Consider the following 42,054-nt stretch of genomic DNA (forward strand, 5'->3'; position numbering starts at 1 on the left):
GATCCCACGGGTTCCGCCGAACGGATATAATCGTCAACAATTGCATTTAGTATCAGTCGTTGTCGCTCGGTTAACATACGTGTGTCCCTCCCTAAAAAAATGTGATATTCCTTATCGTTAGCACTCAAGGCTAGCGAGTGCTAATCAATAATACAAAAATACCAAACAGACCTGAGCGTTGTCAAGTCGATTTGATCTTTAAAAGAGATATACTAATTCACTCCATATGCTGCGCCGATGGCAAAAATAATAATAAATACGATTAACCCGAGTACAAACCATTTTTTATTCCATCTTTGCAGGATCATGGATAGAAAGATAAGTAGAAAAAAGATGGCACTGCCAAATAAACCAATGTATGCGAGCATCTCCATATTAGGGTGATCTCCTTTTCAGGCGGTATTGTAAATGCACCCCCTACTATATCAGCCGCTAAAGAAACGTCAGTTACATTTGTCACAATCCGATATTTGGCCGTGTTCAAAAACATAATAGCCACGAATTAAAAATAAAGAGAAAAGACTCCTCATTCGTATTTCATGGCTATCCATGGTATTAACACCTTATCTATTAGGAAAACAAGAGGGCTCTCTCGCTTCTATTCACTCAGCACTTTCAGGACGGCAATCTCGTCACAGCAACTTTGTTTGCTGCAGTGGACGCAATCGGTCCATACTTTTTCCGGAAAAATATCCTTGCTTACGATAGAGAAGCCATTCTTCTCAAAGAAGGATACTTCATACGTAAGGGCCATGACTTTGGGTATTTGAAGTTCTTGGGCTTCCGCCACAAGTTTGTCCAATAGCAAAGAACCAATTCCTTGACCTTTGTGACCTTCCGAGATCCCAAGTGATCTGACTTCCACCAGATCGTTCCCCAACCGGCATAAAGAACCGCATCCGACGACGTTTCCATCGACTTCAGCCACAACAAAAAGATCAATTTGCCTCTCCAGCACTTCTCGCGAGCGGGGAAGCATAATTCCTCTCTCTGCATAGCCTTTAATCATCAGGTATAACGGTTCTACATCTTCGGGCGACGCTTTTCTGCATACCGCAGTCATGGTTCTCTCTCCTCCTATGTCTGATGCAATTAACATTGTATAAATATACATCAGGACGCATAGAAGTTCAAGCTATTATTTGACAGTTATGGCACCTATAAATTCAGCAAATACTTCATTACCGTACAGGACTCCCTGGTTACTCAGACGATACATGTCATCTTTGGCTTCCAAGAGTCCTGCATGCAACATTTTATGCAGTGGTTTTGCAAATATGTCTTCCATCTTCACACCAAATTGCTGCTCGAATCTTTTGCTCGATACACCTTCCAGCATACGAAGACCTACCATCAAAAAATCTTCCATTGCTTCTTCTTGCGTAATAGAGAATGTTTCAAGACGTGGAAGCCCTTTTTCTGTTGCTTCATTATAAGGGTTTACCCCGCGAATATTCATATGGCGTTGTCTGCCTACGTATCCATGGGCTCCCGCTCCAAGACCATAATAGTCTTCGTTTTTCCAATACGTAATATTATGACGGCTTTCTTTACCCGGTTTGGCAAAGTTGCTAATCTCATATTGGTTATATCCAGCTGCCTTCATGCGTTCCATTAATAACAAGTACATCTGCAGCTCGTTATCTTCACTTGGTAGAGGCAGTTGATTTTTTTGGAACAAAGTGTGGAATAGTGTGTTTTCTTCTACTTTAAGTCCATAAATTGAATAATGCGGAAGATCAAGTTCCAGCGCTCGTGTAATACTATCAGACAGCATTTCAACCGTTTGATTAGGTAATCCAAACATGAGATCAATCGAAAGATTCGTAAGGCCTGTTTTACGTGCATTTTCAAGGCTGCGATATACATCATCGATGTTATGAATACGGCCTATGCCTGTTAACAGTTCATTCTGAAAAGCCTGTACTCCAAAACTAACCCGGTTTACTCCGCCTTCTTTCATGACGGCCATTTTCTCCAGATCCGTTGTTCCGGGATTTGCTTCCATAGAGAACTCAATATCTTCTGCCCAGTTAGGGAAATAGGTACGAACCGTCTTCAGAAAATAAGCCATTTCATCCGGTTTCAGTACCGTTGGTGTACCTCCCCCTACAAAAATGGTTTTGATCTCACCCGGAGGCGTCTGTGTTACCGTATATTCCATCTCCCGCTCGAGCGCTTCTAAATATTTCATAACCGGCTGATCTTTCAGAACATAGGAGTTGAAATCACAGTAGAAACATTTATTGGTGCAAAAAGGAATATGAATATACACCGCTTGTGGTGCGGATTGTTGTGGAGCTTGCTCCTCATGAGTCATGCGGGTATACCCCCTTATTATTGATAAATCGTGTAAAGAGTTATTGTATCGTTATTGCAGAAAAAAGGAAAGCCAGAGCGGCTTTCCTTTTCGAATCAGACCTCTTACAAATTTTGATGATTAGTTATCATCAATTTTTAAGACTGCCATAAACGCTTCTTGTGGTACCTCTACGTTACCTACTTGCTTCATCCGCTTTTTACCTTCTTTTTGCTTCTCAAGCAGTTTCCGTTTACGTGAAATATCACCGCCGTAGCACTTCGACAGAACGTTTTTACGCATCGCCTTGATCGTCTCCCGTGCAACAACTTTCGTACCTACGGAAGCCTGAATCGGAACCTCAAACATCTGACGAGGAATGAGTCCGCGCAGTTTCTCGCAAATAACCCGGCCACGATGATATGCACGATCCCGGTGAACGATAAAGGACAACGCATCGACCTGTTCTCCGTTCAACAAAATATCCATTTTCACCAGGTTTGACTGGCGATATCCGGAAATTTCATAATCGTAAGAAGCATAACCCTTCGTACTGGATTTCAGCTGGTCGAAGAAATCATATACAATTTCCGCAAGCGGAATGTCGTATGAAATGGTTACCCGATTTGAATCAAGGTACTCCATGTTGAGATATTCACCGCGTTTTGTCTGACATAGTTCCATTACCGTACCTACATAATCATTCGGTACGATGATATCTGCTTTGACATACGGCTCTTCAACATGGTCAATACGTCCGATTTCCGGATAGTTGGATGGGTTATCAATCTGGATCACTTCGCCATTCGTAAGCTTAATACGGTAAATAACGCTTGGTGCCGTCGTAATAAGCGGAATGTTGAATTCACGTTCAATCCGTTCTTGAATAACATCCATATGAAGCAGTCCCAAAAATCCACAACGGAAACCGAATCCTAGAGCACTCGATGTTTCCGGTTCAAAACTGAGGGAAGCATCATTCAGCTGCAGCTTCTCTAACGCTTCTCGCAAATCATTATAATCCGATGTCTCAATTGGGTAGAGACCACAATATACCATCGGGTTAATTTTACGATATCCTGGCAGCGGTTCTGGTGCAGGGTTCTTCGCATCGGTAATCGTATCCCCGACACGGGTATCCCCTACATGCTTAATTCCTGCCACGACGAAACCTACGTCTCCAACGTTCAGCTCGTCCACAATTGTCATGCGTGGCATAAATGAACCGACTTCAATAACCTCAAAAGTTTTGTTAGTGGCCATCATTTTGATCTTCGAACCAGCCTTGATCTTACCGTCAACGACACGAATATATACGATAACCCCTTTGTAAGGATCATAGTGTGAGTCGAAAATAAGCGCCTTCAGTGGCTTGTCGGTATCACCCGTTGGTGCTGGAACCCCCGTAACTACCTGTTCGAGAATCTCCTTGATCCCGATCCCTGCTTTCGCAGATGCCAGAACCGCACCACTTGTATCAAGACCAATTACATCTTCAATCTCCTGTTTAACCCTTTCAGGGTCCGCACTCGGAAGATCGATTTTGTTAATAACCGGAAGGATTTCCAGGTCATTATCAAGTGCTAAATACACATTCGCCAGCGTCTGAGCTTCAATACCCTGTGCCGCATCCACAACAAGAAGTGCACCTTCACAAGCAGCAAGGCTTCTTGATACCTCATACGTAAAATCGACGTGTCCTGGTGTATCAATCAGGTTAAGAAGATATTCTTCACCGTCATCTGCTTTGTAAGTAAGACGCACTGCTTGTAGTTTAATGGTAATTCCGCGTTCCCGCTCTAGATCCATCTGGTCAAGTACTTGCTCCTGCATTTCGCGCGAAGTCAGTGCACCCGTGTACTCCAGAATACGGTCAGCCAAAGTTGATTTACCATGGTCTATATGTGCAATAATACTAAAGTTTCTAATTTTTCGTTGTCTTGCTTGAATGTCTGTCATGCCTTACCCCCACAAACAGCCTAATGTCAATCATCTCATTATAGCAGTAAGCGGTACAGCCTTCAATAAGAGGAGAGCCAAAGTTGTTTTTACCAGGTAAATTACCTGTATTTTCTATTATTATCTACTCCGCTACTCCGTTAAAAAGAGAGACGACCCAGCGGATTCCGTTTTGAGAAGCTTGCTGCAACAAACCTGCTGTTTTTTCCGCAAATAGATCGACTGCCGGCTCTTTGCCCGGCTGGGTAACGAGCACTTCTCTTGGGGTAACTACCTGAGGCTTTGGCTGAACTGCTACATGCTGCTCCTGTACCGCCACGGCTTCCTCCTGCTTGACTGGCTGTGTTATTTCTCCAACGGCCGGGAGCTCAGTTCCTTGTTTATCTAGGAATCCAAGTCCTGATCCAGCAATTTGCATTCCCAGCAAAATTCCAAAAACGATAAGAATCATAAACAAAAATAGTCTTTTGGCAAATGAGGTCATGACTTTTCCTCCGTCCATTAATTTTTATTAATTACCCTTTATTTGAAGAGATTGGTTTCTGCTCCGCACTTGCTTTTTCTACCTTCTGATCTTCCATGTATACTTCTGCGATAATATCGGCAAGTGCTTCCGAAGTCCTTTTTAGCTCTGCATCGGTGTTATCAATGCCACCAATTTCGATCAAAATACTGTTCTCAGCTAGGGACTGGTTGTACTCTCCGTTATTGCCGCCGCCGCCATCTTTTCCCCATACCCCTCTTGAAAGTCCGGGGTACATTTTCTCCATTTTTTTATGAAGTTTGGCTGCATAGGCCTCGTTTTTCTCCCAGTTCGGATTGTCATGACCAATAATGAAAAAAACTTTGGCATACGTTTTACCATTTACAGTCGCTGTCGATTTATCATGCCGTGAAGAATCCCGGTGGATATCAATGAGATATGTGAGATCTTCATTGGAAGCAAGCGCTGATTTTACAGTTTCTCTTGAATATTTATAAGAATAATTCCAGTTATAATCTTTTTTCGTTGTCACGTAATCTTCCGTTTCATGAACTACACCGATGCCTTGTGTCTCCAGCCGCTTCGTAAGATAACTTCCTGGTAAAAAAACGTTGGCGCTTGCTTTGGGAGACGAAGGATTGTTACTCTTCGTTCCTAGCAGCGGATTGTAGGCTTCATGAGGATGAGAGTGATAAATGAGTACCGTTTTCTTTTTGGCTTCGGCTGGATTCGGCTCCTCTGTAACTTTACCGGGAACTTCCGTATCCGGTTTTGATGGATCTGGAACCCCACCTGTACCTTGATTCGTTGAATCATCTGGATTGGGGTTCGGTTTATCCGGTGTTTCCCCGCTGGATTCAGCAACGTATCCAGGATCAGGCTGATAATCTTGAGGAGCTTCTGCTTTTTCGTTACCAGAACCATTGCGAAGCAGTACCGGCTTGTTGGTTCCCATACCTGGCACTTGACTTGCAATGAGGCTTTTCGGATTCAGGGGATCTACTCCGGTCAACATTTCAAACACAAAAGACGTGACCTGTTCACCGGTAATTTCCGATTGCTGCTTGCCCTGAGCAAGATGGGGGACCTCCATGCCGAGCATATCCATGAAAATCCCGCTGGATATAGAACCTGCAAAACCTTTCATCGATGAGATCGAAGAGGTATTGAGTTTTCGCTCTGCCATTCCCCCAAGACCCAGAACAACAAAAAATAGGGCAGAAACCATTATTAGAAGCAAGAGTGCTTTTCCCGTTGCTAACATCCGAAGACTACTGGATCTCCATTTGGCCACATTCCATGTTTGTATTTTATTCATTGATCAAGTCCACCTCCGTAAGCGGTTCAGCCAAAACTGGCGCGTGTAAGCATAGTCCTGAGCTTAAAAAGATTGATTGGGTTGTCTCTTGTAATCTCTCATACTTCAAAACTATGAACCGGAGGAATCAAGTAGAACCAAAAATAATAGAAACAAAAAAAGAAGGCTGATAGATTCAGCCTTCTTTTTATATTTCGATTTGAAGTATCGGAGGTTAATGAGTATAGGAAGCTACATTTTCAAGGCTCACTGCCTCATGGAGAGCGGCATTTAGTCCACTTGCGATAATATTCGCGATATCTTCGATAAAATCGTCAATTTCTTTCGGTGTAACGATAAGATCATGTCCAAGCGGTTCAAGCACTTCTTTTACAAGACCTAATCGCTCCTGTTCACTAATATCATTAAGCACACCCATAATCTGACGACCAGAGTCCGTTTCCTTGGCAAAATGAGCCTTCATCAACTCAAATGTCGTATTCACAATAGTAGAAGCATAGCAGACCGTAGGGACACCAATCGCAATACATGGAATGCCTAGAATTTCTTTGGTAATTCCTTTACGCTTGTTTCCAATACCTGAACCCGGATGAATTCCGATATCCGCAACCTGAATCGTCGTATTAATTCGTTCCAGAGATTTGGATGCAAGGGAGTCAATTGCGATGATCAGCTCTGGTTTCGTTCGTTCTACAATACCTTGGACGGTCTCACTGGTTTCAATGCCCGTCAGCCCAAGCACACCCGGTGCAATGGCACTTACATTACGATACCCTGGAGAAACCTGATCTGGCATCAGTTCAAAATATTGACGAGTTACCATCGTATTTTCCACAACGAGTGGGCCAAGAGAGTCCGGTGTGACATTCCAGTTACCTAGACCTACGATAAGCACCTTTGCAGATTTAGATATTCCGATTTTGGCAATAAAATCTTCCATTTCTTTCGTAAAAATAGCGGTTACCTGTTCCTGAAGAGTTGTATCTCCATTGCGAAGTTTGGGAACTTCAAGCGTGACATAATGTCCGATAATACGTCCGATTCGCTGAGAACCTTCTTCATTTAGAACATCCAGTCTCGTTACTTTGATATCTCCATGCTGTTCTACTTCTTCGTCTACTCCGGGAATAGGGGAATGATCGTGCATTTGTGCAAGTTCCCTAGCCTCAACTGCCAAATCGGTACGTACGCCATATTTTTGCAAATCCAGTGTCATGCTGTTATGATCCTCCCTCAATATACAGATATCTTGTAGTGTGTGAAAATACTCTTTAATTATTCAATCGATTTTCCAATTTTGTTCTTACGACTTGTCTGATGTTATCCTTGCTTTTTAAGGGGTGTCGTGCTAGAATATTTTAAGTTGTGAAAGGTTTGTATTTCATAAGTATTGCCTTAACAGGAGGTGAATGTAATGCCAAACATCAAATCCGCTGTAAAACGCGTGAAAACAAATGATAAACGTCGTGCTTTGAACGCTTCCCAGAAGTCTGCTCTTCGTACGTCCGTTAAAGCTGCTGACCAAGCACTGGCTACTAACGAAGTTGACACAGCTAAAGCTGCGATTCAAGCTGCTTCCAAAAGCCTGGACAAAGCTGTATCTAAAGGTCTTGTTCATAAAAATGCTGCAGCTCGTAAGAAATCCCGCTTGGCCAAAAAATTGAACGCTCTTACTGCAAACGCGTAAGAAGCGCTTTCCATAACGACTAGGCAAAAAACCTGAACAGCTCTGCTGATCAGGTTTTTTTAGTATGTTTAACTACACATTTATATATACACTAGCAGTGTTATCTATTCTTTTTCACCCGATAATTGCCATGTGATCCCGTATTTATCACGAACGATTGCATAGAGTGGACTAAAGAAGGTTGCTTGCTGCTCCATTTGAACTTCGCCTTCTTCTGCAAGCCCCTCATAAAATTGTTTGAGACGGTCCAGTTCGTTACTCGTGATCGCAATCGTTAACTCATCACCTAAAGTAAAAGAGGACCCTGGCATCGTATCAGAAAACATGATCTTATTCCCGTCAATTTCAATAGCTGCATGCAGCACTCGATCCTTCAAATGATCAGGTGTAGGCTGATCAGAACCTGGCATATCACCGAAACGCATCACACCCAAATTTTTAGCCCCAAATACCTTCTCATAGAAAGCTACAGCTTCAGCGCATTTCCCATCAAGATTAATGTAAGGTGATATCGATAACATTCTGTACCATCCCGCTTTCGCATGATTTAGGATAGAAACAACGCCTGAAGGCGCTGTTTCTACCTGACTATTATTATACACATAACGAGAAAATAGTTGGTGTTTAAATCCATATCGTGACAGAGTTACGAATCAGACCCGAGTCTTAGCAAAAACAATTCCAGACCAAGTACCTTGTCTATCGCTCCCGTTTTCATCTGATAATCTAGTTCAGCAAGATGCTTCAAAATGAGACGAAGCCGGTCAGACTGAAATTTCCTTGACTGCTCGCCCGCTATTTTGACAGCATAGGGATGTAGTCCCAGCTGACTTGCAATTTGCTGTTGAGAGTAGCTTTGTGCTCCCAGTTCCTTCACTTGCAAAATGATTCGGAACTGTCTTGAAATCAGGGCAGCAATCTTAATGGGTTCTTCCCTTTGCTTAAGTAGCTCATAAAAGATATCTAGTGCTTTTCCAAGTCTAAGATTCGCAATATCTTCGATCATAGCAAAAATATTTTGCTCCGTATTACGAGCAACCAGATCTTCTACATTTATCGAAGATAAAGTTCCTCCTTCACCAGCATACAAACAAAGCTTGTCCACTTCCGCTGACAACGTCTGCAGACTTGTACCTGCCCGCTGAATGAGTGTCTCCGCAGCAGATTGCTGCATCGTAACCTTACGAGCAGCTGCTTGCTTAACAAGCCAGCTAGTCAGCTCTTCTCCATGAATAGGCCCAAATGAGAGGACCGTTGCCTTGCTCTTGATCGTTTTCACAATTTTTTTACGTTCGTCAAGCTTCTCTCCCTGTACCAGGAAAATGAGAATACTGTAATCAGCAGGATTATCAAGATAGGTTAACAATGTTTCCATCTTATGTTCTATTTTCGTATTTTCTTTCCCTGCCGTAAACAAATAGTGATCCCGCACAAAAACAAGCTTACGGGGAACAAGAAACGGGACAGTTTCCGCTTCTTCAATAATCTGTTCAATTGGGGTTTCGGCCGTATCATAGGAGGCAATCGCAAAATCACGATGCTCTTCTTCTATCAGCTGCTCCTTTAGTACATCGGTAAACTGTTTAATACTGTATTTTTCAGTTCCGTACAACAAGTATACGCTAGCCGGCTCTCCCTTACGAATCGCCTTAACGGCCGTCTTTACGTCCATTCACGTACACACCTCCATCCCTTCTATCCTATCAGAAATAAAGGAAACAACAAAGGGACCCGCTCTGCTAATTTCAAGCAGAACCAGGTCCCTTTGTCCACGCATCTATATAAACGAAGGTCCGGAAATTGGCTCTAGATACCATCCGGCCCGCGGTCATACGACGCCTTTCTTTGAAAACCCCGTATGATAAGGAGTTACTTAATCATATGCATATCAGGTCTATATGGTACCTGACACTTAACACTTTTTTAATACTAAAGTTTTTTGTTCTATGATCTACTTACTATTCGGTTCAGAAGTTGCCTTTTTATTGTTTTCAATCGATTGCGTTTCAGTTTGCGGAACAGGAACGGTGATGTTTTTTTCTTCCAGCTTCACTTCTGCTTTTTGATCTTCCTTCGTTAGGGTGTAACTGTATTTGGATGATTTGCCGTCGACCTCAATCTCATAATTGTAAGTAAGGCTATCTTCTGACCAGCTGCCCTTTACATACGTCCCAGTTATCTCGATCTCTTGCAAAAGTTTCTTTTGGTCTTTCTTTGCCCCATCTAGCCGGTAAATGCTAACTTTTTGGTCTTTGTAATCTACCCAGTACTGTCCATCAGGAGACAGCCATTTAGGGGAAACGGTTGCTACAAGACTTGGAAAACCCTTATCGTCCACTTTCAGATTTCCCATAAGTGAACTTTCTTTACTGTTAAGAGAAGGATCGCTGGTGATACTTGAAATACCACTATCCGATACGGGAGGAAGAGTATCTAGCGAATTGTCTGGTTCTGTAGCTTTGTCTTCTGTCTCTCCACTACCTTCACTACTCGTTTTCCCGTCTTTATTCGTACTGCCGTTACCCGAATTTGTTTCAGGTTTAGTAGGCGGGGTTATAGTAAGTTCTTTATTCTTATCGGAATCCTTAACAGAAGAGTTCTTATCCCCGGTTTTGTCAGAGATATCCTTTTTTGGAGTAACCGTCTGAGAAGAAGAAGGAGTATTTGGCTCCGTTTTGTTTGTATCTGCTCGAGATTCACCCTGATTTTTTCCCGGGTCGCCAGCTAAAGCAGCTGGTTCAGAGGCATCCGTATTAGAACTAGTCGATGAAGCCATGTCTGGAACGTCAGCTGATCTTGTTTGCGGTGATGCTGGGGTTTCTTCGGCAGGCTCAGGAGAAACCGTATCTTCTTTTTGATCCACTCCGCCGCCACTTCCTGTTACAGATCGGCTATCCGCCTGTCCCAGCTCATTTGCAATGTAGTTATTATCGATATCAGCCTGATCCAACTGTTCCGGCTGAAATTGGTATACTGCAACCCCAAGTACCACTGCAGCAGCAGCAGTTCCCATAAGGATACGCCCCATGCGCGTTTGCATGAAACTTCGGGAAGTTTTACCCGAATGCTTGGACAGAGGTACAACGACCGCTTCTTTTTTCATTTCTTGTATGGTGCTACCCTGTTCTTTACGACCCCGATCTATCTCATCTAGCTGTGGCATAATTCGATCTACCAAGCTAAACGGAGGAGACACATCCGGCAATTTTTCGAGATCGTGGGACAGTTTTTTGAGAATTTCGAACTTTTCCGAACAGCTCTTGCATGTTTTTACATGTGCTAACAGCTGCTCTTTCTCTTGTTCATTCAGATCATGATCAATATATCGGTGCATGCGTTCTACCACCTCTTGGCATTTCATCTACGTTACACCACCTTTCTGATACTCCTGTAATAGATTTTGCAATTGCTGCCTTGCCCTAAATAAATAAGATTTCACTGTATTCAGTGGCAGATCCAGACAATCTGCAATTTCGTTATAAGAGAGCTCCTGCAAATACCTGAGCACAATGACCGTTCGATGATGCTCCGGAAGTTGGCTGATGGCCTCTTGTACATCCTGCGATACATAGGTAAGCATTACCTCATGTTCCACATCCTGACGATCCTCAAATACCATCTCATGTTCATCGATCGATACGGTAGGCTTTGTTCTTCTGAATTTATCTATACAAATATTTGTAACTATACGCTGTACCCACGTTTTAAACTGTGCTTTTTCTTCGTACGAGTTAATCTTGGTGTAAATTCGAATGAGTGCTTCTTGGGCAGCGTCTAGTGCATCTTGTTCATTATTTAAAATATAATAAGCAGTTTTGTAGACGTGCTGTTCAATATCTCTCAATAGGGTAATTAGAGCGTCGCGATCGCCTGATTGAGCGGCTCTGATGAGTCCCTGCTCTACCACAAAGGATCCCCCTCTCCTTGTATCCTTACTGACGTGGCATAATATAAAATTGTTGCATCATTATGCCAAATTTATACGTTTTTTTATCATGATAAGGACCATATGTAATTTTAAATAAATGCAGGGTATTGATGTAAAACCTTCCTATACAATATCAAATATGTGGGACTTCGTCATTAATATTTCCAGTAAACCGTTTCTACTACTTGTTTAATGAAGAAGATAGTACCAATTTACTAGAAAAGTTTGACTATTAAATACAAAAATATCCGACTCCTTCTACACGGAAAAACAAGCATACGTAAAAGGAATCGGATTTGGGAAGTAAATTTTTGGGAATCAACTAAATCTGTAAATCTCTCATTTATCAGTTACATAATCCGTTCAGAGACGACACCCTGACCATATCCGATCGTTTAATTTATCCGAAACCGCGGACTGCGTCTCCTTGGCATGCACATAAAGACAAAGATTGAAGTGAAAAATGTCACCGTTTGCTTCTGGATATGGCTGTACAATAACAGATATGATCTTCCCCGAGGATGACCCCTGTCGTTAAGATCCAAGCTCTTCATTTTCTCCTGAGCAATATTAAGGATTCCAAAGCGCAGCAGCTTTCGGACCTCTATCGCATACGTTTCAATGAACGATCGGTAATGATCTATTTTGAGAAGCATGACATGTACAGGCAAATGGGTACCTGCTTCTACTCTGCATACCTGCTGGAACTTCTTTTTCACTCGTTCCGGGTTAGAGTAGCTATCTTCATTCAGCAGATCACGTATATATTTGAATTTCATAGAATAATGGAATAACGGTGTTCCTATTAAACGAAGCCACAAGAAAGCAATATATCAGCTACTTCAGTAAAATTTCCATTCTCCACAAGCCCCGGATCGAAGGGAATTCCCACCTTGTGAAACGCTTTCAAAAATCCTTCCAAACGTGCATTTCAAGCGATCGCGTCAGTATAGTGGCTAAAAATATGCAATCCTTTGATGACCTTGCCGAGCAAAATGGGATACGGCTACTTTTGGTGGCCTCACATTCTCAGCAAATTAACAAGGTACAAATGGATGCTCAATGCATCTACCCATGATGCCGATTCAATATTCTTGTTCTACATAAGTCATAATTAAATATGAAAATAAAAAGTGTTATGCCCATTTTCATAGGTTAACATAACACTTCATTTCATCTTACTGAATGATGACTCACTCACTTTATAGGTCATGGTCCTAGAGGATGAAGACGATCATGATGATAAAAATCAATAACCGACTGGGCCATTTGAATAACCTTCTCTTTTAATTGCGGAGGCTCAATAACCCGTATCTGATTCCCAAATCCGATAATAAAGGACTTCGCTTCCTCTTCGGTATCAAAATTTAGCTTAACAGAGATCCATGATCCCTCTTGGTTCCTTAAATCTGCTATTTGTACAAACCTACCTGTAAACTTGAGCCTAGCTAGGATGTCAGATGACACCTCCACTTGAGCTTCATAGCTAGGCAAACTACGAATAAATTTCTTTTTTGATTCTTGCCAGTAGTTAGTTAAGTGAAAATCATCAGGTCTTACGAACTGCTCGTCCAGCTTAACAGCAGTAATCACCCTAGAAGCCCTATAGCTTCTTATTTCTCCTTCAGAAGCGGCAACTAAATACCACGTATTCGCTTTGGCTACCAGACCCAACGGTTCCACAATGCGTGTTACCACGGTTCCATCAGCCCGTTCATACTCAATTTCAATTTTATGGAGATCCCATATCGCTTCCTGCAATAATTCAAACGCTTCAATCACTTCTGCTGAAGGTCGCCAAGCGCTTGTGTCGATATGCAGCCGGCTATTTATATCCTTCACTTCGCTATGCAAGTTTTTTGGAATGCTGGCCATAAGCTTTTCCCGAGCTTCTGTCCAATCTTGTAAATAACCGAGATCCGTTAGAAGCTGCGTGGAAGGAGAAAGAAATAAAGACATGATTTCTTCTTTTTTCAGCCCCGTAAGACGAGTTCGGTAGTTCTCGATCAGCTCCCAACCTCCATATTTACCTCGTCTTGCTACAACAGGAATCCCTGCCACACTCAGTGCTTCCATATCCCGATGTATGGTTCGTTCTGTCACTTCTAGTTCTTGTGCCAGTTCCTTGGTAGTCAATCTCTCTTGGTTCTGTAATAACAAAAGAATTCGAATTAACCTATCTGCCCGCATCGTGTTCTCACCTTTACTTTCTATTTAGAAAAATGACTCCTTCGTTTCTTAATATGACAATAGATGTCTACATTTATGAGTATACTATACTCATTACCGATTAGGAGCTGATGCATAGATGAAACCTTTAAAAGGAAAAATTGCACTCGTCGCAGGTGGAACCCGCGGAGCAGGACGTGGAATTGCGATGGAACTAGGTGCAGCAGGCGCAACCGTATACGTAACGGGTCGAACAACCAGACAGCACATTTCAGAATATGGTCGCCCGGAAACAATTGAAGAAACTGCAGAATTGGTAACTGAGCTAGGAGGAATAGGTATTCCTGTTCAAGTGGATCACTTAGTCCCCGAGCAAGTAGCATCTTTAATAGAGAGAATAGAACAAGAACAGGGAAGACTTGATATTCTAGTAAACGATATATGGGGTGGAGAATACTTGACTGAGTGGGATACGCCTGTGTGGCAGCACTCTCTAGATAAAGGTTTACGTATGCTTCGTCTAGCCGTGGAAACACACTTAATTACGAGCCACTATGCCTTGAAATTACTTATCCAAAATAAAGGTGGACTCGTGGTTGAAATTACGGATGGGACGGCGGAGTATAATGAGGATCGCTACCGAATGTCCCTATTTTATGATTTGGCCAAGCAGTCTGTCATTCGGATGGCCAAATCGCTTGCACACGAACTCGCCCCTCATGAATGTACAGCGCTTGCTATTACACCGGGCTGGATGCGGTCTGAAATCATGCTTGAGGTGTTTGGTGTCACAGAAGATAACTGGAGGGATGGCGCGGAAAAAGATCCGCATTTTATCATCTCGGAGTCTCCGCGTTATATTGGACGAGCCGTTACAGCCGTAGCTATGGATGAACATAAGCATGACTTAAACGGTAGCTCCTGCTCTAGCGGAGAACTGGCTAAAAAATATCAATTTACAGACTTGGATGGATCACAGCCTGATTGCTTCCGCTATTTACAAGAAGTACAAGAAGCAGGAAAACCAGCTAACGTCGAAGGATATCGTTAGTCTCCTTGCCATACTATTCATACTCGGAAGCCCCAGCAGAAGAATGATCTTTTGCTAGGGCTTCTTTATGTATGCTTCATCACTCGATTCAGGTCGTAATCACTTACTCCCTAAAACACTCTTCATCTGCATTTCTCCATGACGAACCCGAATTTGAATCTCTCCCATAGTGTCCGTGCGGTAGATCTCGCTTCCGCGATTTTGAATTCTTTCTGTTACGGAAGAGTGGGGGTGACCGTATGTATTGTTCACACCTGCTGAAATAACAGAAAGATGAGGCTGCCAATAATTCAGCCATTCTTCTGTAGTTGAAGATTTACTTCCATGATGAGCCACTTTCAACACATCTATTGGATATATGCTGCCTGCACTGCTGCTGTTACGGATATTGCCGTCTGCTGATTTTCTCATTCGATCTAGGATGTCCAATTCTGCCGCGCTATCGATATCGCCCGTAAACAAAAATGATACTTCCTCCATCTCCAACAAAAAAACAACAGAGTCGTGATTCTGCTCTTCGAGAACCGGAAGCGGCATGATTGTCTCCTTCTCTATGTCGGTTGCGTTTCTGAACAAATTCATATCAGGTGCGAAAAAGGAGAGCAATGTCCCTGAATCAGGTTGATATTCCATCCCGTCATGAACTTCGTACATGGCAACTTTTTTATCCAGCGCGGTAAGTAGCAGCTTCTGAAAAAATGACTTCTCCGTTACCGTTCCGTTAAAAATAAATTTGGATACGGGGATATTTTCGAACACGGCTTGCAGTCCTCCGCCATGGTCCTGATCCGCATGGCTTAGAATGACCGCATCGAGTCTATGAATCCCGCGCTTCTTTAACAGTGGAACGAGCAAAGACTTGCCTACTTCGTACGGATCTCTTCGCTGCTTCCAGCTATCCTGTTGCCCAAACTGAATTGTTCCGCCCCCATCCACTAGGATATGCTTGCCTGTAGGCGTAGTAATAAGAATACTGTCTCCTTGACCCACATCTAAAAAAGCGACAATTCCTTCTCCGTTGCGGTAAGGCCCCTGATAACTTATGTACAGGCCTGTCAACAAAACAAGACACAGCACGGATAGCATCATTTTCTTGAAAAATGTAAATGGCACACGCGCAAAATACCCTGCCCCTTGTGGTGTAAATACACTTTCGAGCTCAGGCCATGCCGAGGAAATTTGCAGTGCCTGAAATGCTTGGTTTAGACGTGATCTACCGCTTAGCCATGAAGGATTCTCTTCCTTATTCATAAGATGAGGCTCATGCACGATTCCAAAGCTAGCGAGATTCTTCATCCTTTCTGAACTCGTATCTAGCACCTGTACTGGTCTTAGTGGGATGGTATCTCTTATTTCTGGAGCTAAGGTCTGTCTACTAATCTTCCACTCCTTAAGTAAACTGAATATATAGTACAGCAGAATATAATATACAATGACAAGCAGAAAATGAGGTTTGGACCAGATAAGCACAAAGGAATCAAAGGTATTCAGCCATTTCACAAAATCAAAGGTAAGTTGATTTAGCCATTCTGTTATCCAGACAATCGGTTTCGTGGCCGGTTCCCATAGATATACAAGGAGTAGAGCGAGTGTACCCAAAGGAAGGATAAAGAAACTGATAAAACCAACGAGCAGGAAATTGGCTCCAAACGACAGAAGCGAGAACTGGTTGAAATAAAACACGGTCATAGGAAACGATAACAACTGTGCTGCAATGGTAATGACAGCCGTACCCGATAACCACTGGGGCCAAGAATCAAAATGAGGCTGGAGCAGTGGAACAAACATCATGAGACCAACCGTCACCAAAAAAGAGAGCTGAAAACTGACATTTACCAGCATATAAGGATCCACTATCAGCATGAGAAGAGCAGCCAGACAAAGGATGTTAATACCGTCTTTCATCAGCCCTTGCCTTGTCATATAAAGTCCCATCATCGACATCATACCTGCTCTGACTACGGAAGGCGATGAGCCCGACACCAGAACATAGAAAGGTACGAGTAAAAAGGTAAGCGTGAGTGCTGTCTCCTTACTCAGCCGGAATGCCGACAGCATAAACAGTAGAGCCGACACATAAATTGCGACGTGCATCCCAGAGATGGCCAAAATATGAGTCAGTCCCAGCTTAGAGAAGTCCCCATATGTATCCGGGTCTATCTCATCTCCAATCCCGATCACAAGTCCTTTCATATATCCCGCATGCGGTTCCTGAAACATGTGCTCCATTTGATTGCCTAGTTCTTCACGAGCTGCATCACTAAGCCGCAACACGACATATGGACTTGCCCACGTATCCAGAGGCTCATGAGTAACCCCTTCTGTCCCCTTCGCTTTAAGCAGCCAGTGAATTTCAAGCCGATGTAAATATTCCCCGTAGTCAAAGCTTCCAAAGTTCCTGGCCGTTCCCGGAATTTCTACGGTACCCGTTAGTTGTATCTTATCCCCCCGTTCCCATTCGCCCGCTATTTCTTGTTGCACTTCTTCGGTTAACTTGATCTGAACCTGTACTTTCTCTTTGACCTCAATAAAATCATCTGTTAACTCTTCTTGCCCAGTAGCTAGTGATCTTACACCTGTTAGTAAAAGGACAAACTGTGCCCGGTCTCCGTCTATTTCCACTTTGGAAGTAATCGTCCCTTCTACCTGAGCAGACATCCCCGCAAGTTCAACTGACGTAACGCCAAGGGATGTAGGCAGCTTGCTTACATTTCGAAGATCTGTCCATTCCATATAGCCTGAAGAAACAAGTACTGCCATTAGCATGATCAGCAGCATTGCACCTTGTACTCCTTGTATATAGAAGAAGACCCCGAATAGTAGACATACCCCGATAAGAACCACTGCAAGTGACCATCCATTATACAGATAAGCAACCGAGCTTCCGACGATCCAGCATATACAAAATAAGGCGAGCGGCCTTCCCTTCAATATCCAGTCCTCCCAAAATGCAAAGAACCTTATAAATAGAGCCAGCCCTGAAGCTGGTTATTTATAAGGTTCTTCCTCATTTATAAATCAATTATATAGAGATGGCCTATAATCTAATCAAGTACTGTCATGAGTGTTTCTTTGGGCGGTTCATAAGCGCTAAGCGAGCGGAACGCAATTCCTTTTTGCTCCATCATTTGACGAACTTTTGACGTATCTTTCGGATACGGACGGTGGAACACAATCTCGACGATGCCGCTGTTCGCCAGCATGTTGGCACAAGTCCAGCAGGGTTCGTCCGTCACATATACACTTGAACCTTCCCTGTCAGCTCGGTCGGTAAACAACAGCAAATTTTGCTCAGCATGAATTGTCCGCACACAACGCTGCTTCTTAATCATTTCTTCCTTACCATCTCTAACCACAAACTCATACTCTTCAGAAATCATACAGCCTGCTTCTGAACAGTCCGGCACCCCCATAGGTGCCCCGTTATAAGCTGTGCCTAGTAGTTTCTTCCCCTGAACGAGCACTGCACCTACATGTCTGCGCGAACAACGGGAACGAGTAGATACCATATAAGCAATATCCATAAAGTACGTATCCCAGTCTTTTCTTACCCCAGTATTCATCCTTCTCCACTTCTCCTTACGAAATAATATTAAACGTTGCTATGAATGGACGGAAGGTACTCTAACTTACAATAATCTAATTGATCACTACATAAGGAGACATCTTCTCCAGCATCTTCATCCCAATCCCCTTTACCTTGGTCAGATCGCTCGGTTTAGCAAATGGGCCATGTTCTGTTCGGTAATCAATGATAGCCTGAGCTTTCTTTTCTCCGATACCAGGCAATTCCATCAGCTCTTCTCGGGTAGCCATGTTGATCGATATTTTGCCTTCTTCATTTTCGACTGACGGAATTGTCTGTGGAACTTGTTCTTCTATAGATGTACTTTCCGTCTGAGGTACAGATTCTATGGTATCGGAACCCGTAATTGGATCAGCAGGCGTAGCCTTCTCTTTATCTTCTACTTTTCCCGAATCATCTTGAGTCGCTACCTTTTGATTGTCTACAAGGGTCTCGCTCACAGACATTGCTGCTCTATCATTGATCGTAGTCCATTCTGCCGGAGTGGGTTCACTCTTTCCTCCAAATAAAATCAGACCACTCCCTAAGAGCGCACCTACCGTTAATAGAATGGTTCCTTTCTTCACTGTATACAAAACCTCCCAAACGATCGTCACATTCATGTAAAAACTTATCGTCATGTAGTCCAAGTCTTGATGCATACACTAAGAAGAACGTACCCGCGCCAATACCGTAAAGCAAGAAAGGGGGAACCTCAAGATGTTGAAGGTCGGATTTATTGGAACCGGCAGCATGGGAAGTTTACTCATTAACGCCTTCCTTGCTTCCGGAGCACTTGACGCGAAACAAATTATTGCGAGCAACCGGTCCCATGGAAAAGTGGTGAAACTCTCTTCCCTACATCCGGGTCTTTATCCGGCAGAAACCAACCGTGAAACGGTGAAAAAAAGTAACATCGTTTTTCTGTGCATTAAACCGCATGAATTTAAAGAAGTCATTGAATATATCAAACCGGTCGTTACACCCGAGCAGATCTTTATTTCAATTACAAGTCCGGTTCAGATTAGACATCTGGAATCGGCCCTGCCATGTAAAGTCACAAAGATTATTCCGAGTATTACTCATCTGACGGGTAGCGGTGCTTCCTTATGTATTCATGGAAATCGAATGAACGATGAAGACAAGAAGCGGGTCGAGCTATTGTTTAGCTATATTAGCAGACCGATTCGGGTGGAGGAAACCTACACAAGGATTAGCTCTGATTTTAGCAGCTGCGGGCCTGCTTTTATTGCATTCTTTCTAGAACAATGGATTCAGGCAGCCGTCCGGCAAACGGGTATAACCCCGGAAGAGGCTACCTGTCTTGCGAGTGAAATGTTGCTCGGGACAGGTAAATTACTAGCAGAAGGAGCTGTGACTCCGTCACAGCTCCAAGAACGTGTTGCCGTACCCGGCGGCATAACCGCTAAAGCCTTGAACCTGCTTGATTCAAGCCTCGCGGGTGTATTTGATCAGCTCATCCAGGTCACACACGCCAAATACGACGAAGACCTGGAAGCGCTAGATGCTGAATTTGGTGCTGGTGAGATTAACCGGCAACAATATTAACTAGTTTACCTGGGACTGCAATGACCTTGCGAATCGTTTTACCTTCAAGAGCTTCCTTGATTGCGGGGATCTCCAGACTGAAAGCTTCTAGACCTTTCGCATCCAAATCTGCTGCAACGCTTGCGCGTTGAACAATTTTGCCGTTAATTTGAATCACAATTTCCACTTCTGCATCAACGGTTAAGGATTCATCATACTGCGGCCAGGATACATAGCTGATGCTCTCTTCGTGACCAAGACGGGACCATAATTCTTCTGCAATATGCGGTGCAAGCGGAGCAAGCATCTGTACAAAGTTCTCCATTGCTTCGCGTGGCAGACGGTCTGCTTTGTAAGCATCATTAGTGAAGATCATCAGCTGACTGATCGCTGTATTAAAACGCAGATGCTCAAGATCATCTGTTACTTTTTTAATTGTTTTGTGCCATGTGCGGTTGAATTCCTTATCTCCGCCATCGCCAATTTTTTCGTTTAACGTGCCATCTTCATTAATAAACAGGCGCCATACACGTGCAAGGAAACGGTAAGCTCCTTCTACGCCGTTTTCATTCCAAGGCTTCGTTGCTTCCAGCGGCCCCATGAACATTTCGTAAATCCGCAGGGTATCTGCTCCGAATTTCTCCACAATCTCATCTGGATTAATAACGTTACCACGAGATTTACTCATTTTCTCATTGTTTGTTCCAAGAATCATTCCTTGGTTTACGAGTTTTTGGAATGGCTCTTTGGTGTCTACCACACCAATATCGTACAGTACTTTGTGCCAGAAACGTGCATAGAGCAAGTGAAGTACTGCATGCTCTGCCCCACCAATGTATAGATCGACAGGCATCCATTCACGCTGCTTCTCCTTAGAAACAAGCTCCTTGTCATTGTGCGGATCGATAAAGCGCAGGTAATACCAGCAGCTTCCAGCCCATTGAGGCATCGTATTTGTCTCACGACGAGCTTTCATTCCTGTCTCTGGATCTACTGTATTTACCCAATCCGTCACATTAGCAAGGGGTGATTCCCCTGTTCCGGAAGGTTTGATCTGATCCATCTCTGGAAGGACAAGCGGAAGTTCACTCTCAGGTACTGTTTTCATTGTTCCGTCTTCCAGATGCAGAATCGGAATGGGTTCACCCCAATAGCGCTGACGACTGAACAGCCAATCACGCAACCTGTAAGTTACTTTCCCTTCGCCTTTTCCGTTCTCTTCCAGCCATGCAATGGCTTTCGCAATCGCTTCTTCGTTCTCAAGACCATCCAGCATACCGGAATTTACGTGTGGACCGTCGCCAGTGTAAGCTTCTTTGGTTACATCTCCACCGGACACAACTTCAATGATTTCAAGTCCAAATTCTTTGGCGAATTCCCAGTCACGTGAATCATGACCTGGCACCGCCATAATCGCACCTGTTCCGTAACCTGCAAGAACATAATCAGCAATCCACACCGGAACTTTTGCACCGCTGATTGGATTAATTGCATATGCACCTGTGAAAACACCTGTTTTTTCTTTAGCTAGGTCCGTACGTTCAAGATCACTCTTTCGAGCTGCTTGATCCTGATAAGCTTTAACAACTGCTTGTTGTTCTGGTTGCGTAATTTTTTCTACCAGCTCGTGCTCAGGAGCAAGAACCGCATAAGTTGCACCGAAAAGCGTATCTGGACGAGTTGTAAAGACTTTGAGGTTATCCTCATGTCCTTCCAGCTCAAACGTCACTTCCGCACCTTTGGATCGTCCGATCCAATTACGCTGCATGTCTTTAATACTCTCTGCCCAGTCCAGTTCTTCCAAATCATCAAGAAGACGATCTGCATATTCCGTAATTTTCAGTACCCATTGACGCATCGGTTTACGTACGACTGGGAAGCCTCCACGCTCACTTTTTCCATCAATAACTTCTTCGTTTGCAAGAACCGTTCCGAGCTCTTCACACCAATTCACAGGAACTTCGGATACATAAGCAAGACCACGATTGTACAGTTGGATAAATATCCACTGTGTCCATTTATAGTAGTCAGGATCCGTAGTGCTAATCTCACGATCCCAGTCATAGGAAAATCCGAGAGATTTAATTTGACGGCGGAAGTTGTTTACATTCTTAACTGTGATATCACGCGGATGTTCTCCGGTATCAATCGCATGCTGCTCTGCTGGGAGTCCAAAAGCGTCCCAACCCATCGGATGAAGAACATTATATCCACGCATTCTTTTGTAGCGAGATACGATATCAGTCGCTGTATAACCTTCCGGATGTCCTACATGGAGACCTGCTCCTGAAGGATATGGGAACATATCAAGGGCATAAAACTTCGGTTTATCTGCCTCTTCCCCTGTTCTAAATGTTTTGTTAGCATCCCAATATTGTTGCCATTTCGGCTCAATGGATTGCGGCTGATAGCCGTGCTTCGGCTGTTCTTTCTGACTCACTGTCCATCCTCCTCGTCATATTAACGTTAGACCTGAGAAACGCTCCGGCAGGCATAAGCCCTCCCTTAAACGAATCTTAGACCAACAAAAAAACCTCCGCATCCCATAGCGTATCATCGCTAGGGACGAGAGGTTAGATTCCCGTGGTACCACCCTAGTTAGCGGACATACGTGCTTCGCTGTCCACTCCCTTAAGCACCCTGTAACGGTGGTGAACCGATGAGGCTTACCAAATAATAGCCTAACCCCATATCTCCAAGGCGAGTTCATAGCACCCATTTGCAACCAGCTTGCACCAACCGCTGGCTCTCTGTTATGCATAGGTTCAATTACTATTCCTCTTCATCGAAACATTTTAAGTTTAATCGCAATCATTATACAAGACTGATGTAGTTAAAGTCAAATAACTTTGTCCTCAGCCTTCCATTCAAAGCTATCTTCATTTCATGTGATTCCCTTCTGATATGATAACAATTTCTCTATAAAACATAAAAATGACGCAGTATCTACTCTGTGTCATTTGGTTTTTTAATATATTGAAGAATCGCTTCTCTTGTAACCTTCATAAGCCCCTCTGTCGATAGTTTGGATTCTTGTTCCAACAGATGACCACGAGATGCAAGCCGATGTGACATGGCCATCAAGAGGTTCATCATCCAGCTTGTCAGTTCTTCCGCCGTATAGTCCGTTCTTGCCATTCCATCCTGCTGAGCTTTCTCTAGAATCTCTAAAAGCGGCAGCGTATCGTTAGAAATTCGGTCTCGGAACAGATTTACCTGATCAATCTGCGGGTACTCTTTTCGGTAATAGTGGTCAAACATCGCTTGGAATCTCAGATGATCCGGTTTTTCATATAAATAATCATGAAATCGGCCCAGAAATAATTCAATCCGCTTCAAAGGATCTCCTTCTTCCAACTCTTTTACTTGGAAGAAGGCCTTCATTTCCTCAAACAATTGAAGCAGTACCTCAAAAGCTAGCACGTCTATAGATTTATAATATTTATAAAGAGTAACTGTACTAATCCCTACTTCTGCTGCAATATCTCTCATCGTCACCGCATGGAGATCTTTCTCCAGAAATAGTTTCCTTGAAGCTTCCAGCAGTTCTGTTCTTCTCTTCTCTCGCTGCTGTTCAAGTTCTCTGCTCCATTTGGTTGAAGTCATCCTGTCTCACTCCTACATTGAAATGAATATTATCATATCACAATCATCTTATTGCTACACCAGAAAAAGACAGGCCCCTTTTTTAGGAGCCTGCCTTTTTCATTTTATTTTAGAGGGCTTTATCGTCCACATTATTAAGATATTCTTCAATGCTTGTAATAACCGAAGTCACACAGCCATCTTCAAATGGAGAGATGAGACCTGCCTCTTTAACAAGCTCAGTGAAGGACAAACTTCCACCCTGTTTGCAAAGGTGCAAATAATCAGCCCATGCAGCTTCATACTCTTCTCTGGAACGCTTCCAGAACTGGAATGCACAGATCTGAGCAAGCGTGTAATCAATATAATAGAACGGAGATTGGAAAATGTGCCCTTGTTTGTGCCAGAATCCACCTTGCTCCAAATAAGTGTTGCTCTCGTAATTACGATGCGGCAAATATTTACGCTCAATCTCACGCCAAGCTTGCTTGCGTTCAGCCGGTGTTGCATCTGGATTGCTGTAAACATAATGCTGGAACTCATCAACAGAGACGCCATAAGGAATAAAAATAAGGGAACTGGACAAATGATCAAATTTATATTTTTCCACTTCATCTTCAAAGAACAGATTCATCCAAGGCCACGTAAAGAACTCCATGCTCATGGAATGAATTTCTGCTGCTTCGTATGTAGGGAACAGATACTCTGGTACCTCGAAGTTCCGACTTTGGTATACCTGGAACGCATGACCTGCCTCGTGAGTAAGTACATCAATATCTCCAGAAGTCCCATTAAAATTAGAGAAAATAAACGGAGACTTGTAGTCATAGATAAACGTACAATATCCACCGCTTTGTTTTCCCTTCTTACTAACCAGATCCATCAGACCTTGATCCAGCATGTAATTGAAAAACTCACTCATTTCAGGTGCAAGCTCATCGTACATTTTTTTACCGTTTTGTACGATCCAGTCCGGGTCACCCTTAGGTGTGGCATTTCCAGTAGGGAATACAATGTTCTCATCGTAGTAATAAAGCTCGTCTACTCCGATCCGCTGACGCTGGCGCTCTTTCAGCTTCGTGGCTACAGGAACAATCTCTTCGAGTACCTGTTTGCGGAAATTTTCAACCATTTCAGCGTTATAGTCGGTACGCGTCATTCGGGCATATCCCATTTCAACAAAGCTCGGGAATCCGAGTTTCTTTGCCATCTTGGTTCTTACCTTCACCAGATCATCATAAATACGATCCAGTTGCTCTTCATGTTCACTCATAAAGGTAGTACGTACTTCTTCCGCACGTTTACGCATGTCTCGATCTGTAGACTGCATGAAAGGAATAAGCTGTGATAGCGTACGCTCTTCCCCTTCAAAATCAATCTTAGCCGAAGCGATAAGTTTCGAATACTCCGTAGTCAGTTTATTCTCCTGTTGCAGGTCACCGATAATGTCGGGACTAAATGTCTTGATGGTGAGTTCTGCGAGCTGAAATAGCTGCTTGCCCCATTTTTGCTCGAGCTCCGTTCTGAAAGGGGAATTTATTAGTGCCTCATAGTATTCCGTCGTATATTTCTGAAAAATAGGCGATGTTTCGTCAAAAAAGTCTTGCTCTGCCTTATAGAATTCATCATTCGTATCCACGGAATGTCGAATCGATACTAATGTTTCCTGTGTGGATAACGCCCCGCGCAGTTTATTAATTTCCGCCATGGCTGCGTCCTGTTCATCTACATTTTCCGCTTCACGAAACGTGGCGAGCAGCCCGTTAAACTCTTCCTCAAAACGTGCCACATCTGGCCGTTCATAAGCATATTCACTAAACTTCATCCACAGAACACCTGCCCTTTTTTCGGATTTTTCTAACCCATTATATCCCAAATACTTCCGCAGTTCTACGTACAGTACTAATATAATTGAATTGTGGTCAAAAAAAATGCACCCTTCCTTGTTAACCAAGAAAAGGTGCTGCTATCTTTATTTTTTTACTGCCACAAAAAACAGTCGGGATGTGTCCTCATCCGCCGCCTGCCATTCAAAATCCGCATAAATGTTCACTTCATGAAATCCTGCTTCATACAGCTGGCGTTTCATCCAGTCAGGGTCGTATGCTCTTTGATTATGAACTTCTTCAAAACGGTGATATACATCTTGACCGCTTTCCTCTGCCCGAGTAAAAATGCTCAGATGATGTTCAATTTCATAATTGGAACGATCGAGATCACAAGTCCAGATATATGAGATCGACTTCTCATCTAACACAAAAGGCTGTTCTTCCTCATAACGGACAAAAGTGTTCGGATGATGTACATCAAATAGAAACGTTCCGCCCGATTTGAGTCCCTGATAGGTTTGACGGAATGTACGAATGATATCCTCTTCTTTTAACAAATAATTGATACTATCACAAAAAGATATAACGGAATCTACGGGTTCAGGCAGCTCCCAGTTCCTCATATCCTGATGAATCCAGCGAATGGTTCCTTCCCGAAAAAAGCGGTTACCTTGCGGAGTTTCTTCCAGCTTTTGTCGTGCTACTGACAGCATGTCAGCGGAAAGATCAATTCCCGTTACTTCAAAACCTGATTTGACTAAAGGAATGGTCAAGGAGCCGGTACCACAGCCCAATTCCACCACACTTGCAGGTATACCATGCTTCTCCCAGGCTGTTCTGGCAAATCTAATCCATTCCGGATAAGGCATGTCTTCCATCAGCTCATCGTATACATAAGCGAATTTGCGATAGGATATAGGAATCACCTCTTAAGAAAACTTGATGTTAAACATAGAGTTGAAAATAATAAGGGCTGCTTGATGAGCGATGGAGCGCGGAATGGTCCGTTTCGCTCGCTCTTGTGAGCTCCAGTGGATGGATGGTTCTTACGAGCGCTGTTGTTTTCGGATTTATCGATTGTATTAAACCACGCAAGGGGAAATCCGAAAACAAAGGCGCACGCTACGCTTCTTCAGAACCATTCCATCCACTTCCGCAGTTCAGCCGCCCTGTTATTTTCAAAAATAGGTTTGCCCCTAAGTTTAAGGGGCAACGTAGGGCGTTCCTGCCGTATTCACTCGCAGGAACTTCTTGTAGAAACCCTCCATGATCAAAACTAACTACATAGTTCAAAAACGGAAGAGCCCTTCCATGATTCGACGCTACACTTCGCTTCTCTCTAATCATCGAAAAAAATCAAAATAACAAGCAAAGATATAGGCTTTCAAAAGCAAAGAGCCCATAAAGGGCTCATTTCACTTCAATTTACAACAAAATGTAGCATTGCTTATTCTTCGGACGCTTCTTCTTTTTTGACAAGATACGTCCAGTTTTCATCCTGAGTCACGAGACCATCTTTCATCAGCTTGCCCATAGCACGCTTAAAGGCAGACTTACTGATCCCAAATTTACTCTTAATAATATCGGGTGGCGTCTGGTCAGAATAAGGCATTGCACCATTAGGACGCTCCTTGATAAAATCAAGAATACGGTCAGCGTCCTCGGTACGACCAACTTCTTTAAGCTGTGACATACTAAGATTTATTCTTCCGTCCTCACGTACCAAAGTGACACGTGCGCTCACTTTTTCTCCCAGTCTTAGCATACGGCTTCGCTCGGAAGAGTGAATCATCCCGATGGCTCCAAAACCTAACACCCCGCCATCAACCAACACAAATGTCCCCATCTGCAGCGGTTTATACACGGTTGCTTCTACCCACTGGTTCATCCATGTAGTCGGCGCATGAAAGGCAAGTGGGGAAAGTTCTCTTTCTCCCGCTAGCTTCGCACGCAGACGTCCCTGTCTATCATGTTCCATAATAACGAAGACTTCGTCTCCAACTTGCGGATGAAGTTCTTTCAGCTCAGGGAGCTCACGAATCGGCAGCAGCAGCTGACGTCCAAGTCCCATTTCAAGAAAACAACCCAACCGTGGATGTACGTCGGCAACTACAAGCTTCGCCATTTCGCCCAAGGTCAAATAAGGTTTTTTCATCGTTGCTGCGGGTCTATCATCGGTATCAAAAAACAGAAAAACTTCGACCTGTTCTCCAACCTTAATGTCACGTGTCAGCTCAGAATAATGAAGTAACACATCTTCACTGCCTGTTGTCAAAAAATATCCATAAGGAGATACTTCCCGGGAAACCGGGAGCGTAACTACCGTTCCTGCTATTAAACTCATACTGTATTCACCACTTTGGCATCAGACCAAAGTCTTTCAATATTATAATATTCACGCTCATCGCGATGGAATATGTGTACCACCACATCACCAAGATCCATCAGTACCCAGCGTGCCGAATCCATTCCTTCAAGTCCTTTAATCCGAACTCCCGATTCCTGCACCCGTTTACGGATTTCTGTAGCAATTGCCTGCACCTGTGTATCTGAATTCCCGTGACAAATCACGAAATAGTCAGCTACCAAAGATACTCCTTGTAAATCAAGAGCAACTACATTCATTGCCTTTTTATCGTCTGCCGCCTCTACTGCAATCTGAAGTAATTCCTTAGATGATACTGTCATGAATCAACCTCCGATTTATCAAAAAATTATTTTGATTTATCCATTAGCTTTATTTGTTCGATTAAATCATTACGAGTAAAAATCGTTAAAGGATAGATAACTTTTCTCTGAGAAACAAGATGTGTAATGGTACCATCAAATCCAGCCAAAAGTGCCTCTTCCAAGCTATGCTCTGCAAGCTCACGTATCCGATCGACACCTGGAAAATCTCGTCCCGGCTCCATATAATCCGCAAGGCATACCACTTTATCCAGAAGACTCATCCCTACACGGCCAGAAGTATGCCATTTAATCGCACTCAGCACCTCAGGATCGGTCACCTGATAATCATGCTCAGCTACAAAAGCTCCAACTTCCGAATGCCATAGCTGTTTGTCATGAAGAAGGAGATCTTGATTCAGATGATGTTCCCGAATGATTTTCTCCATCTCTTTGACAGGCCAGTACTTGGCCACATCATGCAAAATGGCAGCAAGGTCGGCTTTCGCCGGATCCGCACCAAAACGTTCAGAGAGCATCACTGCTGTTTCCATTACGCCTTCTGTATGTTTCCAGCGCTGAGGAGGCATTTGCTCGGAGACGGCTTTGATTAATTCATCTCGGTTTAGACTCATATAATCCGCTCCTTTTAATGAATTGAAGGACCGAATCTGGTACCATGAACCGTACCGATTTGCCATTGCCTAGTCGCCTTCTGATCGCAGTTGACGAAATATCAACAAGCGGCATTTCTGCATGAAGCACTCGTTCCTGCAAAAATTCAGGAAGATCATCCAGATGCAAGTCAAAACCAGGACGTCCAACTCCGATAAAGGTAATCAGCTGGGCAAGCTCATCAATTCGTTCCCACTTCGGTAAGTAATTAACCATATCCGCTCCGATAATAAAGTAAAAATCGGTATTCGGATGTTCTTTGAGCAAGAGCCGAATGGTATCAATGGTGTAGGATACGCCTCCGCGAGCCACTTCAATATCAAGTGTTGAATAATCCTCGTATCCCCGAGTAGCAAGTTTGGTCATATCCAGCCTTTGTTCCCCAGTAGCTCCTGCCGCCTGTTTGTGCGGAGGGAGGTGAGAAGGCATAAACCAAACCTCATCGAGTTTATAGACATCCTTTACTGCCTCAGCTGCAAGCAAATGCCCCATATGAATGGGGTCAAACGTACCACCCATGATACCAACCTTCATACATCTAACTCCCTTTAGATCATACATGTATACATTCTCAGTTACGCTTATGGCAATTGAATCTGCTTATTATCGCGAGACTCTTTGTAGAGTGTAATCGTGTTCCCGAGAATTTGGACGAGTTCACTGCCTGTACGTTCTGCAAGCTCAGCAGCGACTTCATTTTTGTCATCAAGATTGTTACTTAAAATAGAAATTTTCATAAGTTCGCGTTTCTCAATTGCTTCTTCAATATGACGGAACAGGTGCTCATTCGTACCACCTTTACCGATTTGGAACACAGGATCCAGATGATGTGCCTGTGAGCGAAGATATCTCTTTTGTTTACCCGTTAACATTGTATTAACCCCTTATATTATGCATTTTTCATTTTGAAGCTGCATTCCTCTTATATTTGTCCATTATGAAGACGAATATGAGGAATGAGAGCTTCTATTCTTAAAAGCTTTGTAGCACTGCCCTTCTCATGGCGTTGACAGGAGCAGGAATTCCAAACCAATGTTCAAAAGCAATTGCCCCTTGGTATACAAACATACCGAGACCACCGTGAATTACACAATTCTTTTCTTTCGCAATCGAAAGCAGTTTCGTCTCTAGCGGATTATAAATCAGATCACTAACTACAATACCTTCTGGCAGATCCGCCGGATCGATAGGAGTTTCGTGCAGGTTAGGATGCATACCGACGGATGTTGTATTAATAACAATATCCGATCGTAAAAGTACTTGTTGGGAGTCGCCGGTGGCTAGTCCTTGGACTTGACCCATGCTTTTGAAATCGGACGCAATCATCTCAGCCCGTTCCACAGTCCGATTAAGGATCGTGACAGATGCCGGACTTTCCAAAAGCAAGGCATATACGATCCCACGGGCAGCACCACCAGCCCCAATAACTACAATATGTTTACCTTCTATAGAAGATACAGCTTCCTCTTTTAGCGATCTAACATAACCAATACCATCTGTGTTATATCCGATCAACCTGCCATCTTCCTCATGAACGACGGTATTAACAGCACCGATTAGCTTCGCACTGTCATCCAGTTCATCCATGAAGGCCATAATCTCTACTTTGTGCGGAATCGTTACGTTTACTCCTCGAAACCCCATTGCCTTTATCCCTCTAACAGCAGCATCAAGCCCCTCAGGACTCACGTGTAAGGGTACATAAGACCCCTGCAAGCCTGTTTCCTGGAGAGCTATTTGATGCATAGCGGGAGACTTACTGTGTGCAATCGGATCACCCATGACCCCAAGAAGCGTATACCCACTGGGCTTGCGTTCTTGTACTTTATTTGGCATTCTGTCTCCCCCTATGAACCTTGATTCCCCATGTTCAGACAGAGCAATTAAATTAATGAAGGACGAACCATGACACGAACTCCACGCGGTGCATGTACCGCAACCAGAGCCCCTTCCTGACCATTCACTTTAATCCAGCCAAGACCCGAAATAAAGACATCGCTGCGACTTCCTTTTGGAATCCGGAAATCATGACGGGTCCACTCTGGGATATCTTTCATATCCTCACGAGATGGAGGTGACAACATTTCGCCCGCATGATTTTCATACAGCTCATCTGCCCGCTCCAATTTGGTCCGGTGAATTTTAATTGCATTGTTCGTATAGCAAGTGAAGGACTGACGCTCCCCTTCCATAAAATCAAATCGTGCCAGTCCGCCAAAGAATAGCGTTTGTCCACTGTTCAGCTGATAAACGGCTGGTTTAAGCGGTTTGTCTGGCATAATAGCTGATAAATCTTTACGAGATACGATCTCGCTGTAACGCCATGGATATACGATACCTGGTGTATCAATAATGGAAGCTCCATCATCAAGCGGGATATGAACCATATCCAGTGTCGTACCCGGATATCTCGAAGTCGTAAGTTCCTGATCAAGATCACTGTAATCGCGAATCAAACGGTTAATCAGCGTTGACTTTCCGACATTGGTCGCACCGACTACATAGACATCACGTTCTCCACGATGTTCGTTTACCGATTCAAGAAGTCTATCGAAACCTTGATTCTGTTTAGCACTGCACAAAACAACGTCTACGGTTCTCAGCCCTTGTGCTTTTGCTTGCTGCTGAACCCAGTTACGAACTTTATTCCAATTCGTTACCTTAGGAAGCAGGTCTGTTTTGTTAACCGCAAGCAGTACAGGGTTGTTTCCTACAAAGCGCTGCAGCGCCGAAATCATACTGCCTTCGAAATCAAACAGATCGACAATATGAATAACGAGTGCATCTTTGTCTCCGATTTTACTAAGTAGGGCCAGAAACTCATCTTGGTCTACCGTAACGGATGATGCCTCGCTATAATTTTTAATACGAAAACAACGCTGGCAAATGACAGGATCGCGATCCAGCGCTTTTGTTGGTGTATACCCCGGCAGCTCAGGTTGTTCTGTCTGCAGTAGAATACCGCATCCGCTGCATCTTCCTTTTGTGCCGTCATGCATTTGATTCATTTTTTCTTTTCCTCCTCAAGCCATAGGCCTTTCCTACGTAAACGGGACAACGCAATACGCTCTACCCGTCTGTTAAACCTCGTCATAATCCCTTCGTCTGCAATGGCAATAGGCAACACAAGAACTGTATATAGCCCTAGTCTGTTCCCACCAAACACATCCGTAAGCATTTGATCTCCTACTACGATCGTCTGCTCTTCTGTTAAATTCATCATTTTAATCGCCTTGCGAAATGGGGTATTAGAAGGTTTGCGTGCCTCGTGTACATACTCGATCTTCAGAGGAGTAGCAAACGTAGACACCCGAGTCAACTTGTTGTTGGAAACAATGACCAGTTTAAACCCAGCATCTCTCACCTTTTCGAACCAAGCGATGAGTTCAGGGGTTGCTTCAGGTGCCTTGGCTCCCACAAGTGTGTTGTCAAGATCCGTTATAATTCCGCGATATCCACGTTCATACAATGCTTCTAAATCAATATCAAACACGGTTTCCACCTGGAGTTTTGGTATTAGCCTTTTAAACAACATGTTCACCTCAATTTCATACGACAAACTATAACATAATCTGTACAGTTAGTAAAAAGGCAAACGGACACGGGAATGCTTACCCCCGTGCCGATTTCAGCCTTTTCTTCATCTGTCTTGCAATGTCTTGTACCCTTTGCCAAGCATCCTCCTGTACATGATCGGGACTGTACCTTGCCATTTCAAATTGTTTGAGCAGTTCGGCAAGTTCATTTGCGACCTGTGGAGCTTCTTGTTCCCACCTTGTAACTGATTCGCGTAGGGTTTCATGTTGGTCACGGCGCAGACCTTTGCGCCGTACCGTACGAATCCATCGTTCTGTCTCTACTACGACTTTCTGCTCCGGTGTAAGCGGCTTACCAAGTCGCAGTCTTAGCACATAGAAATGGAGTGAATATCGATTGCGCCACAAGATATATCCTACCCACGCTATTAGTACAGATACAGCGGCCCATACAATAACAGGACTAACTGTAAAAGAAGGTTCATTGGCATTGTTTTCCGGTTCAGGTGTTTCTTCCGGCTGTATTTCCTCTTCTTCTTCAGGGGTTTCAACCTGATCTCTGTCCTGCGTATCCGTTAGAAGCGGCATATTAAATCCAGGCGTAGCTTCTACGGGAATCCACCCATATTCTTCCCCAAAATAAACTTCAGCCCACGAGTGTGCATCCGCATTCGTCACTGTATAGGACATGGAGGGCGTTTCGCCATTTTCTTGGGAGAGCATTGCGCCATCTCCATAACTTGCCTGACCGGGAGCATATCCTTTTACCCATCTCGCGGGTATATCCAGTGAACGTGCCATCATGACAAGTGAAGTTGAAAAGTAGTCACAATATCCTTCCCTTACTTCAAACAGAAAGCCTTCTACAAAATCTTTACTCTGTTTTAAAGATAAATCTGGATTGTTTGTGTAACTAAAATTGGTTGTTAAATAGTCTTGCAGCAAACCTACTTTTTCATACGGATATTCTGCACCCGCTGTTATTTCTTCAGCTAACTGGGTCACTCGCTCAGGAAAATGATTAGGAACTTGCAAATAATCCGGATTCACATCACCCGCTCCGTATAGTTCATCATATGTCTTGAGCATAAGCGCTTCGACGGGAACTAGCGGTACCTCGGAACGAATTGTGTACGTTCTCGGAAATGCCGTGTTACGGTTTCCATCCCAGTGGAGTTCAGCTTGTCCGCTTTTCCATAACAATGTATTCGCTTCGCTCTCTCCGTCAATGGAGGTGACCTCATTAATAGCGTACGCTCCAAAAAGTACAGGATATACCGTTTCATTGAGCATCGTTACAGTTTGGGTAACTTCCCGTGTGTTACCTTGACTAGCCGCTCCTCCATTATCCAGTTCGCTGCCAATATTTACTCCATCAAACGAACGGCGTGAAGAAGAGGGTTCCTGCCATCCTGTTCCTGAATATTCGTCCCTTGTTTCCCCTCGCCAATAGCTTCGTTCTGTCGTATTGATCGTCATGACGGGAGAATAATCATAATTAAAACCACCGCCAAGCTGATTATCTTCCCGGCTGTATCCGGACTCAGAGTTCGGGGACGCTCCATTCTCTCCATCTTGCGAGGTTCCTGTCGGCAAAACATCTCCTCTATACTGAACCCAGGCCGTGTATGGGTCCATTAAGATAGGAGGTACCGTGGGCATATTTACACCAGCAACAATAATAAGAGAGAAAATGACAATTACGTTTGCGATAATCTTGAATGGATCACGGCGTAATCTTTTCCAACCTTGAGGGTACTTCAACTGAAATTTACGGAGATGTAAACATACAAGCCAGGCCATACCTGCAAATACAATCCAGGCAATTTCTTTCCACAAAACGGCAGGAGTGAAAGAATCAAGAATCCCGAGAGCAATGATATTCATAGCCAGGAAAAGCAAAACTCTTCTCGCATCCGTCACTAGGCGAAGAATACACTCCATCATCACCCAAGTACTGAGAGAGAACCAGAGGTACGGGTTCAGGATCGCGAGGAAATCCGCAAGATTTTCAGACAACGTTCCATCGGGTATGAAAATACCGTAAAAAGACAATACATAATATAAAATAAAACCGATAAGGATCAACTTTATAAATAGTCTGAACACTGTTCGAAAAGGAAAAATAATTTCGGAAATCGCTACACCGATCAGCGTCACGGCGACTAGTGCTGTTGTCTCCTGAAACCAGACAGGCTCTGTATACGAGACCCACTGCATCCCAATCATGACGATCCATAATAAGGCAAAGACGCTATACCATGAACGTGTCAATTTGCTTGAAAATATCCTCATGCATTCCCTCCTCCCAGAACTGAGGGCAGCTCTTGCAAATTAGAAACAGCATATCCTTTAATACCTCGAGCCCGGAGCATGGAAATCCATTCACTGTTTTGACTGGATACAGACCTGCTGGTTATTTGGATATGACAAGCAGTCATCCCCCGAGTACCTGCAAAACGTAATGTTTCAAGCACTTCTGCGTTCTCCTGAGGTGAAATCAGCACAAAAAACGCGCCCTGAGGAAAAAATCGCACCGATTCCTTTACACTGAGCAACAAATTCCCTGTCCCTTTGGAATCCAAATCGACCAGATGATGCAACATTTTATGCCGTTCGTTTGAACTATCCGTAGGCTGGAAACAAGTTGTCTTCTCGCTGAGTGTACATAACCCCATTCCCATTCGCTCACGACTTCCGTATTCAAGGAGTGAAGCTGCGGTGGAAACGGCCAGCTCATACTGTTCTGTATTTTTGTAACCTAATGCTCGTGAATCCAATATAATCATTGTTTTCGGTACGGACTCATGTTCAAATTCCTTTGACTTCCACTGTCCTGTCTTGGCTGTCGCATTCCAGTGAATCCGTGACAGTCGATCCCCATAAACATAATCACGAACCCCATTGATTTGTGTCGTTTCCCTCCGAGACTTCATGAGAGCGGTTTGGGGACCGGATAACCTTGAATTCCGATCATACAATTGCCAATAAGGAATGAATATGGTTCTAGGTAACACCCTGAACGTTCCGTTTGCTTTGAATTTTCCTTTATGTTCAATTAAACCAAAAATATCTTCACTAATGCATTCTGTATCCGAGAACTGATATTTTCCTCTTTCCAAAGGCGGGGTCTGAAACACCAACGTCCCATTTCCTCGCATATTTGGAATCAGACTTTCCTCAAATGACCAAGATTCTCCGTTATGCCGCTTCAAAACTTCTCTAATTACAACGTAAGGTAAAGGGAGCACTCCTGGAATCTGCAAGTCCAGTCGTACTTTAACCTGATCGTCTGCATGAAGCAGTTCAGCATGCGCATTGCCCGAAGTTAATTGCCGCTCTCCTCTGGCCCGACCCGCACCGCTAAACTTGCCAATAACTAAATATAAACTTAGTAAACTGACCATGCCAAATAGCATAATGGATGTCTTACCACCCTGAAACAAAACGTAAAGCAAACAAATGATCCAAACTAGCAGCACCATCCATAGTCTGGATCTTGCATGACGCCACGGCCGAAACCGTATCGATTTCAGCATTTATGTTCAGCGCTCCATGGAAACAGGAACATGTTCATTTTGCAATACCTGTCTCAGAACCGCTTCCTGGCTTAAACTATCCAGCCTCGCTTCTGGTTTCAGAACGATCCGGTGCGAGATCACATATGGCGCTAGAACTTTAACATCATCAGGAATGACGTAATCTCTTTCATTCAGGAAGGCATATCCCTTAACTGCGTTCATAAATGAAATGGCTGCACGGGGGCTTGCCCCTAGCAAAACGGCTGGATGTTCTCTCGTGCTCCGGACAATACCGAGCAAATAATCGGTAACTGCGTCATCCATATATACACTGCGGATTTCATGTTGTATGGCAGCAATTTCCTCCATCGTTGTCACAGGGATCAGCTTGTCCGCAGGTTGCCCCTGCTGATGTTGTTTCAATAGGTATTTCTCCGTAGCTGCATCCGGATACCCGAGGCTAATCTTTAGCATAAAACGATCAAGCTGAGCTTCAGGCAGCATATATGTACCTTCAAAATCAATCGGGTTCTGGGTCGCGCAAAGCATAAACGGTTTCGGAAGATCATAGGTGTCACCATCCACTGTTACACTGCGTTCTTCCATGACTTCGAGCAAGGCAGATTGTGTCTTTGTTGTCGCGCGGTTAATTTCATCCGCAAGAAGAATATTGGTCATAACAGGACCAGGTCTAAAGTAGAATCGTTCATCCTTGGGATGAAAGACGGATACCCCGGTAATATCACTTGGTAAAATATCTGGATTACATTGGATACGCCGGTATTCCCCTTGCATGGAACGAGCCAGTGCCTTGATCATTTGTGTCTTACCTGTTCCAGGAACATCTTCTATAAGCACATGCCCTCCGGCCAGCAGAGCCGTAAGCAGCAGTTTTATCTCAAATGGTTTGCCTAGTATGGTAGATTCCAGGTTGGATCTGACTCTGGATATAGTGTTTACTGATTCCTTAGTCACAGGCATTTTATTGTAGTACCTCCTAATAGGCAGTAGTTTTTCCTTTTATTGTACATGAATTCAGCACTGAAAGTACAATATTTAGCACGGCTTTTCATGAAAAATAATGGTTCTGATTGTTCATTTCATACAAAATAAGATAAGTGTGGATAGTGTAACTTACATTGGGTAGTGCAATCAAGCTATTAACCTATTCATTTTACATCTATATAAAAGAAGAGAGTAGTTCACTCCTTCTTTCTTGTGTAGCAAAATACATAAAAAAGAGACCTCATGAAATATGTATGAGGTCTCTTTTTTATAATTTAACCTTTCGGTCTAACAAACAATGCCGCCAGGAAAGAAAAGATAATCGCTGACGAAATACCCGCACTTGTTACGCTAAATACCCCGGTAATAACACCAAGCCACCCGTCTTTTTCAAGCTCCGTCAGCGCACCATGAACAAGAGAGTTACCAAAGCTTGTAATCGGTACCGATGCACCTGCACCTGCAAATTTCACTAACGGATCATACCATCCTACAGCATCTGCAATTGCACCAGCCACAACAAGTGTACTCATGGTATGCGCTGGCGTAAGTTTGAGTACGTCAAACATCAGCTGTCCTATGACACAAATGGCACCGCCCACAAGAAAAGCCCATAAGAACTGCATTTACTTTTCCTCCTCTCTTTCAATCGCAACTGCATGAGCTATACAAGGAATCGTTTCCCCTTGTTGGTAAGATAATGGGGATAATAACGCGCCTGTAGCCACGACCAAAACTTTGTTAAGTTCACCCTTTTCCATTCGCTTTAGAAGATGGCCATAGGTTACTGTTGCAGAGCATCCGCAACCACTCCCGCCAGCAATAACATATTTTTGCTTCTTCAGATCATAAATCATAAGTCCGCAATCATTAAACACGGTTTGCTCCATCGGGATTCCTTCTTTTTTGAGCAATTCCTTAGCGATCGGAAGTCCAACCGAAGCCAAGTCACCCGTAACGACGAGATCATAATATCCGGGCTCAAGTCCAGTATCCCGAAAATGTGAAATGATAGTATCTGCAGCGGCAGGAGCCATAGCAGCTCCCATGTTATAAGGGTCCTTGATTCCAAGGTCCATAACTCGTCCAATTGTTGCCCGTGCGACAATTGGACCTTTTCCTGTACTACTGATAACCGCACATCCTGATCCGGTTACCGTGTTTTGCGCCGTCGGTGGCTTCTGAGCACCATACTCTGTAGGGAAACGGAATTGTTTTTCCACTGTACAGTTATGACTTGAAGTACCCGCGAGGACTTTATCTCCTCCTCCGGAGTCCACAATAAGCGATGCAAGGGCTAAGCTCTCCATGGATGTGGAACAAGCCCCGAATAACCCTAAGTATGGAACCCCGAGCTGCCTTGCCGAGAAGGAGCTGCTGATGATCTGGTTCATCAAATCCCCGCCAACAAAAAACTGCAGTTCATCTTTGGATATGTTAGCATTCGCTATTGCCATTTGAGCTGCTTGTTCAAAAAGCCTTCTTTCGGCTTTTTCCCATGTCTTTTCACCAATTTCCAAATTATCATATACATAATCAAAATAGTCTTTTAAAGGACCTTCGCCTTCCTCCGGTCCTACCACACTTGATGCCCCAATGATACGCGGCTTGTTCTCGAACTCCCAAGTCTGCTCGCCAACCCGTTTCATAGGTGATAACCCCCAAATCCAAGACAGGCATAGATAACCCCGATTATAAACGCTGCTACCACACCAAATACGATTACGGATCCAGCCAGTTTGAACATATTTGCGCCTACACCCAGAACGAGCCCTTCTGCACGATGCTCAAGAGCGGCTGAACACATGGAGTTAGCGAAACCGGTAACGGGAACAGCCGAACCCGCTCCAGCAAATTGCGCTATCTTATCGTATACACCAAAGCAAGTCAGAATAACAGATGCTAAAATAAGAACCGCAACCGTAGGACTAGCTGCATCCTTCTGCGTCATATGAAAGCCGCTTACAAATGCCTGCTGGATACATTGTCCGATCAGACAGATGGTGCCTCCAACAAGAAATGCACGAATACAGTTTTTGAAAACAGGCCGGGAAGGCTCGTGCTTCGATGCGATCTGTTTGTATTCATTCGCTTCCACTGATAGTGCCGGAGACTTAGCACTTGTGTCCGGAGATTTCGTTTGATCCGAAATGGCTGACACCCCCTTATAACCCAATTGTAATTTCTCCCGCACTATTGTCGTGCCTGAGATATGTTCATTATGGGTTACACTCACCAATCTTATGTTTGGTAAATGATCCTTTTAAATGGTTGTTAAAGGGGCGCCTTCATTCTTTTTCTAATCCAGAAAATAGCATGACTATGGTGTGCCGATTTATTTATAGAAAAGTACAAAAACAGTCAAAATAATCATAACGCCGAGCATAACTAATCCTTTTCTAACGTGAGGATCCATTTCTCGTCCGCTCCCTTCATCATCTTGCCAGTCTTAGAGGTTTTGTTCATTGTATTATCAGTGTATGCACTAGGCTTCTGTCATGTGAGCGATCTAAACGGTTCTAAAAAGAACGTCATGAAAAGGAAGCAATCCAAGGTCAAACGAACATGGACAATCAGGAATTCCCAGTTCATAATAGAATAATTGAACATTGGTACATAACTATTGAAAGACAGGAGAGATGATGATGGAACAGAAAACAAAAGAACTGTTTAAAACATTAACCGAGTTCCCTTCAGCACCTGGTTTTGAAAGAGAACTTCGTGCTTATGCAAAGAGTTTAATGTCTGAATACACAAATGAGTTTGTACAAGACCGCCTTGGAAGCTTGTTTGGTGTATTACGTGGTAATGAAGAAGGCCCTAGAGTCATGGTGGCTGGTCATTTTGACGAAGTAGGATTTATGACTTCCGGCATTACTGAGGCAGGTATGGTTAAATTCCGTCCAATTGGTGGCTGGTGGAGTCAGGCTGTGTTATCGCAGCGACTGCAAATTATTACACCAAATGGTCCAATTACTGGCGTTGTTGGTTCTACTCCTACCCATTTATTATCTGAGGCAGAACGCAGCAAACCTGTTGACTTGAATTCCATGTACCTAGATATCGGTGCAGATGACCGAGCAGAAGTTGAATCCTGGGGAATTAAACCTGGGATGCAAATTGTTCCTATCTGTGAATTTACGCCACTCAAAAACGAGAAAAAAATCATGGCAAAAGCTTGGGATAATCGTTACGGGGTTGGCCTTTCCATTGAACTACTTGAAGCATTACATAAGGAAAAACTGCCGAATATTTTGTACTCTGGTGCTACCGTTCAAGAAGAACTCGGGCTTCGCGGAGCACGTACAGCAGCGAATCTCATTCAGCCAGATATTTTCTTTGCTCTCGATTGCAGTGCAGCAAACGACATGACTGCAGATAAAAATCAATTTGGTCACATCGGCCAAGGCGCACTTCTGCGTATTCTTGATCCAGGTATGCTTACTCATCGAGGTATGGTCGAATATGTACAAGATACAGCGGAGTCAAATAAAATTAAATATCAGTACTTTATTTCTCCAGGCGGTACAGATGCAGGACAGGTTCACTTGAGCGGTATCGGTGTTCCCTCTACCGTTATTGGAATCTGCGCTAGATATATTCATACGTCATCCTCCATTATCCATACGGATGACTACGATGCAGCTAAAGAACTGATCATCAAACTGGTTCGCGGACTGGATCGCACCACGTTGAACACAATTATCGAAAATTCCTGATCCAATATTCAGACAGGCGGCAAGAGAAAAGGTGTCCTTTTAAGTCTAGAACTTAAGGGGACACCTTTTTTATGGATAAAATCATTCAGAGGAAAGATACTATAAAAATAACGGAGAGAATGAGAGCCAGGCAATGATAAACGTGACCCCAATAAAGAATATTTCTACCCATGCCCCCTGCTTAGAGCCGGTACTCATTAGCTTAAATTTGATCTTCCACTTGAAAGGCGGAAGCGGGCGTATCCCTCGATTGGTCAAACTGTCTGCAACAAGATGGAGCGTATACGACAAACCTCCGGCCATCCATACGGCGTCTCCGTAAGACTTCGTTGTTCCGTATAATAAAAACGTCCACACAGCAATACCATAGAGTGTATGAGTGAGTCCTCTGTGAGGAACAAGAGTTGTTAAAATCAAAAGACTACCCACGAGTAAATTCCATGGGTGAAATGAGTGCCCATAAACGATAAGCCCCAGCCCGATAAAGAACATAATCCACTGCCGAAGCGACCTTGATGGCATAAAGGACACCGTAGCAATCAGTGCAGCCAGAATCCAGTTCCATGGATAGCGTACAATCCCATAAAAACCAACCACAAGGGCAAGAAGAATCAGTGCGATCTGGACGATTCTAAGCAGCCAGTTCGGAATGACGCGAGTCACTAGCAGCGAGTTAGGTTCATCAATGTCCGGCAGTACGGAACTAACTAATGCCACAGCAACGGCAGGAACCGTTATCGGAATGCCTCCCAGCTCTAAAAGGGATAAGGAAATCCCCGTCCCGACGATAATATGGGTTCTACCCATCATGATTAAAATACTTCCCTTCTGTAATATGTATAATTCTGAGGTGTCTGGCGCTAGAAAGCTGCATTACATCTGAAATATCTTAATCATTATAGCACGTATGTTCGTATCGGTATACCCAGATTTATCCGTGGTTGTTTCTCTTTTGAACCTTTTTAATATTGGAAGGATTCAAGTCACCACTAACCGCATTATGTTAAATGGACTTTGGTAATATAAATCAATTTCATAACTCATTGAAACTAAAAGCGATCAGCAATATATGCTGATCGCTTCTATACTTAATCACTGCTTTGCCTTATAAAATTCATGATAAAGTTTCATTAAAGCCCTTTTCTCAATTCGAGAAACGTAAGAACGTGAAATTCCGAGCTCTTTTGCAATCTCTCGCTGTGTCCGTTCTTCTCCCCCTGTTTCAAGTCCAAACCTGCCGACCACCACTTCTTTTTCCCGATCATCGAGAATATCGAGGTTCTGATAGATTTTACTTTTCTCAATCTTGAGTTGGACCTTCTCCATGACCTCATCTGCTTCGGTACCAAGGATATCAATTAACGTAATTTCATTACCTTCTTTATCCGTTCCTATTGGATCGTGAAGAGACACATCTTTACGGGTCTTTTTCAATGAACGAAGATGCATCAGTATCTCGGACCTAATGTCTATAGGGGCGTTAGAAGGATATAATATGGACCTCTTTTT

39 protein-coding genes, 1 pseudogene and 1 other annotated feature (1 of these 41 cut by a window edge) are annotated in these 42,054 nt (G+C 43.6%); of the genes and pseudogenes, 4 read left to right on the forward strand and 36 right to left on the reverse strand.

Annotated elements, in window-relative coordinates:
* The 8 genes from hrcA to gpr all read right to left on the reverse strand — a co-directional run.
* Positions 1–77: the beginning of a heat-inducible transcriptional repressor HrcA gene (hrcA, locus tag KFT32_RS02525; protein ID WP_211745510.1), read on the reverse strand. 955 nt of this gene lie to the left of the window's left edge; the window shows 77 of its 1,032 coding nt (coding positions 1–77); the start codon lies at positions 75–77; the stop codon falls past the left edge of the window.
* A gap of 135 nt (positions 78–212) precedes the next feature.
* Entirely contained in the window at positions 213–374 is a 162-nt protein-coding gene (locus KFT32_RS02530; RefSeq protein WP_211745511.1) for a hypothetical protein, read from the reverse strand.
* A 224-nt stretch (positions 375–598) separates the two neighbouring features.
* Positions 599–1,063, reverse strand: coding sequence for an N-acetyltransferase (locus tag KFT32_RS02535; RefSeq protein WP_211745512.1), 465 nt, complete (start codon positions 1,061–1,063; stop codon positions 599–601).
* 75 nt (positions 1,064–1,138) lie between these two features.
* The gene (gene hemW, locus KFT32_RS02540) at positions 1,139–2,320 is read right to left on the reverse strand and encodes a radical SAM family heme chaperone HemW (protein WP_211745513.1); all 1,182 of its coding nucleotides are present in this window, start codon (positions 2,318–2,320) and stop codon (positions 1,139–1,141) included.
* Positions 2,321–2,440: 120 nt separating this feature from the next.
* Positions 2,441–4,258, reverse strand: a complete 1,818-nt coding sequence (gene lepA / locus KFT32_RS02545; protein WP_211745514.1) for a translation elongation factor 4 — start codon at positions 4,256–4,258, stop codon at positions 2,441–2,443.
* 124 nt (positions 4,259–4,382) lie between these two features.
* Complete coding sequence (locus tag KFT32_RS02550; RefSeq protein WP_211745515.1) at positions 4,383–4,742, reverse strand: hypothetical protein; 360 nt, start codon at positions 4,740–4,742, stop codon at positions 4,383–4,385.
* A 31-nt stretch (positions 4,743–4,773) separates the two neighbouring features.
* Positions 4,774–6,060 carry a stage II sporulation protein P gene (locus KFT32_RS02555; protein WP_211745516.1) on the reverse strand — a complete coding sequence of 429 codons (1,287 nt, stop codon included), beginning with the start codon at positions 6,058–6,060 and terminating at the stop codon, positions 4,774–4,776.
* A gap of 214 nt (positions 6,061–6,274) precedes the next feature.
* On the reverse strand, positions 6,275–7,276 hold the full coding sequence (gene gpr / locus KFT32_RS02560; RefSeq protein ID WP_211745517.1) for a GPR endopeptidase: 1,002 nt from the start codon (positions 7,274–7,276) through the stop codon (positions 6,275–6,277).
* 198 nt (positions 7,277–7,474) lie between these two features.
* On the opposite strand from gpr, the gene rpsT reads away from it, so the two are divergent.
* On the forward strand, positions 7,475–7,747 hold the full coding sequence (rpsT, locus tag KFT32_RS02565; protein ID WP_211745518.1) for a 30S ribosomal protein S20: 273 nt from the start codon (positions 7,475–7,477) through the stop codon (positions 7,745–7,747).
* 104 nt (positions 7,748–7,851) lie between these two features.
* Here rpsT and KFT32_RS02570 read toward each other — a convergent pair whose 3' ends face one another.
* From KFT32_RS02570 to KFT32_RS02590, 5 genes are all read right to left on the reverse strand, one after another.
* Positions 7,852–8,268 carry a VOC family protein gene (locus tag KFT32_RS02570; protein ID WP_211745519.1) on the reverse strand — a complete coding sequence of 139 codons (417 nt, stop codon included), beginning with the start codon at positions 8,266–8,268 and terminating at the stop codon, positions 7,852–7,854.
* Positions 8,269–8,393: 125 nt separating this feature from the next.
* Positions 8,394–9,419, reverse strand: a complete 1,026-nt coding sequence (holA, locus tag KFT32_RS02575; RefSeq protein WP_211745520.1) for a DNA polymerase III subunit delta — start codon at positions 9,417–9,419, stop codon at positions 8,394–8,396.
* A 279-nt stretch (positions 9,420–9,698) separates the two neighbouring features.
* Positions 9,699–11,108: a zf-HC2 domain-containing protein gene (locus tag KFT32_RS02580; protein WP_211745521.1), complete on the reverse strand. Its 1,410-nt coding sequence runs from the start codon at positions 11,106–11,108 to the stop codon at positions 9,699–9,701.
* The gene (locus KFT32_RS02585; RefSeq protein WP_211745522.1) at positions 11,109–11,654 is read right to left on the reverse strand and encodes an RNA polymerase sigma factor; all 546 of its coding nucleotides are present in this window, start codon (positions 11,652–11,654) and stop codon (positions 11,109–11,111) included. It abuts the gene before it with no gap.
* Between the two features lie 1,230 nt (positions 11,655–12,884).
* The gene (locus tag KFT32_RS02590) at positions 12,885–13,865 is read right to left on the reverse strand and encodes a helix-turn-helix transcriptional regulator (RefSeq protein ID WP_211745523.1); all 981 of its coding nucleotides are present in this window, start codon (positions 13,863–13,865) and stop codon (positions 12,885–12,887) included.
* A 118-nt stretch (positions 13,866–13,983) separates the two neighbouring features.
* Here KFT32_RS02590 and KFT32_RS02595 point away from each other — a divergent pair, with 118 nt between their 5' ends.
* Positions 13,984–14,895: an SDR family oxidoreductase gene (locus KFT32_RS02595; protein ID WP_211745524.1), complete on the forward strand. Its 912-nt coding sequence runs from the start codon at positions 13,984–13,986 to the stop codon at positions 14,893–14,895.
* A gap of 99 nt (positions 14,896–14,994) precedes the next feature.
* Here the strand turns inward: KFT32_RS02595 and KFT32_RS02600 are convergent, their stop codons facing one another.
* The 3 genes from KFT32_RS02600 to KFT32_RS02610 form a co-directional block, all read right to left on the reverse strand.
* On the reverse strand, positions 14,995–17,826 hold the full coding sequence (locus tag KFT32_RS02600; RefSeq protein WP_211745525.1) for a ComEC/Rec2 family competence protein: 2,832 nt from the start codon (positions 17,824–17,826) through the stop codon (positions 14,995–14,997).
* 113 nt (positions 17,827–17,939) lie between these two features.
* The gene (locus tag KFT32_RS02605) at positions 17,940–18,458 is read right to left on the reverse strand and encodes a deoxycytidylate deaminase (RefSeq protein ID WP_211745526.1); all 519 of its coding nucleotides are present in this window, start codon (positions 18,456–18,458) and stop codon (positions 17,940–17,942) included.
* A gap of 76 nt (positions 18,459–18,534) precedes the next feature.
* Positions 18,535–19,047, reverse strand: coding sequence for a ComEA family DNA-binding protein (locus KFT32_RS02610; RefSeq protein ID WP_349304842.1), 513 nt, complete (start codon positions 19,045–19,047; stop codon positions 18,535–18,537).
* A 118-nt stretch (positions 19,048–19,165) separates the two neighbouring features.
* On the opposite strand from KFT32_RS02610, the pseudogene comER reads away from it, so the two are divergent.
* A pseudogene (gene comER / locus KFT32_RS02615) lies at positions 19,166–20,029 on the forward strand (late competence protein ComER); the annotation flags it as partial.
* On the opposite strand, the gene leuS reads toward comER, so the two are convergent.
* The 18 genes from leuS to spoVAC all read right to left on the reverse strand — a co-directional run bounded on the left by leuS (position 20,010) and on the right by spoVAC (position 38,924).
* Positions 20,010–22,448, reverse strand: coding sequence for a leucine--tRNA ligase (gene leuS / locus KFT32_RS02620; RefSeq protein WP_211745529.1), 2,439 nt, complete (start codon positions 22,446–22,448; stop codon positions 20,010–20,012). The pseudogene comER and the gene leuS sit on opposite strands and share 20 nt — an antisense overlap.
* A gap of 118 nt (positions 22,449–22,566) precedes the next feature.
* Positions 22,567–22,803, reverse strand: a binding site (T-box leader).
* Positions 22,804–22,954: 151 nt separating this feature from the next.
* Positions 22,955–23,614 carry a TetR/AcrR family transcriptional regulator gene (locus KFT32_RS02625; protein WP_211745530.1) on the reverse strand — a complete coding sequence of 220 codons (660 nt, stop codon included), beginning with the start codon at positions 23,612–23,614 and terminating at the stop codon, positions 22,955–22,957.
* Positions 23,615–23,723: 109 nt separating this feature from the next.
* Positions 23,724–25,418, reverse strand: a complete 1,695-nt coding sequence (locus KFT32_RS02630) for a M3 family oligoendopeptidase (RefSeq protein WP_211745531.1) — start codon at positions 25,416–25,418, stop codon at positions 23,724–23,726.
* A gap of 147 nt (positions 25,419–25,565) precedes the next feature.
* Positions 25,566–26,300: a class I SAM-dependent DNA methyltransferase gene (locus KFT32_RS02635; RefSeq protein WP_211745596.1), complete on the reverse strand. Its 735-nt coding sequence runs from the start codon at positions 26,298–26,300 to the stop codon at positions 25,566–25,568.
* A gap of 569 nt (positions 26,301–26,869) precedes the next feature.
* Complete coding sequence (locus KFT32_RS02640; RefSeq protein WP_211745532.1) at positions 26,870–27,766, reverse strand: CvfB family protein; 897 nt, start codon at positions 27,764–27,766, stop codon at positions 26,870–26,872.
* Positions 27,763–28,110, reverse strand: a complete 348-nt coding sequence (gene rsfS, locus KFT32_RS02645) for a ribosome silencing factor (protein ID WP_211745533.1) — start codon at positions 28,108–28,110, stop codon at positions 27,763–27,765. The genes KFT32_RS02640 and rsfS overlap by 4 nt, the downstream gene beginning before the upstream one ends.
* 26 nt (positions 28,111–28,136) lie before the next feature.
* The gene (yqeK, locus tag KFT32_RS02650; RefSeq protein ID WP_211745534.1) at positions 28,137–28,724 is read right to left on the reverse strand and encodes a bis(5'-nucleosyl)-tetraphosphatase (symmetrical) YqeK; all 588 of its coding nucleotides are present in this window, start codon (positions 28,722–28,724) and stop codon (positions 28,137–28,139) included.
* A complete protein-coding gene (locus tag KFT32_RS02655) occupies positions 28,705–29,298 on the reverse strand; it encodes a nicotinate-nucleotide adenylyltransferase (RefSeq protein WP_211745535.1) in 594 nt (197 codons plus the stop codon). Before KFT32_RS02655 ends, yqeK begins: the two co-directional genes overlap by 20 nt.
* 47 nt (positions 29,299–29,345) lie before the next feature.
* On the reverse strand, positions 29,346–29,636 hold the full coding sequence (gene yhbY / locus KFT32_RS02660) for a ribosome assembly RNA-binding protein YhbY (RefSeq protein WP_211745536.1): 291 nt from the start codon (positions 29,634–29,636) through the stop codon (positions 29,346–29,348).
* 100 nt (positions 29,637–29,736) lie between these two features.
* A complete protein-coding gene (aroE, locus tag KFT32_RS02665; RefSeq protein WP_211745537.1) occupies positions 29,737–30,600 on the reverse strand; it encodes a shikimate dehydrogenase in 864 nt (287 codons plus the stop codon).
* A 47-nt stretch (positions 30,601–30,647) separates the two neighbouring features.
* Positions 30,648–31,772 (reverse strand): ribosome biogenesis GTPase YqeH, encoded by a 1,125-nt coding sequence (gene yqeH, locus KFT32_RS02670; protein ID WP_211745538.1) that lies wholly within the window; start codon positions 31,770–31,772, stop codon positions 30,648–30,650.
* On the reverse strand, positions 31,769–32,296 hold the full coding sequence (locus KFT32_RS02675; protein WP_211745597.1) for a YqeG family HAD IIIA-type phosphatase: 528 nt from the start codon (positions 32,294–32,296) through the stop codon (positions 31,769–31,771). Before KFT32_RS02675 ends, yqeH begins: the two co-directional genes overlap by 4 nt.
* A gap of 79 nt (positions 32,297–32,375) precedes the next feature.
* Positions 32,376–34,595: a transglutaminase TgpA family protein gene (locus KFT32_RS02680; RefSeq protein WP_211745539.1), complete on the reverse strand. Its 2,220-nt coding sequence runs from the start codon at positions 34,593–34,595 to the stop codon at positions 32,376–32,378.
* Positions 34,592–35,839 carry a DUF58 domain-containing protein gene (locus KFT32_RS02685; protein ID WP_249435588.1) on the reverse strand — a complete coding sequence of 416 codons (1,248 nt, stop codon included), beginning with the start codon at positions 35,837–35,839 and terminating at the stop codon, positions 34,592–34,594. Before KFT32_RS02685 ends, KFT32_RS02680 begins: the two co-directional genes overlap by 4 nt.
* 6 nt (positions 35,840–35,845) lie before the next feature.
* Positions 35,846–36,802, reverse strand: a complete 957-nt coding sequence (locus tag KFT32_RS02690) for an AAA family ATPase (RefSeq protein WP_211745540.1) — start codon at positions 36,800–36,802, stop codon at positions 35,846–35,848.
* 299 nt (positions 36,803–37,101) lie between these two features.
* Entirely contained in the window at positions 37,102–37,452 is a 351-nt protein-coding gene (spoVAE, locus tag KFT32_RS02695) for a stage V sporulation protein AE (protein ID WP_211745541.1), read from the reverse strand.
* A complete protein-coding gene (gene spoVAD / locus KFT32_RS02700; protein ID WP_211745542.1) occupies positions 37,453–38,475 on the reverse strand; it encodes a stage V sporulation protein AD in 1,023 nt (340 codons plus the stop codon).
* A complete protein-coding gene (spoVAC, locus tag KFT32_RS02705; protein ID WP_481856293.1) occupies positions 38,472–38,924 on the reverse strand; it encodes a stage V sporulation protein AC in 453 nt (150 codons plus the stop codon). Before spoVAC ends, spoVAD begins: the two co-directional genes overlap by 4 nt.
* 547 nt (positions 38,925–39,471) lie before the next feature.
* On the opposite strand from spoVAC, the gene KFT32_RS02710 reads away from it, so the two are divergent.
* On the forward strand, positions 39,472–40,545 hold the full coding sequence (locus tag KFT32_RS02710; RefSeq protein ID WP_211745543.1) for a M42 family metallopeptidase: 1,074 nt from the start codon (positions 39,472–39,474) through the stop codon (positions 40,543–40,545).
* Positions 40,546–40,644: 99 nt separating this feature from the next.
* Here KFT32_RS02710 and KFT32_RS02715 read toward each other — a convergent pair whose 3' ends face one another.
* Together KFT32_RS02715 and KFT32_RS02720 are read right to left on the reverse strand one after the other, a co-directional pair.
* Complete coding sequence (locus KFT32_RS02715) at positions 40,645–41,355, reverse strand: metal-dependent hydrolase (RefSeq protein ID WP_211745544.1); 711 nt, start codon at positions 41,353–41,355, stop codon at positions 40,645–40,647.
* 282 nt (positions 41,356–41,637) lie between these two features.
* On the reverse strand, positions 41,638–42,054 hold a 417-nt coding region (locus tag KFT32_RS02720; protein ID WP_211745545.1), incomplete at its 5' end, for a sigma-70 family RNA polymerase sigma factor.

Source organism: Paenibacillus sp. Marseille-Q4541, assembly GCF_018310695.1.
Classification (GTDB): Bacteria; Bacillota; Bacilli; order Paenibacillales; family Paenibacillaceae; genus Paenibacillus.

What these genes read in the sequence shown, in the direction of transcription:
- yhbY (WP_211745536.1), bottom strand. Translation starts at nt 29,636, where the DNA reads ATGTTAACGGGTAAACAAAAGAGATATCTTCGCTCACAGGCACATCAT.
- KFT32_RS02625 (WP_211745530.1), bottom strand. Translation starts at nt 23,614, where the DNA reads ATGACTTCAACCAAATGGAGCAGAGAACTTGAACAGCAGCGAGAGAAG.
- rpsT (WP_211745518.1), top strand. Translation starts at nt 7,475, where the DNA reads ATGCCAAACATCAAATCCGCTGTAAAACGCGTGAAAACAAATGATAAA.
- rsfS (WP_211745533.1), bottom strand. Translation starts at nt 28,110, where the DNA reads ATGACAGTATCATCTAAGGAATTACTTCAGATTGCAGTAGAGGCGGCA.
- KFT32_RS02550 (WP_211745515.1), bottom strand. Translation starts at nt 4,742, where the DNA reads ATGACCTCATTTGCCAAAAGACTATTTTTGTTTATGATTCTTATCGTT.
- KFT32_RS02555 (WP_211745516.1), bottom strand. Translation starts at nt 6,060, where the DNA reads ATGAATAAAATACAAACATGGAATGTGGCCAAATGGAGATCCAGTAGT.
- spoVAD (WP_211745542.1), bottom strand. Translation starts at nt 38,475, where the DNA reads ATGAAACGGGTTGGCGAGCAGACTTGGGAGTTCGAGAACAAGCCGCGT.
- KFT32_RS02655 (WP_211745535.1), bottom strand. Translation starts at nt 29,298, where the DNA reads ATGAAGGTTGGTATCATGGGTGGTACGTTTGACCCCATTCATATGGGG.
- KFT32_RS02630 (WP_211745531.1), bottom strand. Translation starts at nt 25,418, where the DNA reads ATGAAGTTTAGTGAATATGCTTATGAACGGCCAGATGTGGCACGTTTT.
- yqeH (WP_211745538.1), bottom strand. Translation starts at nt 31,772, where the DNA reads ATGAATCAAATGCATGACGGCACAAAAGGAAGATGCAGCGGATGCGGT.
- KFT32_RS02635 (WP_211745596.1), bottom strand. Translation starts at nt 26,300, where the DNA reads ATGGAAGACATGCCTTATCCGGAATGGATTAGATTTGCCAGAACAGCC.
- KFT32_RS02685 (WP_249435588.1), bottom strand. Translation starts at nt 35,839, where the DNA reads ATGCTGAAATCGATACGGTTTCGGCCGTGGCGTCATGCAAGATCCAGA.
- KFT32_RS02570 (WP_211745519.1), bottom strand. Translation starts at nt 8,268, where the DNA reads ATGTTATCGATATCACCTTACATTAATCTTGATGGGAAATGCGCTGAA.
- KFT32_RS02595 (WP_211745524.1), top strand. Translation starts at nt 13,984, where the DNA reads ATGAAACCTTTAAAAGGAAAAATTGCACTCGTCGCAGGTGGAACCCGC.
- aroE (WP_211745537.1), bottom strand. Translation starts at nt 30,600, where the DNA reads ATGCCAAATAAAGTACAAGAACGCAAGCCCAGTGGGTATACGCTTCTT.
- hemW (WP_211745513.1), bottom strand. Translation starts at nt 2,320, where the DNA reads ATGACTCATGAGGAGCAAGCTCCACAACAATCCGCACCACAAGCGGTG.
- KFT32_RS02710 (WP_211745543.1), top strand. Translation starts at nt 39,472, where the DNA reads ATGGAACAGAAAACAAAAGAACTGTTTAAAACATTAACCGAGTTCCCT.
- KFT32_RS02605 (WP_211745526.1), bottom strand. Translation starts at nt 18,458, where the DNA reads ATGAATACTGGGGTAAGAAAAGACTGGGATACGTACTTTATGGATATT.
- lepA (WP_211745514.1), bottom strand. Translation starts at nt 4,258, where the DNA reads ATGACAGACATTCAAGCAAGACAACGAAAAATTAGAAACTTTAGTATT.
- KFT32_RS02590 (WP_211745523.1), bottom strand. Translation starts at nt 13,865, where the DNA reads ATGCGGGCAGATAGGTTAATTCGAATTCTTTTGTTATTACAGAACCAA.
- KFT32_RS02530 (WP_211745511.1), bottom strand. Translation starts at nt 374, where the DNA reads ATGGAGATGCTCGCATACATTGGTTTATTTGGCAGTGCCATCTTTTTT.
- KFT32_RS02640 (WP_211745532.1), bottom strand. Translation starts at nt 27,766, where the DNA reads ATGAGTTTAATAGCAGGAACGGTAGTTACGCTCCCGGTTTCCCGGGAA.
- gpr (WP_211745517.1), bottom strand. Translation starts at nt 7,276, where the DNA reads ATGACACTGGATTTGCAAAAATATGGCGTACGTACCGATTTGGCAGTT.
- KFT32_RS02535 (WP_211745512.1), bottom strand. Translation starts at nt 1,063, where the DNA reads ATGACTGCGGTATGCAGAAAAGCGTCGCCCGAAGATGTAGAACCGTTA.
- KFT32_RS02580 (WP_211745521.1), bottom strand. Translation starts at nt 11,108, where the DNA reads ATGAAATGCCAAGAGGTGGTAGAACGCATGCACCGATATATTGATCAT.
- KFT32_RS02715 (WP_211745544.1), bottom strand. Translation starts at nt 41,355, where the DNA reads ATGATGGGTAGAACCCATATTATCGTCGGGACGGGGATTTCCTTATCC.
- holA (WP_211745520.1), bottom strand. Translation starts at nt 9,419, where the DNA reads ATGGACGTAAAGACGGCCGTTAAGGCGATTCGTAAGGGAGAGCCGGCT.
- yqeK (WP_211745534.1), bottom strand. Translation starts at nt 28,724, where the DNA reads ATGAGTCTAAACCGAGATGAATTAATCAAAGCCGTCTCCGAGCAAATG.
- spoVAE (WP_211745541.1), bottom strand. Translation starts at nt 37,452, where the DNA reads ATGCAGTTCTTATGGGCTTTTCTTGTGGGCGGTGCCATTTGTGTCATA.
- KFT32_RS02680 (WP_211745539.1), bottom strand. Translation starts at nt 34,595, where the DNA reads ATGAGGATATTTTCAAGCAAATTGACACGTTCATGGTATAGCGTCTTT.
- KFT32_RS02690 (WP_211745540.1), bottom strand. Translation starts at nt 36,802, where the DNA reads ATGCCTGTGACTAAGGAATCAGTAAACACTATATCCAGAGTCAGATCC.